The organism is Aeromonas sp. 62-46 (assembly GCF_001898585.1).
Classification (GTDB): Bacteria; Pseudomonadota; Gammaproteobacteria; order Enterobacterales; family Aeromonadaceae; genus Aeromonas; species Aeromonas caviae.
The window spans coordinates 1-55,759 of sequence record NZ_MKUI01000031.1 but is presented as its reverse complement, the minus strand read 5'-3'; the positions used below and the strand labels follow the sequence as shown (position 1 = coordinate 55,759).

Genomic DNA, 55,759 nt, shown 5'->3' with positions numbered 1-55,759 from the left:
GGGCGTACAATAGTGAAATCCCTTTGATTCCAGACCAGCCAGAACTTCGGGTTCGAGGCCCATTTGGGCGAATTTTTCGGTCGTTAGATGTGTTTTGCTCATGGCGGTAGGTTATCAGGTTAGGCTTGCAATAATAAACAGGATCATTTCAAATAGGGCAACTATTGCCTTTGTTGAACCATCAATAAAGCCTTAATTACTGACTGGAGTTGGAGATGAGTGACAAGATTGTTCAGCTGAGCGATGCCAGCTTCGAGGCCGATGTAATCAACGCCGACAGCCCTGTTCTGGTCGATTTCTGGGCCGAATGGTGTGGACCGTGCAAGATGATTGCCCCGATCCTGAACGAAGTTGCTCAGGAATATGAAGGTCGCGTGACCGTGGCGAAATTGAACATCGATCATAACGCCGACACTCCGCCCAAGTACGGCATTCGTGGTATCCCGACCCTGCTGCTGTTCAAGAATGGTGAAGTGGCAGCGACCAAGGTCGGCGCCCTGTCCAAGACCCAACTGAAAGAGTTCCTGGACGGCAACCTGTAATAATCAAGAAGGAGCGCATTGCAATAATGCGCTCCTTGTGTTTTATCACCTAGACGCTCACCCTGATTGGTGCTAGTTTATCGCTCGTTTGCTAACCTTTTTGCCTGACTCTTTGCTTAACTACCAGCCTGGCAAGTCAAATCCGATCAGCATCAATCCAGCAGACTGTCTCCTCATTTCAATCCTTGCTTACAGACTTTCACCACTATGAATCTGACTGAACTTAAGAACACTCCTGTGTCCGAGCTGGTCCAGCTTGGCGAATCCATGGGGTTGGAAAATCTGGCTCGGGCGCACAAGAAAGACATTATCTTTGCAATCCTCAAGGCGCACGCCAAGGGCGGCGAGGATATCTTTGGCGACGGTGTGCTGGAAATCCTGACCGACGGTTTCGGTTTCCTGCGCAGTGCAGACGGCTCTTATCTCGCTGGTCCGGATGACATCTATGTCTCCCCGAGCCAGATCCGCCGCTTCAACCTGCGTACCGGCGATACCATTTCCGGCAAGATCCGGCCGCCGAAAGAGGGCGAGCGCTATTTCGCCCTGCTCAAGGTCAACGACGTCAACTACGACCGTCCGGAAAACTCCCGCAACAAGATCCTGTTTGAAAACCTCACACCCCTGCACGCCAACGAGCGTCTGCGCATGGAGCGTGGCAACGGTTCCACCGAAGACATCACCGCCCGTGTACTGGATCTGGCATCCCCGATCGGCAAGGGCCAGCGCGGTCTCATCGTTGCACCGCCCAAGGCCGGTAAGACCATGCTGCTGCAGAACATCGCCCAGAGCATCGCCTACAACCACCCGGATTGTGAGCTGATCGTGCTGCTGATTGACGAGCGTCCGGAAGAAGTGACCGAGATGCAGCGCATGGTGAAGGGCGAAGTCATCGCCTCCACCTTCGACGAGCCGGCCTCCCGTCACGTCCAGGTCGCCGAAATGGTGATCGAGAAGGCCAAGCGTCTGGTCGAGCACAAGAAGGACGTGGTGATCCTGCTGGACTCCATCACCCGTTTGGCCCGCGCCTACAACACCGTCATCCCGTCTTCCGGCAAGGTGCTGACCGGTGGTGTGGACGCCAACGCCCTGCACCGTCCGAAGCGTTTCTTCGGTGCGGCGCGCAACGTCGAAGAGGGCGGCAGCCTGACCATCATCGCCACCGCGCTGATCGATACCGGCTCCAAGATGGATGAAGTCATCTACGAAGAGTTCAAGGGTACCGGCAACATGGAACTGCACCTCTCGCGCAAGATTGCCGAGAAGCGCGTCTACCCGGCCATCGACATCACCCGTTCCGGCACCCGCAAGGAAGAGCTGCTGACCGCCCCGGACGAGCTGCAGAAGATGTGGATCCTGCGCAAGATCATTCACCCCATGGGCGAGATCGACAGTATCGAGTTCCTCATCGACAAGCTGGCTGCGACCAAGACCAACGACGAGTTCTTCGACTCCATGAAGCGTCAACAGAAGTAACAGCCTCTTCAATGACAAAACCGCGGCCCAGGTCGCGGTTTTTGTTTATCTATTTCACGGCTGGCTTAGTAGTATGAAGCCTCGATGTCACAAGGAAAGGGACGTCATGAAGCTGGTGTTGTTCATATGGATGGGTTGGTTGTGGCTGGCGGCCCCGGTGCATGCCGATTCCCCGCCGCAATTGCAGGCTCCCCTGGTGGCGGACGAGGGACTGGAGGGGCATCGGGCGTACCTGGACGGCCGCATGGCGCTCGGGCAGTTTGATGCCATGGACTCGTTGCTCGAGACCCTGTCGGTGGGGCAGCGGGAGTTCCTGTTGTTCCAGTTGCTGGGTGAGCTCAAGTCATCGGGCGCACCGAGCCCGGCGCTGCTGGCCTGGGTGCGGGCACAAGCGGCCAAGGCGCCACAATGGCTGGTGGAAGGGAAGGTGGACGGTTTCCTGGTGCAGCTACCAGCCTATGACTTCCCCGCCGAGGCCCGGCTGGTGCTGAGCCACTGGCAGCAGCTGGCCTGGCAGGACAACTATCGCCAGTTGCTGGAGCAGGATCGCTTCGACTTCAAGCAGGTCTACTACAGCCGCAATCCCGAGCTGGCACAGCAGCAGCAGGCCCTGCTGGCGGTGCTCGATCGGCAGCCGGTATCCGTGCTGCGTCGGGAGGCGCAGCGGCTTGCCGCCCTCAATCTCTTCCTGCCGGACAACCAGTTGCTGCTGCACTTCATCGAACAGACCGGGGAGACGGCACTCTACCTCAAGCTGTGGCGTCAGCCAGTGGATCACGATAGCCTGACTGCGCTGCACACCATTTCCCGCTTTTATTCAGGTCAGGAGGCGAGCGATCTGCTGATCGCCGCCAGCCAGAACAGCCGCCTGATGGTCCCCGCCCTGCACCAGCTCAGCCGCCTCTCCCCCTTGCCGGACGGGGCCCAGCAGTTCCTCCTGGCCGAACTCGGCAAGCACCAGTATGGCGGGCTGGTGGCCGGCCTGTTGTTGCAGATGGACGAGCCCAGGCTCCTGGGTCAATTGGCAAACCGGCTGACGCTTCAGGAGCGGCGACACGCCTCGTCCGTCATGAGGTCCGATACGGGTACACCGGATACGCCGCCAGGGTTATAATGCGGGACCACCTGATCCCGCTGGGGTACTTGCATGAAATACAAGGACTTGCGTGATTTTATCGCGCAGTTGGAACAAAACGGACAGCTCAGGCGCATCAGTCGCGAGATAGACCCCTATCTGGAGATGACCGAGATCAGCGACCGTACCCTGCGTGCGGGGGGGCCGGCTCTGCTGTTTGAGAATCCCAAGGGCTACACCATGCCGGTGTTGACCAACCTGTTCGGCACGCCGGACCGGGTTGCCATGGGCATGGGCCAGCCCAACGTCAGCGCCCTGCGCCAGGTGGGGACCTGGCTCTCCTATCTGAAAGAGCCGGAGCCGCCTCGTGGGCTCAAGGAGCTGATGGAGAAGCTGCCCATCTTCAAGCAGGTGCTCAACATGCCGACCAAGCGGCTCTCTTCGGCCCCCTGTCAGCAGGTGGTGCTGGAAGGGGATGCGGTGGATCTGGATCAGATCCCCATCCAGCACTGCTGGCCCGGGGATGTGGCGCCCCTGGTCACCTGGGGTCTGACCATCACCCGCGGTCCCTACAAGAAGCGGCAGAACCTTGGCATCTATCGCCAGCAGAAGATCGGCAAGAACAAGCTGATCATGCGCTGGCTGGATCACCGGGGCGGCGCCATCGATTTTCGCGAGTGGCAGGAGGCCCACCCGGGCGAACGCTTCCCGGTGGCGGTGGCGCTGGGCGCCGATCCGGCGACCATCCTGGGCGCGGTGACGCCGGTGCCGGACAGCCTCTCCGAATACGCCTTTGCCGGTCTGCTGCGGGGCAGCCGTACCGAGGTGGTGAAGGCGCTGAGCTGCGATCTGGAAGTGCCCGCCAGCGCCGAGATCGTGCTGGAAGGCTATCTGGAGCCGGGGGAGATGGCCCCCGAAGGGCCTTACGGCGATCACACCGGCTACTACAACGAAGTGGACGAGTTCCCGGTCTTCACCATCACCCACATGACCATGCGCCGGGATGCCATCTACCATAGCACCTACACCGGCCGTCCGCCCGATGAGCCGGCGGTGCTCGGTGTGGCGCTCAACGAGGTGTTCGTGCCGCTGTTGCAGAAGCAGTTCCCCGAGATCGTGGATTTCTACCTGCCGCCGGAGGGGTGCTCCTACCGGATGGCGGTGGTGACCATCAAGAAGCGCTACCCCGGCCACGCCAAGCGGGTGATGCTGGGGGTCTGGTCCTTCCTGCGCCAGTTCATGTACACCAAGTTCGTGATCGTCTGCGATGACGACATCAACGCCCGGGACTGGAAGGACGTGATCTGGGCCATCACCACCCGGATGGACCCGGCTCGGGACACCACCCTGATCGAGCACACACCCATCGACTATCTGGACTTCGCCTCGCCGGTCTCCGGGCTCGGCTCCAAAATGGGGCTGGATGCCACCAACAAGTGGCCGGGGGAGACCAATCGCGAGTGGGGTCAGCCCATCGTCCAGGACGAGGCGGTAAAGCAGAAGATCGATGCCATCTGGGACGAGCTGAAGATCCTCGACTGAGGGATCCCCGATGGGGCGCGGCCATTGTGACGCAAAAGTGCGGTATTGCCGTGCCGAATTGGGTATGCTCGACGGACCTGACCACCAACTGGTCGCCATAAAAACAGTGAAACCATGAGCGAAGCGGGCCGGGCAGGCCCCTCACAAGGACAAGAATGCAACGTATCAAGTGCCGCGTAGAGGAACTGCGCGAATATGTCGACACCATCTGGCACGTGGCGCTGGCGCCGCAGCAGGAGGTGAGCTTCAAGCCGGGCCAGTATCTGCTGGTGGTGATGAGCGATTCGGACAAGCGCCCCTTCTCCATCGCCAACTCGCCGACCCGCTCCGGCGTGCTGGAGCTGCAGATCGGTGCCACTCCCGAGAATGCCTATGCCGGTCAGGTGCTGGCCCGCATGCGCGAGCAGGGAGAGATCGAGGTCGAGCTGGCCGCTGGCAAGGCGTTCCTGCGCGACGAATCCCCCCGACCGCTGATCCTGATGGCGGGCGGCACCGGCTTCTCCTATGCCCGCGCCATCCTGGAATACCTGATCGGCAGCGGCAGCAAGCGTCCGGTGTTCCTCTACTGGGGCGTACGCCAGGCGCACTGGCTCTACGAGCTGGAGCAGATGCAGCAGTGGGAGCGCGACTACGCGCCGCTGACCTTCATTCCCGTGGTGCAGGAGCCCGAGAGCGACTGGACGGGCAGGACCGGGCTGGTGCACAAGGCCATCATGGATGACTTCGTCAGCCTGCATGACTACGACATCTATGTGGCGGGCCGCTTCGAGATGGCCGGTGCCGCGCGGGAAGAGTTCAAGGTGCTGGGCGCCGAGCCCGAGCGCATCTTCGGCGATGCCTACGAGTTTATCTGACCACGGTCAACAGCAGAGCGTCGATCTGCCCCCTTATCGTCTTGCCAGAGAAGGGGGGATGAGAAACTCGTTGTCCCCATAAAAACGACAAACCCCAGCCTGGCTGGGGTTTGTGCTATCTACGGCGGGTCACGCCGGATCATTCGCCCTTGGCGGCGAGCTGCTGCTCGAGCTGGGCCAGCTTGGCCTCGAGGGCGGTCAGCTTCTCCCGGGTGCGCAGCAGCACCTTGGTCTGCACGTCGAACTCCTCGCGGCTCACCAGATCCAGCTTGTTGAGCTGAGCCTGCAAGACCTGACGGGTCTTTTTCTCCACCTCTTCACCCATGCTGCGAATGCCGGGGGGCAGGGCGTTGTGTATCTGTTTGGCGATCTCTTCCAGTTTTTTCGGGTCGATCATGGGGGTCTCCTTAAGCAATGGCGCCATTCTACCGACAAATCGTCCCCTTTGCCGAGATCGGGGCGGCTTTTTGCGCCATGGATCCCATCGGGCTCTGGTCGGGTCTGGTTGATGCACCCTGGCTGCTACCCTGTGACACCGGGAATCAATTCCAATTCCTTGATGGTGTACACAAAAAAATCAGATCAGATGACTGACCAGAGGCTTATTAATTGTTGCGTTGCTGTTAATATGATTCGGTCGGGTTTGAACCCTACCCCGTCAGGCTCATCATGGATAACAACATAAAAGAGATAAGGATATGAAGAAAAAGCTAATTTACGCGGCCGTCGTCAGTGCGCTGCTGAGCGGTTGTGGTGGCAGTGACGACAACACAGGCGATACCTCAAGCTATCTCGATTATCTGCTGAGCGGCTCCAATGCAGTCCGACCCAGCGCCCTGGCAGCCCGTGCGACCGACGGTACCCTGAAATTCTCCACGGAAACGGCGGATCTCTCCAACCCGGTGTCCGCCCTCTCCACCCTGGATGGCTGGTCGACTACCCAGGCGATCCAGATAGTGCCGGTGACGGCCTCCGGCATCCAGGTCAAGGCGCCGGCCGCTGCTGAATTCGCAGCCTCCGTGGCACCCCTCTACCTGATGGAGCTGGAGTTTGACAGTGCGGCCCTGCGTCCGAGCGGCGTGAAAAAGGTGCTGACCTACGGGGTGGACTTCGTGGTGGCCGAGACGACCGGCAAGCTGAATCTGGTGCCGCTCAAGCCGCTCAACCCCTCTTCCTACTACATGATAGTGGCGACCGATACCCTCAAAGACAGCACGGGTGCCCCCCTGCGACCGGGTAGCGACTACAGCAACTACAAGACCAGCACCGGCAGCAACGCCCAGGAGCAGACCATCAGCGGCCTGATTGCGCTGCAGGAAGGTCTGTTCAAGGCTGCCACCGGTATCACTAGCGACCACGTGATCTTCTCCGACTGGTTCGGTACCCAGTCCGGCGCCGACGTGCTGGTGGCGGTGAAAGGGGCGGCCGCATCCGTGCTCAAGAGCCCGACCCTGGACGCCGCCGCCCTGTGGAAGCAGGACGCCCTGGGCAATACCAGCCTGCCTGGCACCTATACCCTGTCGGTGAGCGGCGGCAGCCCCTTCCTGACCCAGCTGGATGCCGAGAACTTCCTGCCCCAGGAGCAGAAGGATGCGATTGCCGCCGCTTTTGGTGACGGCACTCCACTCCACAATCTGGCCTTGGGTACCACCGTCTACAGCGGCACCGTCAAGCTGCCCTACTTCCTCTCCTCCCCGGCCACCGCCGGCTCCTGGGACAAGGCGAAGACCCAGTCCTGGCACGGTGCCATCCCCAGCCTCTACGCCATCGCGAACGCCCTGAAGGCCCAGGATGCCGAAGTGATCGGCGGCCTGGTGGGGGCGGGTGTGGATCCGGCCCTGCTGGGCGAACTCATCGCCGATCCGAGCCGTCAGGCCGAGCTGCTGGCACAGGCGAGCAAGCTGATCGGGGTGACCCTCACCTCCGGCGGCAAGGCGCTGGATCCCGAGATGAATATCGGGCGCTTCAACCCGTTGCCGGCACTGGAAGAGGTGCAGTCCGTCCCGATGCGGATCTTCGCCGCCGCACCGCTGGCGAACATCACCGACGTGATCATCTATCAGCACGGCGTCACCTCGGTGAAGGAGAACGCTTATGCCCTGGCCCTTGGCCAGATTGGTGCCGGTGCCCAGGCGAGCAAGAACGTGGCCGTGGTGGTGATCGATCATCCCCTGCATGGTGAACGCGGCTTCGCCCTGACCGGCAGCATGGACTCGGTGACCACCTCCGACAACCCGACCCCCTACCTGAACCTGAGCTACCTGACCGTGGCCCGCGACAACCTGAAACAGAGCGTGGCGGATCTGCTGGGCCTGCGTCTGGCAGTGGGGCTGGCCAATGCCAAGGGCGCCATCGGCACCGCAGGCAGCCTCAAGGTACACTTCCTGGGTCACTCTCTGGGCGCCATCGCGGGGGCCAACCTGCTGGCGGTGGCCAACCAGTCTGTTGGCAACCCGACGGCAGACGCCCTGTTCAAGTTCGACACTGGCGGCCTGGCCATGCCGGGTGGCGGCATAGCGCCGCTGTTGCTGAACTCGCCGACCTTCGGTCCGACCATCCAGATGAGCGTGCTGACCGCTGGCAGTGCGGCCCTGAAGGCAGCTTTTACCGCCTACGCCCCGAACTGCAAGACGGCGGTGCCGACCTGCTTCGTCAACGAATTCCTGCCGAGCCAGGATGCGGCCACCCAGGCCACGGCGGCCAGCACCCTGCAGAGCTACAGCTTCGCGGCGCAGTCGGTGCTGGATTCGGCAGACCCCATCAACCTGGGGAGCGGTATCGCGGCGGACTTCCCGCTGTTTGCCACCGAAATCGTCGGCGACGGCGCCCTGAGCCTGTCGGATCGAGTGATCCCGAACAGCATCGCCACCGCCCCCCTGGGTGGCACCGAGCCGCTGTTCAAGGTCCTGGCCCTGCAACCGCTGACCGCCACCGGCGCCGCCAACCACAGAGCGGCCCGCTTCGTGGCCGGGGGTCACAGCTCGCTGCTGGCACCGGACGAGAACTTCGATCCGACCGGCGCCGTCACCACCGAGATGCAGACCCAGTTCGGCAGCTTCTTCGCAAGCGGCGGTACCGCGGTCAAGGTGACCGACGCCAGCCTGCTCAAGCAGTAAGTCGGCCAACTAATAAAAACGCCGCCCCTTGGGGCGGCGTTTTTTTATGGCAAATCGGCTCAGGCTGGCCTGTGGTGCCTGTCCAGCCAGCCCTGGGCAAGGCCGACCAGCAGGCCGACCAGATGAGCCATGTTGGCGGTCGCTATGGTTGCCGAGCTGTTGCCGACAACCAGGCCTCACCCCGGCCTGTGGTGCCTGTCCAGCCAGCCCTGGGCAAGGCCGACCAGCAGGTCTGCCAGGTGAGCATCTTGGTGGTCGCTTTGGTTGCCGAGCCGTTGCCGGCAACCAGGCGTCACCCCGGCCTGTGGTGCCTGTCCAGCCAGCCTTGGGCAAGGCCGACCAGCAGGCCTGCCAGGTGAGCCATGTTGGCGGTGGGGGTGCCGAGCATGTCCAGGAAGCCGAGCACCAGCCAGACCAGCATGAAGCCCATCAGGGCTGGCGGCATGGCGAGGCCGCAATCCGGTTGCAGCCTGGTTCGCAGCCAGCTGTAGCCGAGCAGGGCATAGACCACCCCGGAGAGGCCGCCAAAGCGCGGGCCGCTGGCAAAGAACTCGGCGATATTGGGCAGGGCCGCCCCGACGATGAGCAGGATGAACAGCTTGCCGCTGCCGAGGCGCTGCTCTATCTGGCCACCGAGATACCACCACCACAACAGGTTGAACACCAGGTGCAGCACCGAGAAGTGGATGAAGGCCGGGGTGACGTAGCGCCAGGCCTGCCAGTCGGTGAACTGGGCCAGGGTGGGGTGGAAGGCGAGCTCGTCGAAGATGGGCAGGCCGATGGCATCCAGAGCGTAGATGGCCAGGCAGGCGATGATGACCACCAGGGTCAGAGGGCCCGCCTGGTGGAGGAAATCGGTGACCGGATCCGTCATCCCCTTGCTGTAGTCGATCCGGGCATCGGCATGGCCGGACTGCCAGGAGGCCTCCATGTAGCGGGGGTGATTGGGTTCGCTCAGGAAGCGTTTGACCTCCTGCTGGGCCTGGGCGAGGCGCCGTTCGTCCGCCAGCCAGACCGAGACGCCGAGCTCGGACTGGGTCAGCTCGCACGGAATGCCCAGGGTAGCGAGATAATCCACCAGCGCCTGGGCCATGCGGGCGTCGCCCAGCACCAGCAGCTGGATCATGCCGGTCGAGGAGGAGCGACCCGCCTCTGTCATGCGTCCCCCGCCTGGATGGGGAACTTCCTGCGCCAGGCCTCGAAACCGCCATCCAGGCTATAGACCTCGTCATAGCCCTGTTGCAGCAGGTACTGGGCCGCCCCCTGGCTGCTGTTGCCGTGATAGCACATCACGATGACGGGGGTATCGAAGTCCACCTCGTTCATAAAGCGAACCAGGGTGCCGTTGGTGAGGTGGAAGGCGCCGACCGCGTGGGCCGTCTCGAAGGATTGGGGATCGCGAATGTCCACGAGACGGGCTTCGCCTGCGCTCAGCTTCTGGTGGGCATCATGGGCGCTGATATGGGCAAACTGGTCCATTGAGATGTCCTGAAAATGGAAGGTTGAAGGGCAGTTTACCGCAAGCGGCGGTTTGCGCTAAGTGTGCAATGGAGGCGGCATCCAGGGGATCGCAATTTTCTTCAATATCGGGCCGCCCGGGCCGGGTAGGCTCGGGCTTCCCTCAATTGAATGAGCATCATCCATGGAATTCAGTCTGCTGTTATCCATGGCCGGGTTTGCCCTGGCCATGTCCATCTCCCCGGGGCCGGTCAATCTGGTCGCCCTTGGCACCGGCGCCCGGTACGGTTTCACGGCCAGCCTGCGCCACGTGGTGGGGGCCACCCTCGGCTTCATCCTGCTGCTCCTGCTGATGGGGCTGGGTCTTGGCGGCGCCCTGTCCCGCTGGCCTGTGGCGCTGGGGGCCATTCACTGGGGAGGCGTGCTCTTTCTCGGCTGGATGGCCTGGCAGTTGCTGGTGGACAGCGGCGAGGTGGAGGAAGTAGAGGGCGTGCCCCCCGCCTTCTGGTACGGGGCCTTGATGCAGTGGCTCAATCCCAAGGCCTGGCTCGCCGCCAGCATGGGGATGGGAGCCTATGGGATCGCGGGCGGCATGAGCCAGATCGCCCTCTTTACCGGCATCTATCTGGTGATCTGCCTCGGCTCCATCGCCTGCTGGGCCTATGCGGGCAGCCGATTGCAGGGGTGGCTGGTCTCTCCCCGCCGGTTGCGCTGGTTCAATCGGGCCATGGCGCTCTTGCTGCTGCTCAGCGCCGCCTATCTGGTGCGCTCGTCCTGAGGGGCGAGCTGCGCTCTGTACTGGCCCGGGGTGGCGGCCACCCGGCGTTTGAACTGGCGCTGGAAGTGGGCCTGATCGGCAAAACCGCTGGCAAGGGCCACTTCCGCCAGGGGCTGCCCCTGGCGCAGCAGGGTGCGGGCGTGGCGAATGCGCTGATCGAGCAGGTAGGCGTGGGGCGTCATGCCGTAGTGGCGGCTGAAGGCGCGCACGAAGTGGGAAGGGGTAAGCCCGGCCACCGCACTCAGCTGTGCCAGGGTGAGGGCGCAGGCACTCTCGTCCTGCATCAGCTCGGCGGCTCGCTGCAGGTGCCGGGGAGGGCGGTCATCCCACTTGGCCGGGGTGAGCCTGGCCAGAAGCTGGCGGCTGAAGAGGTGGCAGGCCACTTCGCGAGCCAGGGGATCCGGCTCCGCCACCAGTTGCCGATGAAGTCGGCAGAGCCCCTGGTAGAGCAGGGGATCCCGGCTTGCGGTCATGTCGAAGGGGCGAAACGCGTTGCCGAGCCCGGCCTCCTCCTGCTGGCGCTGCAACCAGAGGTTGTCGATGTAGAACATCAGATAGGACCAGGGCTGGTCCGCGACGGGATTGCAGGCGTGCACCTCTTCCGGGTTCATCAACACCAGGCTGCCGCGGCCGACCTCTTGCAGGCTGCGCTGGTTGAGGTAGTGGCTGTGGCCGCCGGTGATGGCGCCGATGGAGAAGTGGGGGTGGCTGTGCTTGTCATAGCAGACGCGCCGGCCATCCTGCACCGCCCGCGCCTCGATGAAGGGCAGGGCGGGATCGTGCCAGAAGTGGTGCTGATCCTGCGTCGCCCGCGCACGGCTCACGATGTGCTCCTCGGCGGGGGGCTGTTCCCCTGCCTGGCTCGGGGAGCGCGGCAGGGGAAGGGTGACGATGGTTGCTGCATCCTCAGCCGCCGAGATAGGCCTGGCGGACGGCGGGGTTGGCCAGCAGGGCCGCCCCCGTGTCTTGCAGCACCACCCGGCCGTTCTCCAGCACATAGCCGCGATCCGCCAGCTTGAGCGCCTGGTTCGCGTTCTGCTCCACCAGGAAGATGGTCATCCCCTTCTGGCGCAGTTGCTCTATGGTGTCGAAGATCTGCTGGATGACGATGGGTGCCAGTCCGAGGGAGGGTTCATCCAGCAGCAGCAGGCGCGGCTTGCTCATCAGGGCGCGGCCGATGGCCAGCATCTGCTGCTCGCCGCCGGACATGGTGCCTGCCCGCTGCTCCAGCCGCTCGTGCAGGCGGGGGAACAGGGTAAAAATCTGATCCAGCAGGCCGCGCTGCTCCGCCTTGTCGACGAAGAAGGCCCCCATCAGCAGGTTCTCCTCCACCGTGAGGCGGGCGAAGATGCGGCGCCCCTCTGGCACCACGGCGATGTCCTTGCGCATGATGCGGGCGGTGGTGAGGGAGTCTATCTGCTCCCCCTCGAACCAGATGGAACCGCTGCTGGGCTTGGGCTCGCCACACAGGGTCATCAGCAGAGTGGTCTTGCCGGCGCCGTTGGCGCCGATCAGGGTGACGATTTCCCCCTCTTTCACCTCGACGCTGACGTCGTGCAGCGCCTGAATTTTGCCGTAGTGGGTCGATACGTTGCGAAGTTCTAACATCTTTTTGTCCTTACGACTCGCCCAGATAGGCTTTGATCACCGCCGGATTGCTGCGGATTTCGTCCGGTTTGCCGTGGGCCAGCGGGGTGCCCTGGTTGACCACGAAGATGCGGTTGGAGATCTCCATCACCAGCTTCATGTCGTGCTCGATCAGCAGCACCGAGACCCCGAACTCGTCCCTCAGGTTGGAGATGAGCTCGTTGAGCTCGTCGGTCTCCTTGGGGTTGAGGCCTGCGGCCGGTTCATCCAGCATCAGCAGTTCGGGCCGGGTCGCCATGCAGCGGGCGATCTCGAGGCGGCGCTGCTGGCCGTAAGCCAGGTTGCCCGCGGCGCGGTTGGCGAGATCCTTGAGGCCCACCTTTTCCAGCCAGAAGGCGGACTGCTCCAGCCCCTCTTTCTCGGCACGGCGGAAAGAGGGGGTCTTGAACAGGCCGGCGATGAAGCCGGTATTGAGATGCCTGTGCTGGGCCACCAGCAGGTTTTCCACCGCTGTCATCTCCTTGAACAGGCGCACGTGCTGGAAAGTCCGCACAATGCCCTTGCGGGCGATGAGGTGGCCGGGCAACCCCTGGATCTCCTCACCCTTGTAGCGAATGACACCGCCACTCGGGCGATAGAAGCCGGTCAGGCAGTTGAAGATGGTGGTCTTGCCCGCCCCGTTGGGGCCGATGATGGAGATCACCTCCCCCTTTTCCACATCTAGCTTGACGCCGTTGACCGCGAGCAGGCCGCCAAAGCGCATCGACAGATCTGAGACATCCAACAATGGTTGATTGTTGCTCATTTACGCAGCTCCATATGGGGCCGACTCATGGGCAGCAGTCCCTGCGGCCGCCAGATCATCATGAATACCATCAAGAGACCGAACATCAGCATGCGATATTCGTTGAACTCGCGGGCGAGCTCCGGCAGCACCGTCATCACGATGGCCGCCAGCACCACCCCGATCTGGGATCCCATGCCTCCCAGCACCACAATCGCAAGAACGATGGCCGACTCGATGAAGACGAAGGATTCCGGGCTGATGAAGCCCTGGCGCGAGGCGAAGAAGCTGCCGGCAAAGCCCGCGAAGCAGGCGCCTATGGTGAAGGCGGTCAGCTTGATGATGGTGGGGTTGAGCCCCAGGGACTTGCAGGCGATCTCGTCTTCCCGCAGCGCCTCCCAGGCACGGCCGAGCGGCATGCGCAGCAGGCGGTTGATGACGAACAGGGTCGCCACTACCAGCACCAGGGCCATCAGGTAGAGGAAGATCACCTTGTGGTTGGCGTTGTAGGCGATGCCGAAGAAGTCGTGGAAGGTGCCAAAGCCCCCGTCCTTGACGGTGCGGTTGAACTCGAGCCCCCCCAGAGTCGGTTTCGGAATGCCGGAGATCCCGTTCGGACCGCCGGTCAGGGTGGTCATGTTGTTGAGCAGGATGCGGATGATCTCGCCAAAGCCCAGGGTGACGATGGCCAGGTAGTCCCCCCGCAGCCGCAGCACCGGGAACCCGAGCAGGAAGCCGAAGGTGGCCGCCAGCAGACCGGCGATGGGCAGACACTCCCAGAAGCTCAGACCGAAGTAGGTGTTGAGCAGGGCGTAGCTGTAGGCACCGACCGCATAGAAGCCGACATAGCCGAGGTCGAGCAGACCGGCGAGGCCCACCACCACGTTCAGTCCCAGCCCCAGCATGATGTAAATCAGGGTGAGGGTGGCCAGATCGATGGCGCCGCGAGAGGCCATGAAGGGCCAGCTCACCGCAAACAGCAGCACCAGCACGGCGGTGAGGTTATAGAGCTTGGGGGCCTCTTCGGGGCTTGGCAGCACCAGCTTGGTGAAGCCGACGGAGAAGCCGCTGATGGAAGCCTGGAACAGCCGGCTTATCTGGCCGCGCAGCATCTGGAACCAGAAGACGATGGTGGCGCCCCCCAGCAGCCAGGCCAGCGACACATCGAGGCGGCTCACCACCAGCAGGCGGGAGCCATCGGTCTCCAGCTTGAAGCCGAGCAGCCAGAAGGAGAGCACCAGCAGCACCAGGCTGGCGATGCAGGCATGGATAAATTGACGTTTCATCAGACTTTCTCCACTTCCGGACGGCCGAGAATGCCAGTGATGGTCATGAACAGCAGCACGAAGGCATGCATAGATTGGTTTTTCATACCTTCTCGACCTCCGGACGACCCAGGATGCCGGTGGGCATGAAGAGCAACACGAAGATGAGCAGGGCGAACGCCATCACATCCTTGTACTCGGTGCTGAGATAGCCCGCGGTGAGCGCTTCCACCACGCCGAGCAGCAGGCCGCCCAGTACGGCACCGGGAATGCTGCCGATGCCGCCCAATACCGCGGCGGTGAAGGCCTTCAAGCCCGCCATGAAGCCGAGATAGGGGTTGATGACACCGTAGTACATGCCGAGCAGCACCCCCGCGACGGCGGCCAGGGCGGCCCCCAGCACGAAGGTGATGGAGATGACCACGTGGGTGTCTATCCCTAACAGGTTGGCCATCTTGATGTCTTCGGAACAGGCTCGGCAGGCACGCCCCATGCGGGAGCGGCCGATGAACTGGGTCAACGCCAGCATGGTGACGAAGGTCACCACGAAGATGATGAGCTGCATGTAGGAGAGGCTGGCCTGGAAGCCATCCTCGCCGCCGAGGGTCCAGCCCCCGGAGATCAGAGTGGGCATGGCGATGTCACGCGAGCCCTGGGCCATCCGCATCATGTTCTGCAGGAAGATCGACATGCCGATGGCGGAGATGAGGGGGATCAGGCGGTTGCCACCCCGCAGCGGACGATAGGCCACCCGCTCTATGGACCAGCCATAGCTGCCGGTGATGATGATGCTGACCAGGAAGGCGCCCCCCAGCAGCAGCACGGTGCTGTCGATGCCCATCATCATGAGCCCGGCCATCACCATGAAGGCGACATAGGAGCCGATCATGTAGACCTCGCCGTGGGCGAAGTTGATCATGCCGATGATGCCGTAGACCATGGTGTAGCCGATGGCGATCAACGCATAGGTGCTGCCTATGGTCAATCCGTTCAGCAACTGCTGAACCAGATAAAGAAGGTGTTCGGACATACCGCGTTCCCTGTGTACTTGCCCGCAAAGAAAGGAGGGGTGACTCACGTCACCCCGACCGGCAGATTATTTGAGTTGAGTGGAGGTACCGTCGGCGTGCCACTGGAACACACCGAATTCGAAGCCTTTCAGGTCACCGTTCGGTGCCCAGGTCAGGGGGCCCATCACGGTGTCGATCGGTGCGGCCTTGATGGCGGCAGCCACGGCAGCCGGGTCATCCTCACCCGCCTTGGCGATACCGGCCGCCAGGGCCTGCATGGCGGCGTAGGTGGTCCAGACGAACGGACCGGAGGAGTCCTGACCCTTGGCCTTGAACGCTTCCACGATGGGGGCGTTGGCCGGCACCAGGTCATATTTGTTCGGCAGGGTCACCAGCAGGCCTTCGGAAGCCGGGCCGCCGATGGCGGAGATGTCCTTGTTGCCCACCCCTTCCGGACCCATGAACTTGGCCTTCAGACCCTTCTCGCCAGCCTGGCGCAGGATCAGACCCAGCTCGGGGTGGTAGCCGCCGTAGTAGACGAAGTCCACGTTCTCTTTTTGCAGCTTGGCGATCAGGGCGGAGAAGTCCTTGTCGCCGGCGGTGATGCCCTCATAGGCAACGACCTTGACGCCGGCCTTGTCCAGCGCGGCTTTCACGCTGGAGGCGATGCCTTCACCGTACTGTTTCTTGTCGTGGATGACGGCCACGCGCTGGGGTTTGACCTGCTCGATGATGTACTTGGCGGCGGTCGGGCCCTGGTCGCTGTCCAGACCGATGGTGCGCAGAGTCAGCTGGTAACCGCGCTCGGTGATCTTGGGGTTGGTGGAGGCGGGGGTGACCATCAGGACCCCTTCATCTTCATAGATGTCGGAGGCGGGCAGGGTGTTGTCGGAGCAGAGGTGGCCGACCACGAACTTGACGCCGTCGTTGATCACCTTGTTGGCGATGGCCACGGCCTGTTTGGGATCGCAGGCATCGTCATAGATGACGGCTTCGATCAGCTTGCCCTTGATGCCGCCAGCCTTGTTGATCTGCTCGACCGCCATCTTGCCGCCGGTGAACTGCATGTCACCGTACTGGGCGACCGGGCCGGTCAGGGGGCCGGCGATGCCGATCTTGATGGTATCTGCCGCATTGGCCATGGAAACTGATCCAAACAGAGCCAAAGAAACCGCTGCTCTGACTGCCATTTTGCTGAAGTTATGCATTGATTCGTCCCTTAATCAGTGAATTGTTTCATTTTATGCACGTCATTCCGAGCCTGTGTCCCGCCAGCCCGGCGATAGATAAGGTTCTATCATTCCTCGCCGGGCAATAACAAGATGTTAAAGATACTAACCGGAGCAGGCGAGAGAGGGGTTTTGTGAAACTAACACGCAGTTTTTTGCTTTTTACTGGAGTTTAATGTCGTCAAGTTGATGCAACATACAGATAACAAATTGTCACGGTGACAATTTCCAGAGTAAAAAACTGACGATATTTCATTCTGCGTCCGCTCTCATTTTGACCAAAATCCGTTTGCGCAAAAAGAAATGACCGCATAGATTAGCCAGCATTGATAATTCACTGGCAGCGCCCGTTAAAACCAAGCCTTTATTCGGGAAATCTGCTACTGTTCCGCCTTTGTTATTCAGGAGACAGAGATGGCAACTATCAAGGATGTCGCCTCGCGCGCAGGCGTATCCATCTCCACCGTCTCACATGTACTCAATCACACCCGTCGGGTCAGCGAAGACGCAACCCAGAAAGTGCTTGAGGCGGTGGCAGAGCTGAACTACGCGCCCAACTCGGTGGCGCGCAGTCTCAAGATCAATTCGACCAAGACCATTGGCATGCTGGTGACCACCAGTGCCAACCCCTTCTTCGCGGAAGTGGTACAGGGGGTGGAAGCCTACTGCTTCGAGCAGGGTTACAGCCTGATCCTGTGCAACACCGAGAACCAGCCGCCACGCCAGCAGCACTATCTGCGCATGCTGATGGAAAAGCGGGTGGACGGTCTGCTGGTGCTGGGGACCGATATCGACACCCAGTTCAGGGACATGCTGCGCATCCACAAGAAGGTGCCGCAGGTGGTGCTGGACTGGGGCAACGAGTGCGATTTCGCCAACGTGATCAACGACAACGCCCGCATCGGCGCGCGTCTGGCGGTGCGCCATCTGCTGGAGCAGGGCCACACCGACATCGTCTGCATCACCGGCCATCTCGCCAAGCCGACCACCCAGCAGCGACTGGACGGGGTGCGCGATGCCCTGGCTGAACAGGGGATGACCCTGAAAGAAGAGCAGATCTTCGAAGGGGACTACGAGAGCCAGAGCGGCTTCGATGCCATGCAGCGCATCCTGGCCCTCACCCCTCGCCCGACTGCGGTCTTTGCCTTCGACGATCCCATGGCCATCGGTGCCATCTGCGCCGCCTGGGAGGCCGGGGTCAAGGTGCCGGACGACATCTCCATGATCGGCTATGACGACGTGGAGATGGCGCGCTTCTCCAGCCCGCCGCTCACCACCATCCGCCACCCCAAGGCCGAGCTCGGTCTGCTGGCGGTGCAGCAACTGGTGAGCCGGATCCGCAACAAGGAGCTGGAAGTGGAGTCCATGACGGTGCAGCCCGAGCTCATCGTCCGCCGCTCGGTCAAGTCCCTGCGCTGACGGCGCCACGGGTGCCATGAACACGAAACCCCCTCGCCAGCGAGGGGGTTTCTGTTTTTGGGCCCCTCTCGTGGGCGTTAGGCCTTGAGGCCGAGCCGTCTGGCGAGGCGGTGCAGGTTGCCGCCGTCCAGATCCAGCGCCCGGGCGGTGGCGGCCCAGTTGCCGTCATGGGCCGTCAGGGTCTGCTCGATGAGCTGGCGCTGGAACAGATCGGTGGCGGCGCGAAGGCCGAGTCCGGCAATGGCCGGGGAGGCGGGCTGTCTGACGGTGTCGGCGGGCAGGGATGAGCCCGTCGGCCCCAGGTTGAAGTGGTGGGGCTCCAGGGTCGGCGAGGGGCTGCCCTGCTCGGCCCTGGCCAGCACGGCGGCGCGGTGGATGGCGTGCTCCAGCTCCCGCACGTTGCCGGGCCAGTCGTGGCGCTCTAGCAGTTGCAGCGCCTGTGGCTGGATACGCAGCTGCTCCAGCCCCAGGCCGAGCCGGCAGCGCTCGCAAAAGTAACCGGCCAGCAGGGGAATGTCGCCCGGGCGTTCCCGCAGTGCCGGGGCGTGGATCGGGAACACGCTCAGCCGGTGGTAGAGGTCGGCCCGAAACTGCCCCTCGACCACCGCCTGTTTCAGATCCCGGTTGGTGGCCGCCAGGATGCGCACATTCACCTTGAGCGGGGTGTCGTCACCGATCCGCTGCAGATCGCCGTATTGCAGCACCCGCAGCAGCTTGGCCTGCAGTGCCAGGGAGAGCTCCCCTATCTCGTCGAGAAACAGAGTGCCCTTGTCCGCGAGTTCAAACTTGCCCGCCCGGTTGTGGATGGCGCCGGTAAAGGCCCCCTTCACGTGGCCGAACAGCTCGCTCTCGGCCACCGACTCCGGCAGGGCGGCGCAGTTGAGGTAGACCAGGGGGGCATGGGCGCGGGGCGAGCCGCCATGCACCGCCTTGGCGATCAGCTCCTTGCCGACCCCGGTCTCCCCCAAAATCAGCACGTTCAGCTCCGAGCTGGCCACCACGTCTATCTCGTGGCGCAACCGGGCCATGGCAGGGGAGTGGCCTATCATCTCCGGCTGCTCAGGGCCGGGCCGGGTGCCGGGGACCAGGGGCTCGCTGCTTTGGCGGGCGAGCCGCTCCAGCAGCAGCGCGTTGTCGAGGGCGGCGGCGGCCAGGGCCCCCACCAGACGCAGCTCCTCGTCGCTGATGCCGTCGAACTGGGCCGGGTTCATGCCGTCTATGGTCAGGGCGCCGATGAGGGTCTGATCCGAGAAGAGCGGCAGGCCGACGCAGGCGTGCACCTTGAAGTCGTCGTGATCCGGCAGCAGGCCGTCATAGGGGTCGGGCAGGGCGCTGTCGGCAGGGAAGCGCACCACATCCCCGGCGCGGGCGATGGCCTCGAGGCGCGGGTGATCCTTGAGGGCGAAGCGGCGCCCCAGCACGTCCTGCATCAGGCCGTCGATGGCCAGCGGGATGAACTGGCCCCCCTCGTAGCGCAGCAGGGCCGAGGCATCCGAGTTCAGCAGGCTGCGCACGCTCTGGATCAGGCGGTGGAAGCGGTCCTGATGGGAGATGCCGAGTTGCAGGTCGAGGGCGATGCGCGCCAGGCTGTCGGTCGAGATCACGATAATTGTCCAAATGACAGTGTGTTTGTGATTTTGACTATAAGGGAGTAGTGTCATAATGACAATTTGTGATATTGGAAGCCATTAAAAACAATGGGTTACATTTTGGCACGTCCGCTGCAATAGCTGGTTCAGTTGAACATCCACTATTGCATTCGAGGAACTGCCTGATGAGCATTCACGTCAAGAACAACATCCACTGGGTCGGCCAACGGGACTGGGAGGTACGCGACTTTCACGGCACCGAGTACAAGACCCACAAGGGCACCAGCTACAACAGCTACCTCATCCGCGAAGGGAAAAACGTGCTGATCGACACCGTCGATCACAAGTTCAGCCGGGAGTTCGTGCAGAACCTGGGGGCGGAGATCGATCTCGCCGCCATCGACTACGTGGTGATCAACCACGCCGAGGAGGATCACGCCGGCGCCCTGACCGAGCTGATGGCCCGCATTCCCGGCACCCCCATCTACTGCACCCACAACGCCATCGACTCCATCACCGGCCATCATCACCACCCGGAGTGGAACTTCCACCCGGTCAAGACAGGGGACAGCCTGGACATCGGCAACGGCAAGCAGCTGGTGTTCATCGAGACCCCCATGCTGCACTGGCCCGACAGCATGATGACCTACATGACCGAGGATGCGGTGCTCTTCTCCAACGACGCCTTCGGCCAGCACTACTGCGACGAGCACCTGTTCAACGACGAGGTGGACCAGACCGAGCTGATGGAGCAGTGCCAGCGCTACTACGCCAACATCCTCACCCCCTTCAGCCCCCTGGTGACCGCCAAGATCAAGGAGGTGCTCGGCTTCAACCTGCCGGTGAGCATGGTGGCCACCTCCCACGGCATCGTCTGGCGCGAGGACCCCACCCAGATCATCCTGAAATACCTGGAGTGGGCGGATCAGTATCAGGAAGACCGCATCACCTTGTTCTACGACTCCATGTCCAACAACACCCGCATGATGGCCGATGCCATCGCCCAGGGCATCCACGAGGTGGACCCGGGCGTGGCGGTGAAGATCTACAACGTGGCCCGCCACGACAAGAACGAGATCCTGACCCAGGTGTTCCGCTCCAAGGGGATACTGGTGGGCTCCTCCACCATGAACAACGTCATGATGCCCAAGGTGGCGGGCATGCTCGAAGAGATCACCGGCCTGCGCTTTAGAAACAAGCGCGCCTCGGCCTTCGGCAGCTACGGCTGGACCGGCGGCGCCGTGGACCGGATCCAGACTCGCCTGATGGATGCAGGTTTCGATATCAGCATCTCCCTCAAGGCCAAGTGGCGGCCGGATGGCTCGGCGCTGGCCGAATGCCGCGAGCATGGCCGCCAGCTCGCCCGTCAGTGGGCGCTGCACCCGCTCGAGGCGCCCCGCCCGATCACCACAACCCAGGCAACCGTGACGCCAGTATCCGTGCCAGCCAAGACCCCGCAAGCCACTCCGGCTGCCGCCGAATGGGATGACGACCAGGCCATGCTCTGCACCGTCTGCCAGTGGGTTTACGACCCGGCCCAGGGCGAGCCGGATCAGCTGGTGGCGCCGGGCACCCCCTGGGCCAAGGTGCCGGAGAGCTTCCTCTGCCCGGGTTGCGGCATCGGCAAGGAGGTGTTCGAACCCTGCGCCGTGGAGGCCTGTGTATGAGCGCAGCAATTCAAACTGACGCTGGCATCAGCCGGGAGATAGTGGTGATCGGCAGCGGCTTCGCTGCCCAGCAGCTGGTCAAGAGCCTGCGCAAGCTGGACTGGGATCAGCCTATCCGCCTCATCACCGCCGACAGCGGCGACGAGTACAACAAGCCGGACTTGAGCCATGTGGTGAGCCGGGGCTGCGCCGCCGCAGCCATGACCCGTCTTAGCGGCAGCGACTTTGCCGAGCAGCAGCGCATCGCGCTGCTGCCCCACAGCCCGGTGCTCGGCATCGATCCAGCCCGGCGGTTGGTGCTGACCGAGCAGGGGGAATTCCCCTACGGCAAGCTGGTGCTGGCCACCGGTGCCAGCGCGGTGCGCCCCGAGATACCGGGCAGCGAACACCTGGTCACCCTCAACAGCCAGCAGGAGTACGCCGCCACCGAGGCGCAACTGCGCCAGGCCCGCCGCATCATGGTGCTGGGGGCGGGGCTCATCGGCTGCGAGCTGGCGATGGACATGGCGAGCGCAGGAAAAGAGGTGACGCTGGTGGATCTGGCCGACAGCCCCTTAAGCGCCCTGCTGCCCGCCGCCCTGACCGAGCCGCTGCAACAGGCGCTGCGCAGCCAGGGGGTCAGCCTGCAGTTCGGGACGGGTCTCGCCAGGATAGATGCCCAGCCGGGGGATGGCTGGCGCGTCACCCTGACCGACGGGCGCATCAGCGAGCAGGATCTGGTGATCGCCGCGATCGGCCTGCGGCCGAATCAGGCCCTGGCCCGTGGGGCCGGGCTGGCAGTGGAGCGCGGCATCCTGGTCGACGATCGGCTGCAGACCAGCGATCCCCATATCTTCGCGCTGGGGGATTGCATGCAGTGGCAGGGTCAGTTGCTCCCCTTCCTGCAACCCATCGTGCTGGGGGCCAATGCGCTGGCGCGCACCCTGCTCGGCACGCCGACCCTGCTGGCCCTGCCGCCCATGCTGGTGAAGGTGAAGACGCCGCGCTACCCGCTGCAACTGGCCGGTCGCACCCGGGGCGAGGATCTCGCCTGGCAGTGCCGCTGGAACAGCCACGGCATGGTGGCCGAGGCGCGCGACCAAGCCAGCGAGTTGTGCGGCTTCGTGGTGGGGGGTGACCAGATGAGCGCCGCCTTCCCGCTGCTGCGTCAGCTGCCCCGTTAACCCCTTTCATTGCACCGGCCGGGTCGACCCGGCCACTCGAGGAGAACCGATATGGCCATGCAACTGATCCCGTCTCACTGGGTGGTGCGCCGCTCCACTCCCTTCTTTACCCGCGAGAATGTGCCCCAGGGCCTGCTCACCCATCACAACACCGCGGCCGGGGTGTTCGGCCAGCTCTGCGTGATGGAGGGCACCGTCACCTATCACGGTTTTGCCGATGAGCAGGCCGAACAGCCCGAGCTGAGCCTGGTGATCCGGGCCGGGGAGTTTGCCACCAGCCCGCCCCAGTACTGGCACAGGGTCGAGCTGTCGGAGGATGCCCGCTTCAACATCCACTTCTGGGCCGAGCAGGCCGAATCCGACCAGCCGCTGTTCCACAGCCGCAAATAACGGGGTTTAAGGCTGAGGGGGCGGAGCGGGCAAATGCCCCCTCTGCCCATGCAGATCAAAATCATCAACTCAGATGTTGGTTATCCTGCCCCCTCGATTCGGATGAGCACAGTGAGGGAAACATGAGCCTGTTGGAAGCCCTGACCATGACCTCGGGTCTGGTCTATCTGGTCCTGTTGTTGTGGCAGGGCCGCAGCGGTTGGGGCTGGACGCTCTCTCTGCTGTTGGCCGCCGCGCTCTGGCTGCTGGTGGCGGATTCGGTACTCTGGCTCGCACTGGGGCTGGTGGCCACGACCCTGGCGATCTGGCTGCGCTATCACCCCCTGCTCATGCTGGCTCATATAGACAGTCAACGTCTCAGAACGGCTACCAGGCAGCTATTGCTGCTATGTTGGGGGTTGGTGGCGGTTCAATATGTTGTTCATATCGGACAGTTGGGGCAGGGGATGAGCCCCTGGCTGGTGCGCCCTGACGTGGTGGACGGTTTCCTGCCCATCGCAGGTGGTCTCGGGCTGCGGGCCTGGCTCGGGCAGGGGCTGACGGACCCCCATCACCCGGCGGCCACCGTCACCGTGCTGGTGCTCTCCCTGTCGGCCCTGCTGCTGGGTCGGGCGTTTTGTGCCTGGTTCTGCCCGCTCGGGCTGGTGGGGGAGTGGCTGCACGGCCTGCGCTCGCGCCTGTTGCCGGGGGAGTGGACCCCGCCGCGCTGGCTCGATGCCGTGTTGCGCGGCCAGAAGTTTCTGGTGCTCGGTTTTCTGCTCTTCATCATCTTGCTGGCGGTACCCGCCGCCGCCCTGCCCGGCTACCTTGCCAGCCCCTACCATCAGGCGGCGGACATGAAGATGGGGGCCTTCTTCTTCAACCTGACCCTGATCTCGGGCCTGTGCCTTGGCTGGGTGCTGCTGCTCACCGCCACCTTCCGGCAAGGGTTCTGTCGCTACCTCTGTCCCTATGGCGCCTGGATGGCCCTGCTCGGCCTGCTGACCCCGCTGCGCATTCGCCGTGACCCGGCCCGTTGCTTGCGAAGCCTGGGCCACGACTGCGACAAGTGCAGCCGGGCCTGCCCGTCTCGCATCCAGGTACACCAGCTCATCGCGGTGCAGAGTCTCGAGTGCACCAGTTGCCAGAGCTGCGTGGCCGCTTGCCCCAAGCGGGCCGATGCACTGCATCTTGGCACGCAAGGGCAGCGACTCGCCCCCCGTCAGCTGCTGGGGCTGCTCTGTCTGTTGCTGCTGGTGTTGCCGCTGCTCTCCTACGGCTTGCTGGATCTCTGGGTCAGCCAGACACCGATCCCTGACCGCTACGAGTTGTTGCAGCGGCTGCCCTGGCTGAGCCACTGAGGGGGGAAAGGGCAAAAGGTGGATGATGGGGGGATCTTTCGGATTGGCGATAATAAGCTGTATAAAAATCCCCCGCCAAATTGTTAGCACCATCCCACTTTGCTCATATTGCAATTGATCATATAGCGCTCCCCACCATAATGGGTGCTGTTATTTGGCGTTGTTAATATCAATTGGATGAGCAACAACATGAATATCAAGGTCAGCTATCCCAAGTGGTTTACCCTGGACCATAAGATCGCGTTCTTTTTCCCGCTGTAATTCCCCGCGGCGGCGCGGCATGCCTGCCATGCCACGAGCCCGCCTCCATTCCTGAACTGAAATAGCTGCACCTGTCTTCGCCTGTTTATTCTGGCGAGGCGATGTCGTGCATCCATTTCCCAATATTTCCCACCTGCCGGACATTCTATTTTCGGCGGGGGAAGAGACTCATTTTGAATATTTAAATCTGGGGTGTTTATATTATGGAAAACTTCAAGCATCTGCCCGAACCCTTCCGTATTCGTGTCATCGAGCCGGTCAAGCGCACCACCCGTGCCTATCGGGAAGAGGCCATTGTCCGGGCGGGCATGAACCCCTTCCTGCTGGACAGCGAAGACGTCTTCATCGACCTGCTGACCGACAGCGGCACCGGCGCCATCACTCAGGACATGCAGGCCGCCATGCTGCGCGGTGACGAGGCCTACAGCGGCAGCCGCAGCTACTATGCCCTGCAACAGGCGGTGCAGGAGATCTTCGGCTACTCCCTGACCATCCCCACTCACCAGGGGCGCGGCGCCGAGCAGATTTACATCCCCGTGCTCATCAAGAAGCGGGAGCAGGAGAAGGGGCTGGATCGCAAGAAGATGGTGGCCCTCTCCAACTACTTCTTCGACACCACCCAGGGCCACACCCAGATCAACTGCTGCGTGGCGAAGAACGTCTACACCAGGGAGGCGTTCGATACCTCGGTCACCGCCGACTTCAAGGGCAACTTCGATCTGGTGAAGCTGGAAGAGGCCATCCTGGAGGCGGGCCCCGCCAACGTGCCCTACATCGTCAGCACCATCACCTGCAACTCCGCCGGGGGGCAGCCGGTCTCCATTGCCAACCTGAAGGCGGTGTACGAGATCGCCAGAAAGTACGACATCCCCGTCATCATGGACTCCGCCCGCTTCGCCGAGAACGCCTACTTCATCCAGCAGCGGGAGCCCGGCTACGCGAACTGGACCATCGAGGAGATCACCAGAGAGTCCTACAAGTACGCCGACGGCCTCGCCATGTCGGCGAAGAAGGATGCCATGGTGCAGATGGGGGGGCTGCTGTGCTTCAAGGATGACAGCATGCTGGACGTTTACACCGAGTGCCGCACCCTGTGCGTGGTGCAGGAGGGCTTCCCGACCTATGGCGGCCTGGAAGGGGGCGCCATGGAGCGCCTGGCGGTGGGTCTGCGGGACGGCATGCGCCAGGACTGGCTGGCCTATCGCATCGGCCAGGTGCAGTACCTGGTGGACGGGCTGGAGGCCATCGGCGTGGTGTGCCAGCAGGCAGGGGGCCATGCGGCCTTCGTGGATGCGGGCAAGCTGCTGCCCCACATCCCGGCGGATCAGTTCCCGGCCCACGCCCTGGCCTGCGAGCTCTACAAGGTCGCCGGCATCCGGGCGGTGGAGATAGGTTCCCTGCTGCTGGGGCGCGACCCCGCCACCGGCAAGCAGCACCCCTGCCCGGCGGAGCTGCTGCGCCTGACCATCCCCCGTGCCACCTATACCCAGACCCACATGGACTTTGTCATCGAGGCCTTCGGCGAGGTGAAGAAGAACGCCCACCGGGTGAAGGGGCTGGACTTCATTTACGAGCCGGCCGTGCTGCGCCACTTCACCGCCAGACTGAAAGAGGTCGAGCATAACGACCCGTCAGCCGGCAAGACGCAGAAAAAATTGATAGAAGCATAACGAGTCAGGGGCACAGATTTTTCTGTGCCTTTTTTTTCACTGCTCTGTGAAAGATTTGGAGTGACACACATGACATCAACACCGTCCGTCATTGGAGGGGCCTGCATCATTGCCAGCGTCTGTGTCGGTGCCGGCATGCTGGGGCTGCCGAGCGCGGGAGCCGGGGCCTGGACCAGCTGGTCAACCCTCGCCATCATTCTTACCATGGTCGTCATGACGGTCTCAGGCTGGATGCTGCTGGAAGCCCTGAAACCCTACGCATTGACCGCCTCCTTCAACTCGGTGACCAAGGATCTGCTCGGTCACAGGATCAATCTCTTCAACAACCTCACCGTCTATTTCGTGGGCGGCATTTTGCTCTATGCCTACATCACCTCGTCGGGTCTCATCCTGGGCGGCCTGCTGGGCATCAATAGCCAGCTGGCCTCGGTGTTGTTCGTGCTGGTGTTCTCCTGGTTCGTCTGGCATTCGACCCGGGCGGTGGACAGGATTTCGGTCGTCCTGATCGTCTTCATGGTACTGAGTTTCGTGTTCGGGGTCTCCGGGCTTGCCAGCAAGGTCGACACCGCCAAGCTGTTCAACTCCTTTGCCGAGGAGCTGGGCCGCGCCCCTTACGCCCTGGCCATGTTGCCGGTGGCGCTCACCTCGTTTGGCTACCACCACTCGGTGGCATCGATGCGCGCCTATTACGGCGAGGAGCAGAAAGCCAGGCAGGCGATCCTGGGGGGGACCCTGATCGCCCTGGCGCTCTATCTGCTGTGGCTGCTCAGCATCTTCGGCAACCTGCCTCGTCCCGCCTTCGGCCCCGTCATCGCCAAGGGGGGTGACGTGGATGTGCTGCTAGGGGCGCTGGCCTCGGTGATCGAGTCCAGGCAGGTCTCCCAGGCCATCAACCTCTTCTCCATGGCGGCCATCCTCTCCTCCTTCATCGGGGTGGGGCTCGGGGTGTTCGACTATCTGGCGGATCTGTTCCGGTTCGACAACAGCCGCCGGGGGCGGGCCAAATCCTGGGCGGTGACCTTCCTGCCCCCCCTGGCGCTCTCCCTGATGTTCCCGTTCGGCTTCGTGGTGGCCATCGGCTATGCCGGGGCCGCGGCGACCGTCTGGGCCTGCATCATCCCGGCCCTGCTGGCGAAAAAGTCCCGGGAGCTGGCCCCGGACGAGGCGGGGTTCAAGGCCCCCGGCGGCCAGCCCATGGTGGTGGCCGTCATCGTCTTCGGGGTGCTTACCGCCATCTTCCACCTGATGGCCATGGCGGGTCTGCTGCCCGTCTACACCGGCTGACCCAGGTGTGCTGAACCTGGCCCCATCCCGAACATATTCCACGGATGGGGCGCAGGATCCGGCCCGTTTCCCCCCATTTCCCCTCCGGATTTGATACCCGAAGGCATGCAGGGTAAAGTCCCCCGGCGCCAGCAGTGGCGAACGCAGGAGAAGCACGGCGGTGTGCCGTGACCAGTCGACAATCCGTTTGGGGGAGTAATGGAACAGAAACCATCGTTGGTGGGCGGGGCATGCATCATTGCCGGCGTCTGTGTGGGGGCCGGCATGCTGGGGCTGCCGAGTGCGGGGGCGGGCGCCTGGACCCTCTGGTCCATGCTCGCGGTAGCACTGACCATGGTGGTGATGACGGTCTCCGGCTGGATGCTGCTGGAGTCCTATCGGGGCTATCCCCTGCGCGTCTCCTTCGATACCGTGACCCGGGATCTGCTGGGGGAGAAGGTCAACGCCCTCAACAATCTCAGCGTCTACTTCGTCGGTGGCATCCTGCTCTATGCCTACATCACCTCGGCCGGTCTCATCATCGACGGCATGACGGGGATGGGCAGCCAGTGGGCGTCCGTGCTCTTTACCCTGGCCTTCTCCCTGCTGGTGTGGCACTCCACCCGGGCGGTGGACCGCATCTCGGTGTTGCTGGTGATCCTGATGGGGCTGAGCTTTGCCTTCGGCATCTCGGGCCTGTCGATGAACGTGCGCCTCGATCTGCTGCTCGACCGGGTGGGCAGCGAAGTGAGCTACGCCCCCTATGCCCTGGTGATGCTGCCGGTGGCGCTCACCTCGTTCGGCTACCACCATTCGGTCTCCTCCATGCGCGCCTACTACGGTGAAGAGCGCCGTGCCAGCCGCGCCATTCTGGGGGGCACCCTGATCGCGCTCGCGTTTTACCTCATCTGGCTGGTGAGCGTCTTTGGCAACCTGCCCCGCAGCGAGTTCGGCCCGGTGATCGCAGAGGGGGGCAACGTGGATGCCCTGCTCAAGGCCCTCGGTTCGGTGATCGAGTCCAAGGCGGTGGCCAGCGCCCTCAACGCCTTCTCTATGGCGGCCATCCTCTCCTCCTTCATCGGGGTGGGGCTCGGGGTGTTCGACTACCTGGCGGATCTGTTCAAGTTCGACAACAGCCGGGATGGCCGCGCCAAGTCCTGGGCGGTGACCTTCCTGCCGCCCCTGGTGCTCTCCTTGCTGTTCCCGTTCGGCTTCCTGGTGGCCATCGGCTATGCGGGCGCCGTGGCGACCCTGTGGACCTGCATCATCCCGCCCCTGCTGGCCTGGAAGGTGCGGTCGGCCCGGCGCGAAGACGGTGGCGAGGGCTTCCGCGCCCCCGGTGGCCTCTTCATGATCGTCCTGGTGATCCTGTTCGGCGTGCTGACCGCCGCCTTCCACCTGCTCAACATGGTGGACCTGCTGCCCGCCTACAAGGGCTGAGCCGTTACCCGGGTCGCAGTGCCAGCACACAATGACAAGGAAGGAGCCTCATGGGCTCCTTCTTGCTTGTCACACAGGCAATATTGGCGTCGGTTACTGAATGCCGACCGACAGGGAGTGGGGGACCTTGGCGCCTTTACGGGCGGTGGCGCGCATCTGGTAGACCTGGATCAGGTACTTGCCCGACTTGGGCAGGGTGCCTTGCCATTTTGTGTCCACGTTGCCGCCGCCCAGTGCCTCGGCCTGACCCGGGATGGCGCCCGGCGCGAAGACGTTGAAGTTGGCATTGGTGCTGCCGGTGATGGCGACCGTCATGGTCTGGCCTTCTTTGGCGCCCAGGGTGTAGTTGATGGTGTCATAACCGGAGAAGGTGCCGTCAACCTTGGCGCTGTGCGCGCCTTTGGCGAAGTGCACCGGCACCGTGGTCACCTTGTCTGCCGCCTGAACCGAGGCCGCCATCATCATGGCCAGCAAGGCGGCCGTTACTGCTTTTTTCATTATGTATTGCTCCTGTGATCGGGCCCTGGCACGGGCCTCGATGGGAAGATATGCCTGAACGATGACGGGACTCCATCGAAATGATGGGGCGGTCGGAGCGGGGGATGTTGCAAGATTTGGGGTATGCACAGACGGACATGGTGCCTTTTGGCCGCAAGCCAGATGAACACAAGGTCGATGGGGTTTTATATGGCGAGTTCCCTGATACAGGGGGCGTTTTTGTCAACGTGGTGTTGACGAACAGGGTGCCCGCTGCGGCCATGAGTCTGCGACAGAATTGATCGCCCCGGGTCTCCTGCATGGTCAGGGCGCGGGAAGGCGTGCGGAAAAAGAGGACGTTAAGGTTGGCTGGTGCCCCCAGCCGCCATGGCCTGCTGCTCATAGCGCGCCACCGTGCCGTCCTGCTTCATTTGCCGGATCACGCCGGCAAGGGGGGCCAGCAGATCCTGATGCCGTTCGTGCAGATAGACGTAAGAATCGGCCAGCTCCATCACCCCGGCGGAGTAGATGCCGGCATAGCCCGGGTCCTGGCGCGTCAGGGCGGCGAGGGCCTGGCTGGCAATCAGGGTCTGCTCGACATAGAGGTCACTGCGCCCCTTGAGCAGCTTGCCCATCCCCTGCTCGGCGGTGGCGATGGCAAAGAGCCGGTCCGGTGCCACCACCTTGCCCAGCATCATCTCCGGCAGCTTGGCGCCACGGCGAAACTCGACCCGATAACCGGTGCCCTGCAGGCTATGCCACCCCTGCAGCTGGATCCCGGGCTGGTGGGCATAGGCCTGATAGGAGACGGCGAAATGGGGCTCGGGCACGCGCTGGAGGGTGCGGGTCTGCTGCTGGTAGCTGGCGGCGCGGTGGATCTCGCCATCGACCTGTCCCTGCTCTGCCAGCAGGGGGGCCCGTCCCCCGGGGTAGCCCTGGTACTGGAAGTCATAGCCCAGGCGGGCGAACGCATCCCGATAGATGAGATCGAGCCAGCGACCATAGGGGGACTCCCTGGTTTCAAGGGAGCTCACCAGTGTGATGTTGCCCCTGCCTTGCGCCCCCCATACCTGGAAGGCCAGCAGCAAGAGCAGTGAAAGAGCGAAGAAGCGGTATCCTGAAACCTGCGCCATGGTGTCCCTGTCAGAGCGGTGGTTGCAAAGGGTGACAGTCCCATCCTAGCCCAGGGGGTTGCCCGGTCCAGCGCTTTCTGCCGTCCGCCCGTGGATACCCTCCGGGCCGCCTCCCGTCCCGCCTTGCCCGACTGAACGCCAACCAAGGGAGATGGCCAGCGCCGCTCACAGGCTGGCGAAATCCACCTCGGGCAGGGTTTCGAAGCCGGGGCGGGCAAACAGATAGCCCTGCATCAGGCTGACGCCCATCTCCCGCAGGCAGGCCATCTCGTCGCGGGTCTCGACCCCTTCCGCCAGCGGGGTGATCTGCAACTCCGTAAACAGCGCCAGACAGTGGCGCACTATGGCCTGACGGATCGGGTCCTGGTCGATGCCGCGCAGCAGGTGCATATCGAGTTTGATGATGTCGGGGCGAAAATCGGCCAGCAGGCTCAGGCCCGAGTAACCGGCGCCAAAGTCGTCGATCGCCGTCTTGAAGCCAAGGGCCTGATAGTGATCCACGATGCCGCGAATATGGCGGTTGTCCTGCACCTGCTCCACCTCGGTGAACTCGAACATGATCTGCTCGATGGGAAAGAGATGCTCGCGGGCCGCCTGCAACGTGGTGCGGATGCAGCGCTCCGGGCGATAGACCGCATTGGGCAGGAAGTTGATGCTCAGCATGCCCCGCATGTCGAGGCGGGCGGCCAGCGCGATGGCCTTGATCCGGCACAGCTGATCGAAGCGGTAGCGGTTGTCGTCGTTGACCCGGTCAATCACGCTCTGCGCCGACTCGTTGTTGAGCCCCCGCACCAGGGCCTCATAGCCGAAGAGGGTGCGCTGGCTGCAATCGACGATGGGCTGGAAGGCCATGGTGAAATCGAAGTCGAGATCCACCTGCTCATGACACTGCTGGCAGAGGGGGGAGGACGGGGCGGCAGGTATGTCCATGACGTTCCTTTCAAGGCGTGGGGTCGCGAGAGATTGCCTCAAAGGATAACAGCTCCTCTCTCGCCGGCAGAGGTTATTCCTTGGGGCTGGCGGGTATCGGGTAGAGGATTGTGTGGCAAAGTCGGGGCCATGATGGATTCGACAATGACCGATCAATACCAAGCAGCATACTCCGTAGGCCTCCGTCTCCCCGTAGGTTCGATTAGCGCAGCGTAATCGGACGAACGAGAGGTGTTGATAGTGGTTGTTGCCGTGCAACAGGAGCGGCCAACCGGAGTGGAAAATTCGGCTGGCCGTGAGAACGGGAGAATCAATTTACGCGAACGTCCGATTACGCCTGGCGGCTAATCGAACCTACGGGCTGTGGGTGCGATGGTAATCCGATACCCTATGGCTCGGATTCTTCTTTCATCACGGGAATGGGACATGCTGATCATCTTCAGTGGTTTGCCGGGCAGCGGAAAAAGCACCATAGCACGGGCTCTGGCCCGGCGGTTGAGGGCCGTCTACCTGCGCATCGATACCATAGAGCAGGCCATTCGTGCCGCTGAGCAGGGGGATAACGAGATGGGGCCGGCCGGTTATTTCGTCGCCTATGGGCTGGCCAGAGAGAACTTGGTACTTGGCTCGATCGTCATCACGGATTCCGTTAACCCCATCCAGCTCACCCGGGATGCTTACCACGACATCGCCCGCTCGGTCGGGGTGCCCTGTCTCGATGTCGAGGTGGTCTGCTCCAATCCGAAGCTGCACCGCGAGCGGGTCGAAAACCGGACGGTGGATATCGAGGGGCTGGCATTGCCGGATTGGCAGGCGGTGATCACACGCGATTATGAGCCCTGGGACAGTGAGCGTCTGGTACTGGATAGCGCCACCCTGTCAGTCACCCAGAGCGTGGAAAAGATTGTCGCCGCGTTGGGAAAGCCGTTGTAGGTTCGATTAGCGTAGCGTCATCGGACGAACGAGAGGTTTTGATTGCGGTTGTTGCCGCGAGTCTGCGGCGGCCAGCCGGAGGAGGAAATACGGCTGGCCGTTATGGTGGGAGAATCCATCTACGCGAATGTCCGATTGCGCTTGAAGGCTAATCGAACCTACGAGCTAGATATTCTCAGAACCAAGCATGTCATTAACGATAGTCGTTATTTTCAATTCATAAGAGTGGTAATCATCTAGATATTGGGTGTCAACATGGTAAGACTCGTTGACTCCATTAAAGATTACCTTTCCATTTTTATCTTTCCGTTCAGAGTTGAACTTGAAGAAGTCTTCATAGCGGCTTGGGGACGCGCCTTCAAAAGGTGAAAATATAACCTTTTCAATTTCTTCTATATCAGATATTGAGTCGTCATGTAATTTCAGTGCAAGGCTTTTCTCATATGGCTCAATATATACGACTCTAGATATTCCAGCTGCAACGATATGCCTAGCACAGTTGTGGCATGGGTAGGTTGTTGCAAACAAAATTTTTTCTTTCGTAGACTCTGAATTATCTCTTGCCAAGCTGACAATTGCATCCATCTCGGCATGAATTGCTCTAGAGTATTCGATAAGAGACTTGATTTTTGTCTCAGAGGTTATTTTGTTTGCTAAGTCATTAATAATGTGTGGATCTTTAATAAAGTCTCTGATTACGCTAGTAATTTCTTCTTTTAATAATTGTTTATGTCGATCATTAGAACACTGTCCACGGCGTACACATCGGAAGTCTTTAAGTGTACTTGAGGTATATAACCCTCCACCGGCTGCCGGCACATCATTACATCCAGTTGCAATGACTTTCCCATTTTTATCCATGATTGCTGCCCCAACTTGGCGAGATAAGCATGCCGACCTTAGTGAGGCAGAGTAGGCAGAGTGCATACCAATCTCATCATGCGTAGGGGTAATTCCATTTACTCCATGTATTAGTTTTATAAATCGTTCCACAGATTCTTGTAATAACTGAATTTGGTTATATACATTACGGATGAAGTAATCAGATTTAAATAACGTTTTTTCTACCTGCTGGCCAAAGCTATCATTATCTTTTCTATCTCTTCTTATTAACTCATCTATTTGTTCTGGTAAGATATTTTCTTCTTCTAAATTAACTCTTCTTTCTTTTTCAGTTCTTATTAGTCCTACAAGATAAAAGTTGTGGTTGTAGACAGTCTTTAGGAGATCTGCCTCATCAGGATGCTTTAATTGGTCAAGGATATAGGCCACTTTCTTATCAGTCTTAATTACCTGTCCTAATTCTTTGTCCTTACCATAGTGCATTTTTCTCAGAGTGGCGATTTCTTTTATAGCTAATGCTGCCAGAATGGTTTTCTTATGGTTTTTTCTAAGGCTGTCGCCTGCATCTTGAAGGAGTAAATATCTTTCATATCCACTCAAATCTTGTAGAGAATTATTACCAGATGCTTTGATGATAAGATCACTTAGCCTTATGTGATAAACATCATACCCACAATCTTCTAGCTTTTTCTTTAAGGTGGTTTTTAGAGGTTTGACACCTGAACCAATAGCACCACATAAGCCAATAATTAGCTCTTGTGAACGCCTCCCTTTTATAACATCAATCAGATCGTTTGAGGTTGAATTGTCAACAGAAGGAGCACTTTTTTTTGATTTAGCTGGCAAAGACATATTAAAAACCCCCGAGAATAAATTTAACTATTCATAGGGGGTTTCAATATAAAGGTCAATATAAATGATTCTACCAATCCAGCTTTTGTGCTGCGAGTAACAAACCTTGGGTTGCTCTCGCTCGTGCGGACTGTTTTGGCTTTAAGTCAATCAATATTGATATTTGGTTTTGCTCAGAGGTAGCCTTGATTTCCTTTTTATTATCAATGGCTTGCAGTTTCTTCTGCTTAAAAGCATACATCGAAGTAACCATAAATAAACCTCCAATTCAATCTCCTAGCGTCCTAGCTTGGAGTTGTCCACTTAACAAAACAGCAGAGTATTCTACTTACTTTAAAAATCACTTCAACTAAAAATAACGTACTTGTAGCTAACTTACTAATACAAAATAAGAAAAAGTAAATCTAGGTCACCATATTGAGGCGTGGCTACAAGATGTAGTAGAAAAATTTTATTTTCTTTCAATATATAGTGTTTAGGAAGATGCGTTGCTGAGGGGGAGATTGTGGATCCTTCTGGTTTTCCGAGGCAAGTGCGTTGGAGGAGGCTATCTGGTGTGGTGAGTGAAGAAGCAGGGATAGTCTTTGTTAGTTTCTTGGACTATCGGGACGCAACGATCAGTAGAATATGGTTTCATGGTGCCTAAACGTTAAAGCTCGCTCGTTATTTGAATCTATGATTGAACGGTATTTTTAGATCTCGCCAACAAAAACGGCGCCTTTCGGCGCCGTTTTTTGATCTAGCCAACAAACCTCAATCACTGCAGCAGGGAGATATCCGCTACTTGCAGGAACAGGTTGCGCAGGTTGTTCAGCAGCGCCAGACGGTTGGCCTTGAGGGCTTCGTCGTCGGCCATCACCATGACTTCGTTGAAGAAGGTATCGACCGGCTCGCGCAGGGCGGCCAAACGGGTGAGGGCAGCCTGATAGTCACCGGCAGCGAACAGCGGGGCCAGTTCGGCTTGCAGTTCGGCAACCTGGGTGGCCAGCGCCTTCTCGGCGGCATCGACCAGCAGTTCCGGTTTGACGGCAGTCGGCAATGGAACCTCGACCTTGGCCAGAATGTTGCTCACGCGCTTGTTGGCGGCAGCCAGGGCCAGTGCGGCATCCAGCGTGCGGAAGTGGCTGACGGCCTTGACGCGGCGATCGAAGTCGAGCGGACGGGTCGGGCGGCGGGCCAGTACGGCCAGCACCACGTCGGCACCGATGCCTTCGTCCTGATAGGCGGCGCGGAAGCGGCCCAGCATAAAGTCGACCACGTCGGTGACGACGGTTTTGTTGGTCAGCTTGTCGCCGTAGACGCGTACCGCTTCTTCAACCAGTTCAACCAGATCCAGATCCAGCTGCTTCTCGGTCATGATGCGCAGGGCACCGATGGCGGCGCGACGCAGGGCAAACGGGTCCTTGTCACCCTTCGGCAGCATGCCGATGCCGAAGATACCGGCCAGGGTGTCGAACTTGTCGGCCAGCGCGACGGCGCAGGCAACCAGACCGGACGGCAGGGCATCACCGGCAAAGCGCGGCATGTACTGCTCGTTGAGGGCCACGGCAACCGCTTCGTCTTCGCCATCGTGACGGGCGTAGTGCATCCCCATGACACCCTGGGTGTCGGTGAACTCGCCGACCATGTTGGTCATGAGATCACACTTGGAGAGCAGACCGGCACGCTTGGCCTGAGCCACGTCGGCGCCGATACGCTCGGCGATAAAGCCGGCGACGGTCTCGATGCGCTCGACCTTGGCCTTGACGGTGCCCAGCTGTTGCTGGAACAGCACGGTTTCAAGGCGCGGCAGGCGGGACGCCAGGGTCTGCTTGAGGTCAGTCTTGAAGAAGAACTCGGCGTCGGACAGACGGGGGCGAACCACCTTCTCGTTGCCGCTGATGATCTGGCTCGGGTCTTTGGACTCGATGTTGGTGACGAAGATGAACTTCGGCAGCAGCTTGCCGTTCTTGTCGTAGACCGGGAAGTACTTCTGGTCACCCTTCATGGTGTGTACCAGCGCTTCAGCGGGAACGGCCAGGAACTTCTCTTCAAAGTTGGCGGTCAGCACCACAGGCCACTCGACCAGTGCGGTCACTTCTTCCAGCAGGGCGTCGTCCAGATCGGCCACGCCACCGAAGGCGGCAGCGGCCGCTTCGACGTCAGCCTTGATCTTGGCCTTGCGCGCCATGAAGTCGGCAATCACCATGCCGCGCTCCTGCAGGATCTGCGGGTACTGGCTGGCGTTGTCGATGGTGAATTCGCTCTCGCCCATAAAGCGGTGACCGCGGACGGTGCGGGCAGAGTCGATACCCAGAATGTGGGCGGGAACCAGCTCGCCGTCCAGCAGCAGGGTTACGGTAAAGACCGGACGCACGAACTGGATGGTCTTGTCGCCCCAGCGCATCATCTTCGGGATCGGCAGCTTGGCCAGTGCGGAGGCAACCAGTTCGCCCAGCAGATCGACGGCCGGACGGCCTTCGACCTTGGCGGTGTGAACCAGCCATTCGCCCTTGTCGGTGACCAGACGCTCGGCCTGCTCAACGGTGATGCCGTTGCCACGGGCCCAGCCTTCGGCAGCCTTGGTCGGCTTACCGTCCGCATCGAACGCCTGAGCCACGGCCGGGCCGCGCTTCTCGACGCTCTTGCTCGGCTGCTCGCCAGCCAGCTCGCTTACCTTCAGCGCCAGACGGCGCGGGGAGGCAAACCACTCGACGTCGCCGAAGGCCAGATCGGCCTTGGTCAGTTCGGCTTTGAAGTTGTCGGCAAAGGCTTCGGCCAGGGAGCGCAGGGCTTTGGGCGGCAGCTCAGCAGTACCGATCTCTACCAGAAATGTATGTTGTGCCATGTCCGTTCCTTAACCTTGCTTGTTCTCACTGCGCTGACACATAGGGAAGCCCAGCGCTTCGCGGGAGGCGTAGTATGCCTCTGCCACGGCCTTGGTCAGGGTGCGAATGCGCAGGATGTAGCGCTGACGCTCGGTGACCGAGATGGCCTTGCGGGCATCCAGCAGGTTGAAGGAGTGAGCGGCTTTGAGGATGCGCTCGTAGGCAGGCAGCGGCAGCGGTTTTTCCAGTGCCAGCAGATTCTGGGCTTCCTTCTCGTACTGCTCGAAGCAGTGGAACAGGAACTCCACATCGGCGTGTTCGAAGTTGTAGGTGGATTGCTCCACTTCGTTCTGGTGGAACACGTCGCCGTAGGTGGTCTTGCCCAGCGGGCCGTCAGACCAGACCAGATCGTAGACGCTGTCCACGCCCTGGATGTACATGGCCAGACGCTCGAGACCGTAGGTGATCTCGCCGGTGACCGGCTTGCACTCGAGGCCGCCAACCTGCTGGAAGTAGGTGAACTGGGTCACTTCCATGCCGTTCAGCCACACTTCCCAACCCAGACCCCAGGCACCCAGGGTCGGGTTTTCCCAGTTGTCTTCCACGAAGCGGATGTCGTGGATCTCGGGATCCATGCCCAGCTCTTTCAGGGAGCCCAGATAGAGTTCCTGAATGTTGTCGGGGGAGGGCTTGATGATCACCTGGAACTGGTAGTAGTGCTGCAGGCGGTTCGGGTTCTCACCGTAGCGGCCGTCAGTCGGACGGCGGGACGGTTGTACGTAGGCGCAGGCGATGGGCTCCGGGCCCAGGGCGCGCAGGCAGGTCATGGGGTGGGAGGTACCGGCACCCACTTCCATATCCAGCGGCTGAATGATGGTACAGCCCTGGCGGGACCAATAGTCCTGCAACTGCAGGATCAGGCCCTGAAAGGTTTTGACATCGAATTTTTGCATAGTGTTTTTCGCGCGAAATGAAATCAGAGCAAGATTTGCTGAATGTGAACCGAGGGAGTATACCGTCTGGCATGGTCGGATAATAGGCGAAATTACAGGGGATTAGTGGGGCTATGTTGCCGCTTGCCCTATGATGTCGCCGACGCAAGCGGCCTGCCGATGGCCGATGAAAAACAGGGGAGAGGAAATGGAACTGCGCTGCGCCTGGGTGACCAGAGACCCGGAATACATCGAATACCATGACAAGCAGTGGGGCAGGCCGGTGTATGACGCCCGCGAGTTGTTTGCCAAGCTCTGCCTCGATGGTCAACAGGCGGGGCTGTCGTGGATCACCATCCTCAAGCGCACCGAGAGCTACCATCGCGCCTATGCGGATTTTGATCCGGTGCGCATCGTGCAGTTCGACGAGCAGGATGTGGAACGGCTGATGCAGGATACCGGCATCATCCGCAACCGACTCAAGGTGCAATCGATCATCAAAAATGCCCGCGCCTATCTGGCGCTGGAGGCCGAGGGCATCGACTTCGTCGATTATCTGTGGGGCTTCGTGGGCGGCGCCCCCATCGTCAACCAGCGTCAGGGCAACGGCGACATTCCGGCGACCTCGCCGGAGTCGGATGCCATGTCCAAGGCCCTCAAGAAGCGCGGCTTCACCTTCGTCGGCAGCACCATCTGCTACGCCTTCATGCAGGCGGTGGGCATGGTGAACGATCATCTGGTGACCTGCCCCTGCCACGCCGAGTGCCAGCAAGCAGCGGCGACGTGAAGGGGAATGAACGAAGAAGGGAGGCTCAAGCCTCCCTTCTTTTTTGCTCTGAATCAGCAGGGCTCAAGGGGGCGGCCGAGCGCCTCGCACACCTCGTCGCTGCTCATCAGCCGCACGAAGGGGCCGGCCAGGGTGGCATTGTGATGGGCGATGATCTGGGGGGCGGTCAGTTGCGGCGTGTCCATGCAGGTATGGGCATCGCTCACCAGCACTACGGTGTAGCCGAGATCTGCCGCCGCCCGGCAGGTGGTGTCGATGCAGTACTGGGTCTTCATGCCGGTGACGATCAGGGTCTGCACGCCGTCCTCTTTCAGCCAGCCATCGAGACCGGTGCCATGGAAGGCGCTGGGGCGCTGCTTGTCGAACACCCGATCGGCCTCGCCGACGACCAGCTCAGGCGCAAGCTGCCAGAACGGACTGCCGGCGGCGATGGGGCTGCCGGCCGGGCCCGTGTGGCGCACCGCCAGCACGGGGAGAGCGGCACTGCGGGCCGCCTGGCTCAGGCGATTGATGTTGGCCAGGGTCTCGGCCCCGGCATGGGGGGCTTCCGGGCCGTGAAGGAGGCCCACCTGGATGTCGATGATGAGCAGCGCGGGGCGGGAAAGGGACGACATGGTCATGGCTCCGTGAGAAATGTCACCCACTCTGGGGCCATGGGCTCTTATGAGACAACCCGCATATGGGGGGCTCCATCGCGCCAGACCCATGGAGCATGTTCCGTTGCACCGGGCCAGGGGCCTTTTCGCCCCTCGGTACAGCCGGGATACAGTCACACGGGTTCACCATCGGGAGCGCCATCACGAGGGAGTCCCGTGTCACTGAGCGCCGTTCGCCCTCTCTTCCCCGGCCTGATCGGCTGCACCCTGGGGATGACGTCGCTCGTCAGGGCAAACACGAGGGGAAGCCGGCCCTGTGCAAGGAGGTCCGAGGCTGCACAAACGACGCCCCTGAGGGCCGAGTCTGCGCTACCGGGATCTTGCCCCTCCCCTATCATTGAAAGACGCCGGACCGGTTCAGGTTGTCTGGCGAAGGAGCCATCATGAAGAAGTCTGTATTGGCGCTGCTTGCCGCCACCGCCTTGCTGGCCGCCCTGCCTGCACAGGCCACCAAGCAGGCCCAGGAGCGCCGTGACGCCCGCGATGTGCGTCAGGATACCCGTCAGGAGTCCCGTGACGCGAAACAGGAGTGTCGTGAGGGGGTGGTGGGCAATGCCGACTGCCGCCAGGAGCATCGTGACAACAAGCAGGAGGGGCGAGACAAGGCCCGGGATATCAAATATTGATGCGGGCTCGTCCGAAGAGGGGCCTGCACCGGGTAAGTCGCTAGGGGCAGGGGGGCATGTTGCCCCCCTGCCCATCTTCGCAATGCGCGCGTCACACTCTGGCGCCTCTCTGGGTTAGAATGCGCGGCTATCGGCTAGAGTCGTTCTTTTTCAGAGGTTTTTTCATGCATTTCAAGAAACTGGTTCCTGCACTTGCCCTGACCGTCGCCATCACTGGCTGTACCACCAACCCCTATACCGGTGAATCCCAGACCTCCAAGGGCGCCTGGGGCGCGTTGGCGGGTGCGGCGACCGGCGCAGCCGTGGGGGCGCTCTCCTCCAGCAAGGGCGACCGCAAAAAGGGCATCCTGACTGGCGTCGCCGCCGGTGCGGCCCTGGGTGGTGGTATCGGTTACTACATGGATGTGCAGGAAGCCAAGCTGCGCGAGAAGCTGCAAGGCACCGGCGTCAGCGTGACCCGCAACGGTGATCAGCTGATCCTCAACATGCCGAACAACGTCACCTTCGACAGCTCCAGCGCCCAGCTGAAAGCCGCCGGTGCCAACACCCTGTCCGGCGTGGCCCTGGTGGTTGCCGAGTTCGACAAGACCCGTCTGAACGTGGTCGGTCACACCGATAGCACCGGCTCCCGCGAGCTGAACATGAAGCTCTCCCGGGATCGCGCCGATGCCGTCGCCGCCCAGCTGATCGGCCAGGGCGTGTCCGGCAGCCGCATCGCCATCAGCGGTGTGGGCCCGGATCAGCCGGTGGCCAGCAACAGCACCGCCGAAGGCAAGGCCCAGAACCGTCGGGTAACCATCACCCTGACCCCGACCGCCTAAGCGGCCTGCGTTGCAGTCATGAAAAAGGCCCCGCCAGTGATGGCGGGGCCTTTTGCTATCCGGCGTTGTGGGCAGTGGCGCCTTGTTCTTTGCTCCCTTCTCCCCTTGTGGGAGAAGGGGCGGGAATGAGGGGGATAACTGCCTATTAGATAGCCGCGGTCAGCTGCACTTCCACCTTGTAGCCCTCGTGGGCCAGACGGGCCTGTACACAGGCGCGCTCGGGGGCTGTGTCGGCATCAGGGGAGCCAGACATCCCGTTTTGCTTAGACAGCGGCTGTGAGCTGCACTTCTACCCTGTAGCCTTCGTGGGCCAGACGGGCCTGCACGCAGGCGCGGACCGGGGCTGTGCCGGCCGGGATCCAGGCATCCCACTGCGCGTTGAAGGCGGCGATGTCTTCAATGTCCTTGAGATAGATGTTGGCCATCAGGATCCTGTCGACGCCGGAACCGTTTGCTTCCAGCAGACGCTGCAGGCTTTCCAGCACTTCACGGGTCTGCTGGTGGATGTCGGCGGTCTCGGTGGCGGGCACTTCCACCACGTAGAGGGTGCCGTTGTGGATGACCACATCAGACCAGCGCTGGGTGGTCCCGATACGGGTAATGCTTGTCATGTTTGCTCCGGTACAGGGTTATTGACCCTTGCGGATCAGGTAGCGGTAAGGGGCCTGCTCAGTCTCGCTGGCGACCAGGGTATGGTCCATGAAGCGGCAGAAGCTGGGAATGTCACGGGTGGTGGAGGGGTCGTCGGCGCTGACCAGCAGGGTCTCCCCATCCGCCATCAGCCGCACTTTCTTGCGAACCATCATCACGGGTTCGGGGCAACGAAGCCCGATTGCGTCCAACTCGTGCGTTGCGTCGCAGAATAAAGCACTCATCAATAATCAACCTTCAACCAATTCGGCCAGCAATGATACTCACGGCGAAAAAATAATCAAACCACGGGGCGGTTATGCAGCATATGCTACCAAAATGTGAACCAGCTCTACCCAGGCTTCGCTCGATGAGTAATATAAAAATTGAACCATATTCAACAAGGAGGTGTGAATATGCAGGTCTCCTACGGCAGATTGCAAGCCTACGCAGGCATGGGGTTCTTGTCGTTCGCCATGATAGTGCTGGGCAGCCCGATCGGTAATACCGGTACCTGGTTCGGCTCCATGGTGATGATAGGCCTGGGGCTCTGGATCGAGCTCAGTGACTACTACGACGAGGATGAGGACGAGAACGATCCCTCCTGAGAGCCTGGCTCTCGGCACTCAAAGGCGGACGATGTCCGCCTTTGTCATTTCTGCTCCGCGCCTGAACGGGTCGAGCGCATGGCGCGCTCCAGCTGCTGTGCCGTCTGCTCGGGGTTGGCCCTGGCGTCGTTGAAGAAGCTGCTCAGCACATCCATGATCCCCTGGCGCATGTTGGTGGGCACCGCCATCCCCTCCGCCATGCTGGGCAGCAGGTTATCCTGTTGCTCGGCGTGGAGGAAGTCCTGATAGGAGCGGATGGCGCAGCGATCGAACTTGCTCATGTCCGGCTTGATGAGTGCCGGGATGGAGCCCTTCACCCGGTTGAACGCTTCCTGGAAGCGCGGTGTCATCAACAGCCTGGCCAGCTCGCCCTGGGCCTGCAACTGGGCGGGATCCCGCTGCTTGAACATGGCGATGGAGTCGAGGTTGTAGCTGAACAGCCCCTGGCTGCCCGGGCTTGGCAAGCACTCGATATCCTCGCCGGGGCGGTAGTTGCCTGCACTCAGCTCTCCCTTCACCCAGTCCCCCATCACCTGCATGGCGGCGCCGCCGCTCTCCAGCAGGTTGGTGGCCTGGTGCCATTTCAGGCCAGCGTATTTCTCGGGCACATAAGCGCGCAACTGCTGGAAGCGGGTCAGCACCCGCACCATGTCGGGGCCGGTCAGGGTGGCGCTGTCCTGTTCGAGGAAGGCCTTGCGATAAAAGGTCTTGCCCCCTTCGCCGAGGGCCACCGTTTCGAACAGCACCGCGATCTGCCAGGGTTCGTTACCGATGGCGAGGGGGGTGATGCCCTTCTCCTTGAGCTTGTCCGCCACCGCCACGAATTGGGCCCAGTCGGTGGGGGGCTTGAGCCCCTGTTGCTCGAATACCTTGCGGTTGAGCCACAGCCAGTTGACCCGGTGGATGCCGGTGGGGACCGCCATCAGGGCGCCGTTCTGGCTGAGTGTGTCGCGCACCATGGGGGGCAGCTGAGGGTACCAGCCGAGGTGCTCGGCCATGGGGGTGAGATCGCGCAGAAAGCCCAGGCTGCCCCACTCGTGCAGCTCGAACCCCTTGAGGTGGGCTGCCTCCGGCGGGTTTGCCGCCAGGGCCCGGCTCTTGAGCACCGTCATGGCGCTCTTGCCGCCCCCCCCCTGTACCGCGAAGTCGTTCCACTGGTTGCCCTGTTCGGCCCACTCGGACTTGAGCACTTCCACGGCCCTGGCCTCGCCGCCGGAGGTCCACCAGTGCAATACCTCCACCTGGGAGGCACAAACGGGCAGGGAGAGCAGGGCGATGACAGAAAAAGACAACCACTTCATACATTACTGCCTTGGTAGGGAGAGGGTGGCCTGCAGGCCGCCCTGGGGGCGATTTTCCAGCACCAGGTCGCCGCCGTGGGCGTGGGCTATGTTGCGGGCGATGCCAAGGCCCAGCCCGGTGCCAGCGGCATCGGTGCTGAGGCGGTAGTAGGGCTCGAAGATGCGCTCGAACTGATCGTCCGGCAGACCGGGCCCCTCGTCCATGATGAAGAGGATCAGCATCTCCTCGTCATCCATGATGATGATGCGCACCTTCTGGCCGTACTTGATGCCGTTGTCCACCAGGTTGCCGATGCAGCGCTTGAGGGCCAGCAGCTTGCCGCGATAGGGCCACTTGCAGTGGCCCTCGATGGTGAGCAGATCCTCGTGCAGGTTCATGGCCTCCGCCATCTGCTCCAGCAGGGCGTTGACGTCGATCTGCTCGAGGTTCTCGTGAATGTCCGTCTCTTTGACCGTCTGCAGCGCCCCTTTGACCATCAGCTCCAGCTCGTCCAGGTCCTTGTTGAACTTGGCGATCTGCACCTCGTCGTCCAGCAGTTCGACCCGCAGTCGCAGCCGGGTGATGGGGGTCTTGAGGTCGTGGGAGATGGAGCTGAAGAGGCGCTCCCGATCGTCGATGAAGCGGCGAATGCGCTGCTGCATGATGTTGAAGGCGCGGGTCGCCGCCACGATTTCGGAGGCACCCTCCTCTTTGAGGGACGGTTGGTCGATGTCCTTGCCGAGGTTGACCGCCGCCTTGGCGAGGCGACGCAGGGGGCGGGTCTGCCAGCGCACCAGCATGAAGGTGAAGAAGCAGAGGAAGACCGTCATCAGGGCGATGAAACGCACCTGGTTGCTCGGCATCACGGTGTCATCCAGCGTCATGTAGGGGGCGGGCAGCAGGGCCGCCAGATAGAGCCACTCCCCCGGTTCTATCTCGATCTGGGTCACCAGCACCGGCGGATTGATGGGCTCCAGCGACAGTGTGTAGCGGGCCCAGGAGGAGGGGAGATCCGCCAGCAGGGTGTCGTTGTTGAAGACGTGCAGCTCCTCGGGGTGGGAGAAGTCCACCTTGATCGCCATGGCGTCGGAGAGTTTGCGGCTGAGCACCTCCTGCACCTCTTTGAGCACCAGCGTCTTGCGCTCGCTGTCGGGGATGGCGCTGATGTGGATCTCTTCCTCGTTCAGGGAGACGAAGAAGCGGCTGCCCCCCATGTTGCGCAGCTGATCCAGGGCAATGTGGCGGTATTGCAGGGGCAGGGACTTGAAGAAGTTGACGGTGGAAGCCGCCGACAGCGCCAGGTTGCGGGTGGTGCTGAGCATGCCCTCCAGCTCCCGCTTCTGGATCTGCTGCATCCAGATGCCAGTGAGGATGGTCTGGGAGAGCAGGATGGCGAGCAGCAACAGCAGCAGCATCCGCGACAGCAGGGAGCGGGGCACCAGGGCCCGCCAGAACTTCTGCCCCGTCATGGCAGCGTGTGTCTCTTGTCGATCAGCATGGGGTGCTTACCTCTGTGCCTTGCCGTTGCCCCGTCATGGGTCTCTCTTCTGCCCGTTCAAGGTCTCGCCGTAGCGTCTGTCTGTTACGGGATCTCGTGGACTTCGGCGATCAGCATGTAGCCGCTGCCGCGAATGGTCTTGATGATGCGCGGGCTCTTGCCGTTGTCACCCAGCTTCTGGCGCAGGCGGCTGATCTGCACATCGATGCCGCGCTCCATCGGCAGGCTCTCGCGACCGCGGGTGGCGTCCGAGATGGTATCCCGGTCCAGGACCACGCCGGGCTGTTGCAGGAACATGCCGAGCAGCAGGGCATCGCTGCCGGAGAGATCCAGCAGGCTGCCATCTTCGTGGGTCAGCTGGTGGCTCAGGGTGTCCAGGGTCCACTCGGCGAAGCGCAGCCGACGGCTCGGTTCCTTCTCTTTCTCCGGCTGGCGGAATTCGGCGCGGCGCAGCAGCGCCTTGATGCGGGCCTGCAGTTCGCGCGGGCTGAACGGCTTGGCGATGTAGTCGTCGGCGCCAAGTTCCAGCCCAATTACCCGGTCAGCCTCGTCGGAGGCGGCGGTCAGCATGATGATGGGTACCTGGGAGTCGCGGCGGATCTGCTGGCAGAGGGTAAAGCCGTCGTCGCCGGGCATCATGATGTCCAGAATGATGAGGTCCGGGCTGTGCTGGGCCAGTTGTTGGCGCATCTCGTTCCCTTCAGCAGCGGTCAGTACCTCGAAACCGGCCCGGGTCAGGTACTCGTTGAGCAGCTCGCGGATCTCCCGATCGTCGTCGACGATAAGCAGTTGTTTGCTCGTTGACATATGTATGTGCATCCACCCATTTTTTTGTGCAGATTGAACCTGTCGGGGGAGCAAAAAGCAAGCAAGCCCCCCCTCTAATGTGAAGTTATGGGCAATATAGCCTCAGGATTGGCCCCGATCGCGGGAAAAGAATAAAAAAGGCCGACCCAAACGGGCCGGCCAACACGCAGATTCCGACGGCAGGAGCGCACCCCGTGTGGCGCGTTCCACAGACTCGACAGCAGGGTCGGCAGGCCGACCCGGTATTCGTGATGGGGCCGCTGTGCCGGGAAGCAGGGCCGCCTTCTGTCTGTTGTTGCCGCCCCGAGGCGGCGTCCCTGACCGGTGAGCAGTCAGGGGCGATTCACTTACACCCGTTCGAACACGGTGGCGATGCCCTGACCCAGGCCGATGCACATGGTGGCGACTCCCAGGGTGGCGTCCTTCTCTTCCATCAGGTTGATCAGGGTGGTGGAGATGCGGGCACCGGAGCAGCCGAGCGGGTGACCCAGGGCGATGGCGCCACCGTTGAGGTTCACCTTCTCATCCACCAGGTCTTGCAGACCCAGATCCTTCACGCAGGGGAGGGACTGGGCGGCAAACGCCTCGTTCAGCTCGAAGAGGTCGATGTCGCCGACGGTCAGCCCGGCTCGCTTGAGCGCTTTCTGGGTGGCCGGCACCGGGCCGTAACCCATGATGGCGGCGTCACAGCCGGCGATGGCCATGGCGCGCACCCTGGCGCGGGGCGTGAGGCCGAGGGCCTTGGCGCGATCCGCACTCATCACCAGCATGGCGGCGGCGCCATCGGACAGGGCCGAGGAGGTGCCGGCGGTGACGGTACCGTTGACCGGGTCGAACACCGGGCGCAGCTGGCTCAGCGTATCGACCGTGGTCTCGGGGCGGATCACCTCGTCATAGTCGTAGAAGAAGCGGGCGCCGCTGGCGTCGTGCCCTTCCAGCCCGACGATCTCCTTGGCAAAACGCCCTTCCACGGTGGCGGCGTGGGCACGGCGGTGGGAGCGGGCGGCAAACTCGTCCTGCTGTTGACGGCTGATGCCGTGCAGCTTGCCGAGCATCTCGGCGGTCAGCCCCATCATGCCGGAGGCTTTCGCCACCGACTTGGCCATGCCGGGGTGAAAGTCCACCCCGTGGCTCATGGGCACGTGGCCCATGTGCTCGACGCCGCCGATGATGAAGATATCCCCATCACCTACCTGAATGGCGCGAGAGGCATCGTGCAGCGCCTGCATACTGGAGCCGCACAGGCGGTTGACGGTGACCGCCCCCACCTGCTTGGGAATGCCGGCCAGCAGGGCGGCGTTGCGGGCGATGTTGAAGCCCTGCTCCAGGGTCTGCTGCACGCAGCCCCAGTAGATATCCTCGATCTCGTTCGGGTCGAGGTTGGGGTTGCGCAGCAGGATGGATTTCATCAGGTGCGCGGACAAGTCTTCTGCACGCACGTTGCGGAAGGCGCCGCCCTTGGACCGGCCCATCGGGGTCCGGATACAGTCGACAATGACTACGTCTTTCATGAATGGATCTCCTTTCCGCAATCAGTAGAAGGTTTTGCCCTGGGCGGCCATCTCACGCAAGCGGTCGCTGACGCGGTAGAGCGGGCCCAAGTCGGCATACTGGTCGGCCATGGCCACGTAGCGATCCAGACCTATGGTGTCCAGATAGCGGAACACGCCGCCGCGGAAGGGAGGGAAGCCCAGACCGTAGACCAGCGCGATGTCGGCTTCGGCTGGCGTGGCGACAATGCCCTCTTCCAGGCAGAGCACCACCTCGTTGATCATCGGGATCATCATGCGAGCGATAATGGCTTCCTTGTCAAAGTCCTGCTTCGGCTTGGCGATGGGGGCCAGCAGCTCGTAGCTGGCTGCGTCGGCCACCTTCTTCGGCTTGCCCTTCTTGTCCTGCTCGTAGGCGTAGAAGCCCTTGCCGTTCTTCTGACCGAAGCGGCTGGCGTCATACATTACGTCGATGGCGGTACGACCTTCCTTGCTCATGCGCGCCGGGAAGCCTTGCGCCATCACGTCACCGGCGTGGTGGCCGGTGTCGATGCCGACCACATCCAGCAGGTAGGCAGGGCCCATGGGCCAGCCGAACTCCTTCTCCATCACCTTGTCGACGGCGGCGAAGTCGGCGCCATCGGCGACCAGCTTGTTGAAGCCGAAGAAGTAGGGGAACAGCACGCGGTTCACGAAGAAGCCGGGGCAGTCATTGACCACGACCGGGGACTTGCCCATGGCGGCGGCGTAGGCCACCACGCGGTTGATGGTTTCATCGGAAGTTTGCTCGCCGCGGATGATCTCCACCAGTGGCATGCGGTGCACCGGGTTGAAGAAGTGCATGCCGCAGAAATTCTCGGGGCGCTTCAGTCCCTTGGCCAGCAGGGAGATGGGGATGGTGGAGGTGTTGCTGGCGAGCACGGCGTCTTCGCCGATCACGCCTTCCACTTCACTCAGCACGGCCGCCTTCACTTTCGGGTTCTCGACCACGGCTTCGACCACCACGTCCACATGCTTGACGTTGTCATAGCTCAGGGTCGGCGTGATGGCGGAGAGCACCTGGCCCATCTTGATGCCGTCGATGCGACCGCGCTCGAGCTGGCCGTTGAGCAGCTTGGTGGCCTCATTCATGCCAAGTGCCAGCGCCTTCTCGTTGATGTCCTTCATCACCGCCGGGATGCCTTTGCTGGCAGACTGGTAGGCGATGCCGCCCCCCATGATGCCGGCACCCAGCACGGCGGCATGGCCGGTGGCCTTGTTTGCCTGCTTGGCGGCCTTCTTGGCCAGCGCCTTGATGTGTTGATCGTTGAGGAAGATACCGACCAGCGCCTTGGCCACGTCGGTTTTCGCCAGCTTGATGAAGGTGGCGGCCTCGGCGGCCAGCGCCTCGTCACGGCCCATGCCGGCGGCGGCTTCCACCGTCTTCACAGCGGCCATGGGGGCCGGATAGTGTTTGCCCGCCACGGCGGCAACCATGCCGGCGGCGGTGGTGAAGCTCATCATGGCTTCCAGTTTGGAGAGGCGCAGCGGGGCTTTCTTGGCGGCGCGGCGGCCCTGCCAGTCCAGCTTGCCTTTGATCGCGTCCTTGATCATCTGCAGCGCAGCGCTCTGCAGCGCGTCCGGGGCGACAACGGCATCGATGGCACCCACCTTGAGGGCGTCATCGGCACGGTAATCCTTGCCGGTGGTGATCCACTCCAGCGCGTTGTCGGCCCCGATCACCCGCGGAAGACGGACGGTGCCGCCAAAGCCCGGCATGATGCCGAGTTTGGTCTCGGGCAGGCCGATTTTGGCTGTGGTATCAGCCAGGCGGAAATCGGTGGAGAGTATCGTCTCGCAGCCGCCACCCAGGGCGTGACCTTTGATGGCGGAGAGGGTGGGCACCGGCAGATCTTCGATGGCGCTGAAGATGTCGTTGGCCTTCTTCAGCCAGCCGAGCAGGTCTTCTTGCGGCAGATCGAACAGTTCCAGGAATTCGGTGATGTCGGCGCCGACGATGAAAGCGTCTTTGCCGGAGGTGAGGATCAGACCCTTCAAATCGGCTTGTTGCTGTAATGCGGCGATCGCTTCGCTCAGGGAGAGCAGGGTAGCGCGATCCAGCTTGTTGACTGAACCCGGGGCATCGAACCTCAGCTCGGCAATGCCGTCTTCGAGGTAGCTGACCGTCAGGGTTTCGCCTTGGTAGATCATGAGAGTGTCTCCTTGTTCCCACTCTGTGGGGAATGGTGCTCCTTTATCCCCAGCAGGGGGCGAGGCTCACTATTGATCCAAAAGGAGACATTTTCAACACCTATTTAAAACATTTGTTTAACAGTTATCGAGTAAAAGCTCTTCATCACAAAACGGGCAAAAAAGAGGCGCCTTGCGGCGCCTCCGATGGAGATGAGCGTGGTATCAACTGGCCAGTTCCGGCCGGTTGCGATACTGGTTCAAGACCTCGGGATCGGCGAGGGCGTGGGTGTTGTTGACGGGGCGGTTGTGCACCACTTCCCGCACCGCCAGCTCCACTATCTTGCCGGACTTGGTGCGGGGGATGGCATCCACCTGCAGGATGCGGGCAGGCACATGACGGGCGGTGCAGTGCCGCTTGATCTGCTGGCAAATCCGCTCACGCAGTCCGCCGTCCAGCTTGCAACCCGCCTTGAGCTTGACGAACAGCACCACCCGCTCGTCCTGTTTCCATTGCTGGCCGATGACGATGCTCTCTTCCACCTCGTCGAGTTGTTCCACATAGCGGTAGATCTCGCTGGTGCCGATGCGCACGCCGCCCGGGTTGAGGGTCGCGTCGGAGCGGCCGTAGAACAGGATGCCGCCGGTCGGGGTCAGCTCGATCCAGTCCCCGTGGCACCAGATGTTGTCGAACCGCTCGAAGTAGGCGGCGTGGTATTTGTCACCGTTCTCGTCCCCCCAGAAGTAGATGGGCTGGGCCGGGAAAGGCTTGGTGCAGACCAACTCGCCCTTTTCCCCCAGCACCGGCTGGCCCGCCTCGTTGAACACCTGCACCGCGAGACCAAGGCCGCGCCCCTGGCTCTCGCCGCGATAGACGGGACTCAAGGGGTTGCCGATGACGAAGCAGGAGCAGATGTCGGTGCCGCCAGAGATGGAGCTGAGCTGCACATCCTGCTTTATCTGCTGGTAAACGTAGTCAAACCCCTCCGGCGACAGCACGGAGCCGGTGCTGCAGATCAGCCGCAAGTGCGGCAAGTCGTGGGTCTTGATGGGGGCATAACCCTGCTTGTGCAGCGCATCGAGATACTTGGCCGAGGTGCCGAACAGGGCGACCTCTTCGTCCCGTGCCAGATCCCACAGCACGTTGCCATCCGGGTAGAAGGGGGAACCATCGTAGAGCACCAGGGTGGCGCCGGAGGCGAGGGCGCTCACCAGCCAGTTCCACATCATCCAGCCACAGGTGGTGAAGTAGAAGATGCGTTCCCCCGGCTTGATGTCGCAGTGCAACTGGTGCTCTTTCAGGTGTTGCAGCAGGGTGCCGCCAATGCCGTGCACGATGCACTTGGGTTTGCCGGTGGTGCCGGAGGAGTAGAGGATGTAGAGCGGATCGTTGAAAGCCATGGGTTCGAACTGGAGGCTGGCGTCCGGCTGGCTCGCCAGCAATTGCTGCCAGTTGTGACCAAGCTGCAGCGGGTTGCCGAGCAGGGGGATCATCACCGTCTGCTCTAGGCTGTCGAGCTGACCGACGACGCTGGCCACCTTGTCCTGAATGTCGATGGCCTTGCCGCCGTAGCGGTAGCCATCCACCGCGAACAGCACCCTGGGACGGGTCTGGCCGAAGCGCTCCACCACGCTGGCCTCGCCAAAATCGGGACTGGTGGAGGTCCAGATCGCGCCGAGGCTGGTGGTTGCCAGCATGGCCACCACGGTTTCCGGGATATTGGGCAGGTAGGCTGCGACCACATCACCCCGGCCTATGCCCTGGCTGCGAAGCCACTGGGCCAGGCGGGCGACCTGATCTGCCAGCTCATGCCAGCTCAGGGTCCGGCTTGGGCCCCCTTCGATGCGGGAGATGATGGCCGGGCTCTCATCCTGACGGCGCAGCAGGTTCTCGGCGAAGTTGAGCTGGCTGTCGGGGAACCAGCGGGCGCGCTGCATATCCTGGCGGTTCTCCGCCACAATGTTGCCAAGCTCGCCCTTGACACCGCAGTGCTGCCACACCAGGGGCCAGAAGCGGGTAGTCTTCTCCACCGACCATTGATACAGGTCGGTATAGCTGCGCAGTTGCAGGCCATGGAAGTGATTGACCTCGGCCATGAACTGGTGGAGGTTGGAGTGCTGCATCCTGTCCTGATCCGGTGTCCACAGACAAAGGTTTTGCATGAGTCGTTCCTGACGGCTGATATCTACTGTCTGTGGGCAGTGTATTGAATTGTTCTTTGTTTGTTAATTGTCTGTTTTATCTTCATAACAAAAAGCCTGTAACCTATGCGTTACCTCACGAAGCGAAAGCCGGGTGGCTCGAGCCTTGATTCGCTTGATGTTATGCTGAAGTCACATTCGCCCGGAGCAGGACGCCATGAGCAGTTACAGCCAACTTTTTGCCCAGCATCTCGACACCCTTCAGCAGCGTACCCGCGACATCCTGCAACAACAGGGTCTTGGCGGTCTCGCTATCCACTCCGGCCAGACTCATCGTATCTTCCTCGATGACCAGGATTATCCCTTCAAGGTGAATCCCCAGTTCAAGGCCTGGCTGCCGGTGCTGGACAACCCTCACTGCTGGTTGCTGGTGGATGGTGTGAGCAAGCCGGTGCTGCTGTTCTACCGGCCGGTGGACTTCTGGCACAAGGTGGCGGAGCTGCCCAACGCCTTCTGGGTCGACTTCTTCGACATTCGCTTCCTGACTCGCCCGGAGCAGGTTGCCGATCACCTGCCGGCCAACAAGCAGGAGTGGGCCTATCTGGGCGGCCATCTGGAAGTGGCCGAGCTGCTGGGACTGGGCCAGCCCAATCCGGAGGCGGTCCTCAACTACCTGCACTACCACCGTGCCTACAAGACCCCCTATGAGCTGGAATGTCTTCGCGATGCCAACCGCATCGGCGTGCGCGGCCACATCGCGGCCAAGGACTCCTTCATGGCGGGGGCGAGCGAGTTCGAGATCAACCTGGCCTACATGAAGGCGGTTGGACAGGGGGCCAATGAGGCGCCCTACGGCAACATTGTTGCCATCAACCGCAATGCGGCCATCCTGCACTACACCCATCTCTCCACCCAGCGGGTGCCCGATGCGGAGCGGTACTCCTTCCTCATCGATGCCGGAGTGGACGTGCACGGTTATGCCTCCGACATTACCCGGACTTGGGCCTGGCGCCGCGGTGAGTTCGCCGATCTGATTGCTGCGCTGGATGCACAGCAACAGGAGATCATCGACGAGATCAAGCCGGGCCGCCGCTACAGCGAGCTGCACCTGCAGATGCACCACAGGCTGGCGCGCCTGCTGCAAGCCACCGAACTGGTAGACATGTCGGTGGACGAGATGATCCATACCGGGGTGACCAATGTCTTCTTCCCCCACGGTCTCGGCCACTTCCTCGGCCTGCAGGTACACGATGCCGGCGGCTTCATGCAGGATGAGCGCGGCACCCACCTGGCGGCCCCCGAGCAGTTCCCCTATCTGCGCTGCACCCGGGTGATCGAAGTGGGTCAGGTCTTCACCATAGAGCCCGGCCTCTACTTCATCGACAGCCTGCTGGAGCCGCTGCGCCAGGGTGAGCAGGGCAAGCGGGTCAACTGGAACAAGGTGGAGGCGCTGCGTCCCTATGGTGGCATTCGCATCGAGGACAACGTGGTGCTGCATGCCAACGGGGTGGAGAACCTGACCAGACAAGCAGGGCTCTGATGGCGACGGATTACCCCATACCGGCAGCCCCACTGGAGGTGAGCGAAGAGATCAAGAAGAGCCGCTTCATTACCTATATTGCCCACACTCCGACCGTCGAGGCCGCCAAGGCCTGGATAGACGAGATCAAACAGCAACACCCGGGAGCCCGGCATCACTGCTGGGCTTTTGTCGCCGGCGCCCCCCAAGACAGCCAGGTTTATGGTTTCAGTGATGATGGCGAACCCTCGGGCACGGCGGGCAAGCCCATGCTGGCCCAGTTGATGGGGGCTGGTCTGGGTGAAGTCGCCGCCGTGGTGGTGCGCTATTACGGTGGCGTGCTGCTGGGGACCGGTGGCCTAGTCAAGGCCTATGGTGGTGGTGTGGGGGCAGCACTCAAGCAACTTGAAACCTGTATCAAGCGTCAGCTGACCTCTTCCGTGATCCAGTGTGACTACACCGACATGGGGGCCGTGGAGTCCCTCATCTCTGCCCATCAAGGGCAGTTGCTGGTGGCCGATTATGGTGCCAGCGTCACCCTTCAGGTAGCGTGGGAGTCTGCGCTCTGGGCCCGTATCGCACAGGAATTGACCGACCGGACCCAGGGTCGGGTATCCCTTCGTCCCTTAGATGGCTAGAATCCATCGCTCTTTTAGTCTGAAGAGGGAGCCGGAATGCAGATTCTGAGCATCATTCGTATCGTCGGTCTGCTGGTTGCCCTGTTCAGCTCGACCATGCTGCTGCCCGCGATGGTCGCTTTTGGGTATCGTGATGGCGGTGGTACCGAGTTCGTCAACTCCTTCGTCATAGCCCTCCTGCTCGGCCTCCTGCTCTGGTTTCCCAACCGCCATCAGAAAAAGGAACTCAGGTCCAAGGAAGGCTTCCTCATCGTGGTGCTGTTCTGGGTGGTGCTGGGGAGCGTGGGTGCCGTCCCCTTCATCATCAGCGACACGCCTGACATGTCGGTCTCGGAGGCATTTTTCGAGTCGTTTTCCGGCCTGACCACCACGGGTGCAACGGTGCTGACCGGGCTGGACAATCTGCCCAAGGCGTTTCTGTTCTATCGCCAGCTGCTGCAATGGCTTGGTGGCATGGGGATCATCGTGCTGGCGGTGGCCGTGCTACCACTGCTGGGTATCGGGGGCATGCAGCTCTATCGCGCCGAGATCCCGGGGCCCGTCAAGGACAACAAGGTGACCCCGCGCATCGCCGAGACGGCCAAGGCGCTCTGGTTCATCTATCTGTTGCTGACCTCTCTCTGCGCTCTCGCGTACTGGATGGCGGGAATGACGTTGTTCGATGCCATCTGCCACTCCTTCTCCACCTTGTCTGTGGGGGGGTTCTCGACCCACGACGCCAGCATCGGATTCTTCGACAGCCCGGCCATCAACCTGATCACAGTGGTGTTCCTGTTGCTGGCGAGCGTCAACTTCGCACTTCACTTCATGGTGTTTGCCCACAAGCCGGTGCGCGTGAGCAGTTATCTGCGTGACTCCGAGCTCAAGGTGTTTCTGAGCATCCAGTGCGTGCTGGTGCTGATCTGTTTCGTCTCTCTGCTGTTCCACGGCCACTACGATACCTGGCAGGATGCACTCAACCATGGCCTGTTCCAGGCGGTGTCTCTGGGCACGACCACGGGGTACAGCACCACCAGCTATGCGGATTGGCCCTCCTTCCTGCCCATGCTGTTGATGTTCTCTGCCTTCATCGGCTGTTGTGCCGGCAGTACTGGGGGGGGCATCAAGGTGATGCGTTTCATGATCCTGTTCCTGCAGGGGATGCGTGAACTCAAACGGCTGGTGCATCCGCGGGCCATTTACACCCTGAAGCTGGGACGCCGCGCCGTACCGGAACGGATCGTGGAAGCGGTCTGGGGCTACTTTGCCACCTACATCATTCTGTTCTTCATCTTCATGCTGTTGCTGCTGATGACGGGGCTGAACGAAGTGACGGCCTTCTCCGCCGTGGCTGCGGCATTCACCAACGTGGGGCCGGGTCTGGGGGAGGTGTCGGCCAACTTCGGCAATATCTCGGCCACTGCACAGTGGATATTAATCGTGGCCATGTTGTTTGGTCGATTGGAAATCTTCACACTTCTGGTACTGTTTACTCCTGCATTCTGGCGTAGTTGAGGTTGGTATGGACAAGATTTTGGTGCTTTATTCTTCCCGGGACGGGCAAACGCGGAAAATCGTGGATGTCATGCTGGAGGAAATATCAGGATGCGAAGTGGTGATGCACGACCTGCACACCCTGCCCATGTGCAACCTCAGCAAGTATGCCAAGGTGTTGATTGGCGCTTCCATTCGCTACGGTAACTTCCACCCCAGCCTGCTCAGCTTCATACACGCACATCATGAACAGCTGGAAGTAGCCAATGCGGCGTTCTTCTGCGTGAACCTGACGGCACGCAAGCCCGAGAAGCAGACGCCGCAGACCAACGCCTACATGAAGAAGTTTCTGCGCCTCTCTCCCTGGAAGCCCAAAACTCTGGGGGTGTTTGCCGGGGCATTGCAGTACTCCCGTTACAACTGGTGGCAGACCCGCATCATCCAGTTGATCATGAAGATCACCGGGGGCAGCACGGATACCAGCAAGGATCTGGAATTCACCGACTGGGACAAGGTGCGCGGCTTTGCCCGTGAGTTTTGGTCAAAAAAGTAACAGTGACGTCATTTAGAGCGGCCAGAGCCCTGCGTAAGCAGGGCTTTTTGTTTGATAAGTAGGCGTTCGAGCCACAAATCGGTAAAAAGGACTATTTTTCGCAAAATAGCCCTTGTCATCACGGCGCGGCTCCCTATAATGCGCCCCTACCAGCACGGCGGACCACGCCGAACTGATGAGCTCGCTTCCTTGTGAAGCCAGCGCCGAAAGAAAAGCGAAAACAACCGCTTGACTTTCGA

At 61.5% G+C, this 55,759-nt stretch carries 54 protein-coding genes and 1 pseudogene (1 of these 55 cut by a window edge); 26 read left to right on the top strand and 29 right to left on the bottom strand.

Annotated elements, in window-relative coordinates:
• Positions 1–102 carry the beginning of an ATP-dependent RNA helicase RhlB gene (gene rhlB, locus BGO64_RS10595; RefSeq protein WP_041212041.1) on the bottom strand. The gene continues 1,188 nt to the left of window position 1, outside the view, so 102 of the gene's 1,290 nt are visible here — the first part of the coding sequence; its start codon is at positions 100–102; its stop codon lies off the left edge, out of view.
• A gap of 113 nt (positions 103–215) precedes the next feature.
• Here rhlB and trxA point away from each other — a divergent pair, with 113 nt between their 5' ends.
• From trxA to fre, 5 genes are all read left to right on the top strand, one after another.
• On the top strand, positions 216–542 hold the full coding sequence (gene trxA / locus BGO64_RS10590) for a thioredoxin TrxA (protein WP_010672369.1): 327 nt from the start codon (positions 216–218) through the stop codon (positions 540–542).
• A gap of 207 nt (positions 543–749) precedes the next feature.
• Positions 750–2,015 carry a transcription termination factor Rho gene (gene rho / locus BGO64_RS10585; protein ID WP_010672370.1) on the top strand — a complete coding sequence of 422 codons (1,266 nt, stop codon included), beginning with the start codon at positions 750–752 and terminating at the stop codon, positions 2,013–2,015.
• Positions 2,016–2,121: 106 nt separating this feature from the next.
• Positions 2,122–3,129 (top strand): hypothetical protein, encoded by a 1,008-nt coding sequence (locus BGO64_RS10580; RefSeq protein ID WP_010672371.1) that lies wholly within the window; start codon positions 2,122–2,124, stop codon positions 3,127–3,129.
• Between the two features lie 33 nt (positions 3,130–3,162).
• Positions 3,163–4,632, top strand: coding sequence for a 4-hydroxy-3-polyprenylbenzoate decarboxylase (ubiD, locus tag BGO64_RS10575; protein ID WP_052815127.1), 1,470 nt, complete (start codon positions 3,163–3,165; stop codon positions 4,630–4,632).
• Positions 4,633–4,787: 155 nt separating this feature from the next.
• Positions 4,788–5,486 (top strand): NAD(P)H-flavin reductase, encoded by a 699-nt coding sequence (fre, locus tag BGO64_RS10570; protein ID WP_010672373.1) that lies wholly within the window; start codon positions 4,788–4,790, stop codon positions 5,484–5,486.
• 139 nt (positions 5,487–5,625) lie between these two features.
• On the opposite strand, the gene ubiK is transcribed toward fre, so the two are convergent.
• Positions 5,626–5,883, bottom strand: coding sequence for a ubiquinone biosynthesis accessory factor UbiK (gene ubiK, locus BGO64_RS10565; protein WP_010672374.1), 258 nt, complete (start codon positions 5,881–5,883; stop codon positions 5,626–5,628).
• Positions 5,884–6,184: 301 nt separating this feature from the next.
• Here ubiK and BGO64_RS10560 point away from each other — a divergent pair, with 301 nt between their 5' ends.
• Positions 6,185–8,602, top strand: coding sequence for a VolA/Pla-1 family phospholipase (locus BGO64_RS10560; RefSeq protein ID WP_286700645.1), 2,418 nt, complete (start codon positions 6,185–6,187; stop codon positions 8,600–8,602).
• A 292-nt stretch (positions 8,603–8,894) separates the two neighbouring features.
• Here BGO64_RS10560 and glpG read toward each other — a convergent pair whose 3' ends face one another.
• Both glpG and glpE read right to left on the bottom strand, forming a co-directional pair.
• The gene (glpG, locus tag BGO64_RS10555) at positions 8,895–9,728 is read right to left on the bottom strand and encodes a rhomboid family intramembrane serine protease GlpG (protein ID WP_139737145.1); all 834 of its coding nucleotides are present in this window, start codon (positions 9,726–9,728) and stop codon (positions 8,895–8,897) included.
• A gap of 29 nt (positions 9,729–9,757) precedes the next feature.
• Entirely contained in the window at positions 9,758–10,081 is a 324-nt protein-coding gene (gene glpE, locus BGO64_RS10550) for a thiosulfate sulfurtransferase GlpE (RefSeq protein ID WP_286700644.1), read from the bottom strand.
• Positions 10,082–10,244: 163 nt separating this feature from the next.
• Here glpE and BGO64_RS10545 point away from each other — a divergent pair, with 163 nt between their 5' ends.
• Positions 10,245–10,838: a LysE family translocator gene (locus BGO64_RS10545; protein WP_010672378.1), complete on the top strand. Its 594-nt coding sequence runs from the start codon at positions 10,245–10,247 to the stop codon at positions 10,836–10,838.
• Here the strand turns inward: BGO64_RS10545 and BGO64_RS10540 are convergent.
• The 6 genes from BGO64_RS10540 to BGO64_RS10515 all read right to left on the bottom strand — a co-directional run bounded on the left by BGO64_RS10540 (position 10,817) and on the right by BGO64_RS10515 (position 16,692).
• Entirely contained in the window at positions 10,817–11,662 is an 846-nt protein-coding gene (locus BGO64_RS10540) for a helix-turn-helix transcriptional regulator (RefSeq protein ID WP_043155416.1), read from the bottom strand. The genes BGO64_RS10545 and BGO64_RS10540 overlap by 22 nt on opposite strands.
• 82 nt (positions 11,663–11,744) lie before the next feature.
• Entirely contained in the window at positions 11,745–12,446 is a 702-nt protein-coding gene (locus tag BGO64_RS10535) for an ABC transporter ATP-binding protein (protein ID WP_201872455.1), read from the bottom strand.
• Between the two features lie 10 nt (positions 12,447–12,456).
• Positions 12,457–13,230: a high-affinity branched-chain amino acid ABC transporter ATP-binding protein LivG gene (gene livG / locus BGO64_RS10530; RefSeq protein ID WP_010672381.1), complete on the bottom strand. Its 774-nt coding sequence runs from the start codon at positions 13,228–13,230 to the stop codon at positions 12,457–12,459.
• Positions 13,227–14,495 (bottom strand): high-affinity branched-chain amino acid ABC transporter permease LivM, encoded by a 1,269-nt coding sequence (locus BGO64_RS10525; RefSeq protein WP_039041002.1) that lies wholly within the window; start codon positions 14,493–14,495, stop codon positions 13,227–13,229. Before BGO64_RS10525 ends, livG begins: the two co-directional genes overlap by 4 nt.
• 82 nt (positions 14,496–14,577) lie before the next feature.
• Positions 14,578–15,504, bottom strand: coding sequence for a high-affinity branched-chain amino acid ABC transporter permease LivH (livH, locus tag BGO64_RS10520; RefSeq protein ID WP_010672383.1), 927 nt, complete (start codon positions 15,502–15,504; stop codon positions 14,578–14,580).
• A gap of 66 nt (positions 15,505–15,570) precedes the next feature.
• Positions 15,571–16,692 carry a branched-chain amino acid ABC transporter substrate-binding protein gene (locus BGO64_RS10515; protein ID WP_286700643.1) on the bottom strand — a complete coding sequence of 374 codons (1,122 nt, stop codon included), beginning with the start codon at positions 16,690–16,692 and terminating at the stop codon, positions 15,571–15,573.
• A 435-nt stretch (positions 16,693–17,127) separates the two neighbouring features.
• Here BGO64_RS10515 and BGO64_RS10510 point away from each other — a divergent pair, with 435 nt between their 5' ends.
• Complete coding sequence (locus tag BGO64_RS10510; RefSeq protein WP_041212034.1) at positions 17,128–18,132, top strand: substrate-binding domain-containing protein; 1,005 nt, start codon at positions 17,128–17,130, stop codon at positions 18,130–18,132.
• 77 nt (positions 18,133–18,209) lie between these two features.
• On the opposite strand, the gene norR is transcribed toward BGO64_RS10510, so the two are convergent.
• Positions 18,210–19,736: a nitric oxide reductase transcriptional regulator NorR gene (gene norR / locus BGO64_RS10505; protein WP_286700642.1), complete on the bottom strand. Its 1,527-nt coding sequence runs from the start codon at positions 19,734–19,736 to the stop codon at positions 18,210–18,212.
• 170 nt (positions 19,737–19,906) lie between these two features.
• Here norR and norV point away from each other — a divergent pair, with 170 nt between their 5' ends.
• The 8 genes from norV (at position 19,907) to BGO64_RS10470 (ending at position 28,915) form a co-directional block, all read left to right on the top strand.
• Positions 19,907–21,388 (top strand): anaerobic nitric oxide reductase flavorubredoxin, encoded by a 1,482-nt coding sequence (norV, locus tag BGO64_RS10500; RefSeq protein ID WP_286700641.1) that lies wholly within the window; start codon positions 19,907–19,909, stop codon positions 21,386–21,388.
• Positions 21,385–22,551, top strand: a complete 1,167-nt coding sequence (gene norW / locus BGO64_RS10495) for an NADH:flavorubredoxin reductase NorW (protein ID WP_244053361.1) — start codon at positions 21,385–21,387, stop codon at positions 22,549–22,551. Before norV ends, norW begins: the two co-directional genes overlap by 4 nt.
• A 51-nt stretch (positions 22,552–22,602) precedes the next feature.
• Positions 22,603–22,941 (top strand): TehB family protein, encoded by a 339-nt coding sequence (locus BGO64_RS10490; RefSeq protein WP_048209319.1) that lies wholly within the window; start codon positions 22,603–22,605, stop codon positions 22,939–22,941.
• A gap of 122 nt (positions 22,942–23,063) precedes the next feature.
• Positions 23,064–24,281 carry a 4Fe-4S binding protein gene (locus tag BGO64_RS10485; protein ID WP_286700640.1) on the top strand — a complete coding sequence of 406 codons (1,218 nt, stop codon included), beginning with the start codon at positions 23,064–23,066 and terminating at the stop codon, positions 24,279–24,281.
• A gap of 177 nt (positions 24,282–24,458) precedes the next feature.
• Positions 24,459–24,542 (top strand): tryptophanase leader peptide, encoded by an 84-nt coding sequence (tnaC, locus tag BGO64_RS20815; RefSeq protein WP_069652909.1) that lies wholly within the window; start codon positions 24,459–24,461, stop codon positions 24,540–24,542.
• A 203-nt stretch (positions 24,543–24,745) separates the two neighbouring features.
• A complete protein-coding gene (tnaA, locus tag BGO64_RS10480) occupies positions 24,746–26,212 on the top strand; it encodes a tryptophanase (RefSeq protein WP_010672391.1) in 1,467 nt (488 codons plus the stop codon).
• A gap of 69 nt (positions 26,213–26,281) precedes the next feature.
• Positions 26,282–27,496 (top strand): aromatic amino acid transporter, encoded by a 1,215-nt coding sequence (locus tag BGO64_RS10475; RefSeq protein WP_043155441.1) that lies wholly within the window; start codon positions 26,282–26,284, stop codon positions 27,494–27,496.
• 198 nt (positions 27,497–27,694) lie between these two features.
• On the top strand, positions 27,695–28,915 hold the full coding sequence (locus tag BGO64_RS10470) for an aromatic amino acid transporter (RefSeq protein WP_286700639.1): 1,221 nt from the start codon (positions 27,695–27,697) through the stop codon (positions 28,913–28,915).
• A gap of 93 nt (positions 28,916–29,008) precedes the next feature.
• Here BGO64_RS10470 and BGO64_RS10465 read toward each other — a convergent pair whose 3' ends face one another.
• Positions 29,009–29,413: a hypothetical protein gene (locus BGO64_RS10465; protein WP_010672394.1), complete on the bottom strand. Its 405-nt coding sequence runs from the start codon at positions 29,411–29,413 to the stop codon at positions 29,009–29,011.
• Between the two features lie 104 nt (positions 29,414–29,517).
• On the opposite strand from BGO64_RS10465, the gene BGO64_RS10460 reads away from it, so the two are divergent.
• Positions 29,518–29,694, top strand: coding sequence for a hypothetical protein (locus tag BGO64_RS10460; RefSeq protein ID WP_154676073.1), 177 nt, complete (start codon positions 29,518–29,520; stop codon positions 29,692–29,694).
• Positions 29,695–29,751: 57 nt separating this feature from the next.
• On the opposite strand, the gene BGO64_RS10455 is transcribed toward BGO64_RS10460, so the two are convergent.
• Positions 29,752–30,525 (bottom strand): transporter substrate-binding domain-containing protein, encoded by a 774-nt coding sequence (locus BGO64_RS10455; protein WP_048209314.1) that lies wholly within the window; start codon positions 30,523–30,525, stop codon positions 29,752–29,754.
• A 165-nt stretch (positions 30,526–30,690) separates the two neighbouring features.
• Positions 30,691–31,455, bottom strand: a complete 765-nt coding sequence (locus BGO64_RS10450; protein ID WP_201985733.1) for an EAL domain-containing protein — start codon at positions 31,453–31,455, stop codon at positions 30,691–30,693.
• 426 nt (positions 31,456–31,881) lie between these two features.
• Here BGO64_RS10450 and BGO64_RS10445 point away from each other — a divergent pair, with 426 nt between their 5' ends.
• On the top strand, positions 31,882–32,388 hold the full coding sequence (locus BGO64_RS10445) for a P-loop nucleotide/nucleoside kinase family protein (RefSeq protein WP_286700638.1): 507 nt from the start codon (positions 31,882–31,884) through the stop codon (positions 32,386–32,388).
• Between the two features lie 165 nt (positions 32,389–32,553).
• Here the strand turns inward: BGO64_RS10445 and BGO64_RS10440 are convergent, their stop codons facing one another.
• The 4 genes from BGO64_RS10440 to glyQ form a co-directional block, all read right to left on the bottom strand.
• Positions 32,554–34,083 carry an anti-phage dCTP deaminase gene (locus tag BGO64_RS10440; protein ID WP_194759402.1) on the bottom strand — a complete coding sequence of 510 codons (1,530 nt, stop codon included), beginning with the start codon at positions 34,081–34,083 and terminating at the stop codon, positions 32,554–32,556.
• A gap of 70 nt (positions 34,084–34,153) precedes the next feature.
• Positions 34,154–34,336 carry a hypothetical protein gene (locus BGO64_RS10435; protein ID WP_201997461.1) on the bottom strand — a complete coding sequence of 61 codons (183 nt, stop codon included), beginning with the start codon at positions 34,334–34,336 and terminating at the stop codon, positions 34,154–34,156.
• Between the two features lie 504 nt (positions 34,337–34,840).
• Positions 34,841–36,910 (bottom strand): glycine--tRNA ligase subunit beta, encoded by a 2,070-nt coding sequence (glyS, locus tag BGO64_RS10430; protein ID WP_286700637.1) that lies wholly within the window; start codon positions 36,908–36,910, stop codon positions 34,841–34,843.
• Between the two features lie 9 nt (positions 36,911–36,919).
• Positions 36,920–37,843 (bottom strand): glycine--tRNA ligase subunit alpha, encoded by a 924-nt coding sequence (glyQ, locus tag BGO64_RS10425; RefSeq protein ID WP_005339464.1) that lies wholly within the window; start codon positions 37,841–37,843, stop codon positions 36,920–36,922.
• Positions 37,844–38,030: 187 nt separating this feature from the next.
• Between glyQ and BGO64_RS10420 the strand changes: the two genes are divergently transcribed.
• A complete protein-coding gene (locus tag BGO64_RS10420) occupies positions 38,031–38,609 on the top strand; it encodes a DNA-3-methyladenine glycosylase I (protein WP_041214140.1) in 579 nt (192 codons plus the stop codon).
• Between the two features lie 53 nt (positions 38,610–38,662).
• Here BGO64_RS10420 and BGO64_RS10415 read toward each other — a convergent pair whose 3' ends face one another.
• Positions 38,663–39,223 carry a cysteine hydrolase family protein gene (locus tag BGO64_RS10415; RefSeq protein ID WP_080989849.1) on the bottom strand — a complete coding sequence of 187 codons (561 nt, stop codon included), beginning with the start codon at positions 39,221–39,223 and terminating at the stop codon, positions 38,663–38,665.
• Between the two features lie 425 nt (positions 39,224–39,648).
• Here BGO64_RS10415 and BGO64_RS10410 point away from each other — a divergent pair, with 425 nt between their 5' ends.
• Together BGO64_RS10410 and BGO64_RS10405 are read left to right on the top strand one after the other, a co-directional pair.
• A complete protein-coding gene (locus BGO64_RS10410) occupies positions 39,649–39,891 on the top strand; it encodes a hypothetical protein (RefSeq protein WP_039041018.1) in 243 nt (80 codons plus the stop codon).
• Between the two features lie 164 nt (positions 39,892–40,055).
• Positions 40,056–40,712, top strand: a complete 657-nt coding sequence (locus BGO64_RS10405; protein WP_010672405.1) for an OmpA family lipoprotein — start codon at positions 40,056–40,058, stop codon at positions 40,710–40,712.
• A 145-nt stretch (positions 40,713–40,857) separates the two neighbouring features.
• On the opposite strand, the pseudogene BGO64_RS10400 reads toward BGO64_RS10405, so the two are convergent.
• The 3 genes and pseudogenes from BGO64_RS10400 to tusA all read right to left on the bottom strand — a co-directional run.
• Positions 40,858–40,947, bottom strand: a pseudogene (locus tag BGO64_RS10400) (endoribonuclease L-PSP); the annotation flags it as partial.
• A 28-nt stretch (positions 40,948–40,975) separates the two neighbouring features.
• Positions 40,976–41,323, bottom strand: coding sequence for a RidA family protein (locus tag BGO64_RS10395; protein ID WP_128297086.1), 348 nt, complete (start codon positions 41,321–41,323; stop codon positions 40,976–40,978).
• Positions 41,324–41,341: 18 nt separating this feature from the next.
• A complete protein-coding gene (gene tusA / locus BGO64_RS10390; protein ID WP_005307416.1) occupies positions 41,342–41,587 on the bottom strand; it encodes a sulfurtransferase TusA in 246 nt (81 codons plus the stop codon).
• Positions 41,588–41,758: 171 nt separating this feature from the next.
• Here tusA and BGO64_RS10385 point away from each other — a divergent pair, with 171 nt between their 5' ends.
• A complete protein-coding gene (locus BGO64_RS10385; protein ID WP_010672410.1) occupies positions 41,759–41,950 on the top strand; it encodes a hypothetical protein in 192 nt (63 codons plus the stop codon).
• 44 nt (positions 41,951–41,994) lie between these two features.
• Here BGO64_RS10385 and BGO64_RS10380 read toward each other — a convergent pair whose 3' ends face one another.
• The 6 genes from BGO64_RS10380 to BGO64_RS10355 all read right to left on the bottom strand — a co-directional run bounded on the left by BGO64_RS10380 (position 41,995) and on the right by BGO64_RS10355 (position 51,358).
• Positions 41,995–43,251 carry an ABC transporter substrate-binding protein gene (locus BGO64_RS10380; protein ID WP_045522564.1) on the bottom strand — a complete coding sequence of 419 codons (1,257 nt, stop codon included), beginning with the start codon at positions 43,249–43,251 and terminating at the stop codon, positions 41,995–41,997.
• 3 nt (positions 43,252–43,254) lie between these two features.
• Positions 43,255–44,700 carry an ATP-binding protein gene (locus BGO64_RS10375; RefSeq protein WP_286700635.1) on the bottom strand — a complete coding sequence of 482 codons (1,446 nt, stop codon included), beginning with the start codon at positions 44,698–44,700 and terminating at the stop codon, positions 43,255–43,257.
• A gap of 113 nt (positions 44,701–44,813) precedes the next feature.
• Positions 44,814–45,536, bottom strand: a complete 723-nt coding sequence (locus BGO64_RS10370) for a response regulator (protein ID WP_010672413.1) — start codon at positions 45,534–45,536, stop codon at positions 44,814–44,816.
• Positions 45,537–45,883: 347 nt separating this feature from the next.
• A complete protein-coding gene (fadA, locus tag BGO64_RS10365) occupies positions 45,884–47,047 on the bottom strand; it encodes an acetyl-CoA C-acyltransferase FadA (RefSeq protein ID WP_134997664.1) in 1,164 nt (387 codons plus the stop codon).
• A 21-nt stretch (positions 47,048–47,068) separates the two neighbouring features.
• A complete protein-coding gene (gene fadB, locus BGO64_RS10360; protein ID WP_286700634.1) occupies positions 47,069–49,216 on the bottom strand; it encodes a fatty acid oxidation complex subunit alpha FadB in 2,148 nt (715 codons plus the stop codon).
• Between the two features lie 204 nt (positions 49,217–49,420).
• Positions 49,421–51,358 (bottom strand): acetoacetate--CoA ligase, encoded by a 1,938-nt coding sequence (locus BGO64_RS10355; protein ID WP_286700633.1) that lies wholly within the window; start codon positions 51,356–51,358, stop codon positions 49,421–49,423.
• Between the two features lie 196 nt (positions 51,359–51,554).
• Here BGO64_RS10355 and pepQ point away from each other — a divergent pair, with 196 nt between their 5' ends.
• The 4 genes from pepQ to hemG are packed head-to-tail and all read left to right on the top strand — an operon-like array spanning position 51,555 to position 55,520.
• On the top strand, positions 51,555–52,877 hold the full coding sequence (gene pepQ, locus BGO64_RS10350; RefSeq protein ID WP_113069255.1) for a Xaa-Pro dipeptidase: 1,323 nt from the start codon (positions 51,555–51,557) through the stop codon (positions 52,875–52,877).
• Positions 52,877–53,494, top strand: a complete 618-nt coding sequence (locus BGO64_RS10345) for a YigZ family protein (protein WP_010672418.1) — start codon at positions 52,877–52,879, stop codon at positions 53,492–53,494. Before pepQ ends, BGO64_RS10345 begins: the two co-directional genes overlap by 1 nt.
• Positions 53,495–53,530: 36 nt before the next feature.
• On the top strand, positions 53,531–54,988 hold the full coding sequence (locus tag BGO64_RS10340; protein WP_201889080.1) for a TrkH family potassium uptake protein: 1,458 nt from the start codon (positions 53,531–53,533) through the stop codon (positions 54,986–54,988).
• Positions 54,989–54,995: 7 nt separating this feature from the next.
• Positions 54,996–55,520 (top strand): menaquinone-dependent protoporphyrinogen IX dehydrogenase, encoded by a 525-nt coding sequence (gene hemG / locus BGO64_RS10335; RefSeq protein WP_029313439.1) that lies wholly within the window; start codon positions 54,996–54,998, stop codon positions 55,518–55,520.
• A gap of 12 nt (positions 55,521–55,532) precedes the next feature.
• Here the strand turns inward: hemG and BGO64_RS10330 are convergent.
• Positions 55,533–55,759, bottom strand: a 227-nt coding sequence (locus tag BGO64_RS10330) for a hypothetical protein (RefSeq protein WP_286700632.1), incomplete at its 5' end; no start/stop codon positions are given.

Coding starts and splice junctions, on each gene's coding strand:
- trxA (WP_010672369.1), top strand. CDS start 216: ATGAGTGACAAGATTGTTCAGCTGAGCGATGCCAGCTTCGAGGCCGAT.
- rho (WP_010672370.1), top strand. CDS start 750: ATGAATCTGACTGAACTTAAGAACACTCCTGTGTCCGAGCTGGTCCAG.
- BGO64_RS10580 (WP_010672371.1), top strand. CDS start 2,122: ATGAAGCTGGTGTTGTTCATATGGATGGGTTGGTTGTGGCTGGCGGCC.
- ubiD (WP_052815127.1), top strand. CDS start 3,163: ATGAAATACAAGGACTTGCGTGATTTTATCGCGCAGTTGGAACAAAAC.
- fre (WP_010672373.1), top strand. CDS start 4,788: ATGCAACGTATCAAGTGCCGCGTAGAGGAACTGCGCGAATATGTCGAC.
- ubiK (WP_010672374.1), bottom strand. CDS start 5,883: ATGATCGACCCGAAAAAACTGGAAGAGATCGCCAAACAGATACACAAC.
- BGO64_RS10560 (WP_286700645.1), top strand. CDS start 6,185: ATGAAGAAAAAGCTAATTTACGCGGCCGTCGTCAGTGCGCTGCTGAGC.
- glpG (WP_139737145.1), bottom strand. CDS start 9,728: ATGATCCAGCTGCTGGTGCTGGGCGACGCCCGCATGGCCCAGGCGCTG.
- glpE (WP_286700644.1), bottom strand. CDS start 10,081: ATGGACCAGTTTGCCCATATCAGCGCCCATGATGCCCACCAGAAGCTG.
- BGO64_RS10545 (WP_010672378.1), top strand. CDS start 10,245: ATGGAATTCAGTCTGCTGTTATCCATGGCCGGGTTTGCCCTGGCCATG.
- BGO64_RS10535 (WP_201872455.1), bottom strand. CDS start 12,446: ATGTTAGAACTTCGCAACGTATCGACCCACTACGGCAAAATTCAGGCG.
- livG (WP_010672381.1), bottom strand. CDS start 13,230: ATGAGCAACAATCAACCATTGTTGGATGTCTCAGATCTGTCGATGCGC.
- BGO64_RS10525 (WP_039041002.1), bottom strand. CDS start 14,495: ATGAAACGTCAATTTATCCATGCCTGCATCGCCAGCCTGGTGCTGCTG.
- livH (WP_010672383.1), bottom strand. CDS start 15,504: ATGTCCGAACACCTTCTTTATCTGGTTCAGCAGTTGCTGAACGGATTG.
- BGO64_RS10515 (WP_286700643.1), bottom strand. CDS start 16,692: ATGCATAACTTCAGCAAAATGGCAGTCAGAGCAGCGGTTTCTTTGGCT.
- BGO64_RS10510 (WP_041212034.1), top strand. CDS start 17,128: ATGGCAACTATCAAGGATGTCGCCTCGCGCGCAGGCGTATCCATCTCC.
- norV (WP_286700641.1), top strand. CDS start 19,907: ATGAGCATTCACGTCAAGAACAACATCCACTGGGTCGGCCAACGGGAC.
- norW (WP_244053361.1), top strand. CDS start 21,385: ATGAGCGCAGCAATTCAAACTGACGCTGGCATCAGCCGGGAGATAGTG.
- BGO64_RS10490 (WP_048209319.1), top strand. CDS start 22,603: ATGGCCATGCAACTGATCCCGTCTCACTGGGTGGTGCGCCGCTCCACT.
- BGO64_RS10485 (WP_286700640.1), top strand. CDS start 23,064: ATGAGCCTGTTGGAAGCCCTGACCATGACCTCGGGTCTGGTCTATCTG.
- tnaC (WP_069652909.1), top strand. CDS start 24,459: ATGAGCAACAACATGAATATCAAGGTCAGCTATCCCAAGTGGTTTACC.
- tnaA (WP_010672391.1), top strand. CDS start 24,746: ATGGAAAACTTCAAGCATCTGCCCGAACCCTTCCGTATTCGTGTCATC.
- BGO64_RS10475 (WP_043155441.1), top strand. CDS start 26,282: ATGACATCAACACCGTCCGTCATTGGAGGGGCCTGCATCATTGCCAGC.
- BGO64_RS10470 (WP_286700639.1), top strand. CDS start 27,695: ATGGAACAGAAACCATCGTTGGTGGGCGGGGCATGCATCATTGCCGGC.
- BGO64_RS10465 (WP_010672394.1), bottom strand. CDS start 29,413: ATGAAAAAAGCAGTAACGGCCGCCTTGCTGGCCATGATGATGGCGGCC.
- BGO64_RS10460 (WP_154676073.1), top strand. CDS start 29,518: ATGTTGCAAGATTTGGGGTATGCACAGACGGACATGGTGCCTTTTGGC.
- BGO64_RS10455 (WP_048209314.1), bottom strand. CDS start 30,525: ATGGCGCAGGTTTCAGGATACCGCTTCTTCGCTCTTTCACTGCTCTTG.
- BGO64_RS10450 (WP_201985733.1), bottom strand. CDS start 31,455: ATGGACATACCTGCCGCCCCGTCCTCCCCCCTCTGCCAGCAGTGTCAT.
- BGO64_RS10445 (WP_286700638.1), top strand. CDS start 31,882: ATGCTGATCATCTTCAGTGGTTTGCCGGGCAGCGGAAAAAGCACCATA.
- BGO64_RS10440 (WP_194759402.1), bottom strand. CDS start 34,083: ATGTCTTTGCCAGCTAAATCAAAAAAAAGTGCTCCTTCTGTTGACAAT.
- BGO64_RS10435 (WP_201997461.1), bottom strand. CDS start 34,336: ATGGTTACTTCGATGTATGCTTTTAAGCAGAAGAAACTGCAAGCCATT.
- glyS (WP_286700637.1), bottom strand. CDS start 36,910: ATGGCACAACATACATTTCTGGTAGAGATCGGTACTGCTGAGCTGCCG.
- glyQ (WP_005339464.1), bottom strand. CDS start 37,843: ATGCAAAAATTCGATGTCAAAACCTTTCAGGGCCTGATCCTGCAGTTG.
- BGO64_RS10420 (WP_041214140.1), top strand. CDS start 38,031: ATGGAACTGCGCTGCGCCTGGGTGACCAGAGACCCGGAATACATCGAA.
- BGO64_RS10415 (WP_080989849.1), bottom strand. CDS start 39,223: ATGTCGTCCCTTTCCCGCCCCGCGCTGCTCATCATCGACATCCAGGTG.
- BGO64_RS10410 (WP_039041018.1), top strand. CDS start 39,649: ATGAAGAAGTCTGTATTGGCGCTGCTTGCCGCCACCGCCTTGCTGGCC.
- BGO64_RS10405 (WP_010672405.1), top strand. CDS start 40,056: ATGCATTTCAAGAAACTGGTTCCTGCACTTGCCCTGACCGTCGCCATC.
- BGO64_RS10395 (WP_128297086.1), bottom strand. CDS start 41,323: ATGACAAGCATTACCCGTATCGGGACCACCCAGCGCTGGTCTGATGTG.
- tusA (WP_005307416.1), bottom strand. CDS start 41,587: ATGAGTGCTTTATTCTGCGACGCAACGCACGAGTTGGACGCAATCGGG.
- BGO64_RS10385 (WP_010672410.1), top strand. CDS start 41,759: ATGCAGGTCTCCTACGGCAGATTGCAAGCCTACGCAGGCATGGGGTTC.
- BGO64_RS10380 (WP_045522564.1), bottom strand. CDS start 43,251: ATGAAGTGGTTGTCTTTTTCTGTCATCGCCCTGCTCTCCCTGCCCGTT.
- BGO64_RS10375 (WP_286700635.1), bottom strand. CDS start 44,700: ATGACGGGGCAGAAGTTCTGGCGGGCCCTGGTGCCCCGCTCCCTGCTG.
- BGO64_RS10370 (WP_010672413.1), bottom strand. CDS start 45,536: ATGTCAACGAGCAAACAACTGCTTATCGTCGACGACGATCGGGAGATC.
- fadA (WP_134997664.1), bottom strand. CDS start 47,047: ATGAAAGACGTAGTCATTGTCGACTGTATCCGGACCCCGATGGGCCGG.
- fadB (WP_286700634.1), bottom strand. CDS start 49,216: ATGATCTACCAAGGCGAAACCCTGACGGTCAGCTACCTCGAAGACGGC.
- BGO64_RS10355 (WP_286700633.1), bottom strand. CDS start 51,358: ATGCAAAACCTTTGTCTGTGGACACCGGATCAGGACAGGATGCAGCAC.
- pepQ (WP_113069255.1), top strand. CDS start 51,555: ATGAGCAGTTACAGCCAACTTTTTGCCCAGCATCTCGACACCCTTCAG.
- BGO64_RS10345 (WP_010672418.1), top strand. CDS start 52,877: ATGGCGACGGATTACCCCATACCGGCAGCCCCACTGGAGGTGAGCGAA.
- BGO64_RS10340 (WP_201889080.1), top strand. CDS start 53,531: ATGCAGATTCTGAGCATCATTCGTATCGTCGGTCTGCTGGTTGCCCTG.
- hemG (WP_029313439.1), top strand. CDS start 54,996: ATGGACAAGATTTTGGTGCTTTATTCTTCCCGGGACGGGCAAACGCGG.